Source organism: Pseudomonas sp. 1L-E-NC-VB-C3, from assembly GCF_057291535.1.
On the sequence record NZ_JBXAWD010000001.1, the window covers coordinates 115,031 to 172,701 of the forward strand.

Consider the following 57,671-nt stretch of genomic DNA (forward strand, 5'->3'; position numbering starts at 1 on the left):
CTGTGATCCACCGCCTCGACGCCTTGGGCAATGATCGGCCCTTCATCGAGGTCGTTGTTGATGTAATGCGCCGTCGCGCCCACCAGTTTCACGCCCTTGTTGTAAGCCTGGTGATAAGGCTTGGCGCCCTTGAAGCCCGGCAACAGCGAGTGATGAATGTTGATCGCCTTGCCGTCGAGCTTGCGGCACAGCTCCGGCGATAGCACCTGCATGTAGCGGGCGAGGATCACCAGTTCGGCGCCGGCTTCTTCGATCACCTGCCAGACCTGACGCTCCTGCGCCGGTTTGTCGTTGGGGTCGAGAGGGAAATGGTAGTAGGGAATCTGGTGCCAGTCGGCCAACGGCTTGAGATCCGGATGGTTGGACACCACCGCCGCGACGTCCATCGACAACTGGCCGATGCGCTGGCGATAGAGCAAGTCGTTGAGGCAGTGATCGGCCTTGGAGACCATGATCACCACTTTCGGTCGGTAGTTCGGCGCGGTCAGCTCAAAGAGCATGCCGAACGCCTGCCCGCGCTCGGCCAGCCCGGCGCGGAAGGATTGTTCGTCGAAGCCGTCGGGCTGACGGAATTCCACGCGAATGAAGAAACGCCCGGAGAGGCGGTCATCGAACGAGTGGTGCTCGGTGACATAACAGCCCTGCTCGAACAGAAAACGCGTGACCGCGTCCACCGTGCCGAGGACGCTGGGACAGTCGGCGGTCAGAATCCATGTGTCTGGGGCGCGGCTCATGGTGCGGTGACTCCTGTTCGTTGTGCGGGGTGTCAGGTTTTCCCCTCACCCTAGCCCTCTCCCAGAGGGAGAGGGGACTGACCGAGGTGTTCTTTCGAGCTACGCCGACCTGAAATAGCGCGTCGAACTCAGGCTCGAAAAACACACAAATCTGCTCCCTTTCCCCCTCTCCCCCTCAGGGGGAGAGGGCTGGGGTGAGGGGGTGGCTTTTGATCTTCAGGCCTGAACGCTCAGCCCGTACTCGGCCGAAGCATCCTGCAACCACAACCACCAGTAATCCGAGAAACTGCGCCGGATCAGCAGTTCCCAGGTGTCTTCGGCGGTATGACGAATCATCAGCTGCGACTTGGCGAACACCGTGCCCACCGCTTTGCCGACCGGGAAGTTGTTCGGGTGCACGTCATAGCTGGTGGATTTCATCAGCACCTGACGTACGTTCGGCCCGCTCAGTTCGAGGATCTGCTGGCCACCGCTGACGTTGACGATGGCGATGTGCAGATCACCCAGCGCTTCGCGCAGTTTCTGCTCGGCGGCGAATTCTTCGCCGCTTGGCACGACCAGCAGCCACTCGTCCGGGCCCATCCATTGCAGGCTGGTTTCGCCTTTGACGATCACGCTCAGCGCGCCGGGCAATTCAATGCCAAGCGCCTTGTGCACACCGGCAGCGAATGCGGCATCGTGGCCATCGCCACGAATGGTCAGGTGGCCGAGGAGTTTCTTTTCCCGCACGATCACGCCGGCGTTCTTGCGGCCCTTGCCGACCAGGCTGGCGAGGTCGGCATGGTGCAGCGACGACTCGGCACGGGCGCCGGTGGTCGGGCGTTGCTGGTAAACATTGGCTGTGGTCATAAAGCACCTTCTGAATTCTGTTGGTTCCTGTGGTTGCTGTGCCGCCGCCTTCGCGAGCAGGCTCGCTCCCACAGGGGAACGCGATCGAATGTGGGAGCGAGCCTGCTCGCGAATAGCCGCCCGCCCACCGCTCCCGAGGTTGTCAGATGTTCTGGCGATCACCCTTCGGATCGAAGAACACCGAAGAAACGATTTCCGCCTCGATCACGCTGCCATCGGCCAGGGGTGCGAACACCCGCTCGCCCATGCGCTTGAGACCGCCCTTGACCACACCCATGGCAAACGAATAACCGAGGGAGTTGTGCGCGTAACTCGAGGTCACGTGGCCGACCATGGTCATCGGGATCGCCTGTTTGGTGTTGAACACCAGCTGCGCACCTTCCGGCAGCCATTTGGTCGGATCGATCGGCTTCAGGCCCACCAGTTGTTTGCGCTGATCCTTGACGCAATCTTCCCGGCTCATGCCGCGTTGGCCGATCCACGAGAACGGTTTGGTGCGACCGACACACCAGCCCATGTTGAGATCGTCCGGGGTCATCGAGCCGTCGGTGTCCTGGCCGACGATGATGAAACCCTTCTCGGCCCGCAGCACGTGCATGGTTTCCGTGCCGTACGGCGTCAGGTTGTACTGCTTGCCGGCCTCGACGATTTTCTCCAGCACGCCCATCGCATAGTCGGCCTGCACGTTGACTTCGTACGACAGCTCACCAGTGAACGAGATACGGAACACCCGCGCCGGCACATCGCCGACCAGACCTTCTTTCCAGGTCATGAACGGGAACGCTTCGTTGCTCAGATCAATGTCGGTCACGGCGCTGAGCAGCTTGCGGCTGTTCGGCCCGGACAGGGTCATGGTCGCCCAGTGATCGGTAACGGAGGTGAAGTACACCTTCATATCCGGCCATTCGGTCTGGTGGTACAGCTCCAGCCATTGCAGCACGCGAGCCGCGCCGCCGGTGGTGGTGGTCATGACGAAATGGTTGTCGGCCAGGCAAGCCGTCACACCGTCGTCGAAGACCATGCCGTCTTCTTTGCACATCAAACCGTAGCGAGCCTTGCCCACGTCGAGCTTGGTCCAGGCGTTGGTGTACACGCGGTTGAGAAACTCGCGGGCATCCGGGCCTTGAATGTCGATCTTGCCGAGGGTCGAAGCATCGAGCAGGCCAACGCTGTCGCGCACGGCTTTGCATTCGCGCTTGACCGCCGCGTGCAGGTCTTCACCGTTTTTCGGGAAGTACCAGGGACGTTTCCACTGACCGACGTCTTCAAACTCGGCGCCGTTCTTCACATGCCAGGCATGCAGCGCGGTGTAGCGCACCGGTTCGAAGATGTGCCCGCAATGCCGACCGGCCACGGCGCCGAAGGTCACCGGCGTGTAGTTCGGACGGAACATGGTGGTGCCCATCTGCGGGATGGTCACGTTCAGCGAACGGGCGGCAATGGCCAGACCGTTGACGTTGCCGAGCTTGCCCTGATCGGTGCCGAAGCCCAGCGCGGTGTAGCGTTTGACGTGCTCGACCGACTCGAAACCTTCACGGGTCGCCAATTCGATACCACCGGCGGTGACGTCGTTCTGGAAGTCGACGAATTGCTTCGGTGCACGCGCCGAGTTCTTCTCGTGCGGCACCTGGAACAGCGCCAGGGTCGGCTCTTCGAGACGGCTCAGGGCTTTCGGCAACACGCCTTCGACGGTCTGGAAACCGGCTTCAGCGGCAGCGCGCACGCCACCTTCGAAACCGTCGGCCAGCGAATCGCCCAGCGCGTAGACGCCATTGATGCCACCGACGCACACGCGTTTCTGCGGTGCTTCGCCCGGTACGAAACCGAGGATGTCTTCGCGCCAGACCGGTTTTCCACCCAAGTGCGATGCCAGGTGAACAACAGGGCTGTAACCGCCGGAGCTGGCCACCAGGTCGCAGTCGAGCCATTCGCCCGGACTGGTCACGGCGTGGGCCTTTACGTCAATCGCGGCGACGCGGGCAGCGGTCACACGCTTGCTGCCACGCACTTCGATGACGGCGCTGCCGGTGAGGATGCGAATGCCTTTGGCGCGCGCTTCTTCGACCAATGCACCGCGCGGATTGCTGCGGGCATCAGCGATGGCGACCACTTGCAGACTGGCATCGAGCCAATCCAGAGCGACGCGATAGGCGTGATCGTTGTTGGTCGACAGCACCAGTTTTTTGCCCGGCGCTACGCCATAACGACGCACGTAGGTCGACACCGCGCCGGCTAGCATGTTGCCCGGCACGTCGTTGTTGCCGTACACCAGCGGACGCTCGTGGGCACCCGTCGCCAACACCACGCGCTTGGCGCGGACACGGTGGATGCGCTGCCGCACCTGACCGATTGGCGCGCGGTCACCGAGGTGATCGGTGAGGCGTTCGTGAATGGTCAGGAAGTTGTGGTCGTGGTAGCCGTTGACCGTGGCACGCGGCAACAGCAGCACGTCCGGGGTGTTCTTCAATTCAGCGATGACACTGGCAACCCATTCCATCGCCGGTTTGCCGTCGAGGCTTTCGCGCGAGTCGAGCAGGCTGCCACCGAACTCTTCCTGCTCATCGGCCAGAATCACTCGGGCACCGCTGCGCGCAGCGGCAAGGGCAGCGGCGAGACCGGCCGGGCCGGCACCGACGATCAGCACGTCGCAGTGCTGATTCATGTAGTCGTAGGTGTCCGGATCGTTCTCGGTCGGCGAACGGCCGAGGCCGGCAGCCTTGCGGATGTACTTCTCGTAAGTCATCCAGAACGATTGCGGGTACATGAAGGTTTTGTAGTAGAAACCCGGCGGCATCAGCTTGCCGCCGACCTTGCCGAGAATGCCCATCATGTCGTTGTTGACGCTCGGCCAGCCGTTGGTGCTGGTGGCGACCAGGCCCTGATACAACGCCTGTTGCGTGGCGCGCACGTTAGGAATCTGCGTGGCTTCGGTGGCACCGATCTGCAGCACGGCGTTCGGCTCTTCGGAACCGGCGGCGAAGATGCCGCGAGGGCGCGAATACTTGAAGCTGCGGCCGATGATGTCGACGCCGTTGGCGATCAGTGCAGCGGCCAGCGAGTCGCCTTCGTAGCCTTTGTAGGTCTGGCCGTTGAAGGTGAAGCTCAGCACTTTGTTGCGGTCGATCCGTCCACCGTTGGACAGGCGATTGGTCTGGCTCATACCTTCTCTCCCAGCGCCGTCGCGGCTGTTTTCGCAGTGCCAGCCTTGTCGGTGAATTGCGGCTTCTCGCCGATCTTGTAGCTCTCGAGAATCTCGTAGGTCACGGTATCGCGAGTGACGTTGAAGTACTGGCGGCAACCGGCAACGTGGTCCCACAGTTCGTGGTGCAGACCGCGCGGGTTATCGCGAAAGAACATGTAGTCGCCCCACTCTTCATCGGTGCAGGCGTTCGGATCCAGCGGACGCGGGATGTGCGCCTGACCGGATGCGTGGAATTCCTCTTCAGAGCGCAGTTCGCCGCAGTGAGGACAGAAGATATGCAACATGGGGATTTCTCCTGTTAGTGGGCAACCGCAGCAGCGCCGTGTTCATCGATCAACGCACCGTTGTGGAAACGGTCGATGGAGAAAGGTGCAGCCAATGGGTGCATTTCACCCTTGGCCAGACTCGCGGCAAACACGTTGCCCGAGCCGGGTGTAGCCTTGAAGCCACCGGTGCCCCAACCGCAGTTGAAGAACATGTTTGGTACCGGCGTTTTCGAGATGATCGGGCAAGCGTCCGGGGTGGTGTCGACGATACCGCCCCACTGGCGGTTCATGCGCACGCGGGACAACACCGGGAACATCTCGACGATGGCCTGGATGGTGTGTTCGATCACCGGGTACGAACCACGCTGGCCGTAGCCGTTGTAGCCGTCGATACCGGCGCCGATCACCAGGTCGCCCTTGTCGGACTGGCTGATGTAACCGTGCACGGCGTTGGACATGATCACGCTGTCGATAATCGGTTTGATCGGCTCGGACACCAGCGCTTGCAGCGGGTGGGATTCGATCGGCAGGCGGAAACCGGCAAGCTTGGCCATGTGCCCGGAGTTACCGGCCGTCACCACGCCGACGCGTTTGGCGCCGATGAAACCCTTGTTGGTTTCAACGCCGATGCACACGCCGTTTTCCTTGCGGAAACCGATCACTTCGGTCTGCTGGATCAGGTCCACGCCCAAGGCATCGGCGGCACGGGCGAAGCCCCACGCCACGGCATCGTGACGGGCGACGCCGCCGCGACGCTGCACGGTCGCGCCCATGATCGGGTAGCGGGTGTTTTTCGAGCAGTCCAGGTACGGAATCTCGTCCGCAACCTGCTTGGCGTCGAGCAATTCGCCGTCGACGCCGTTGAGGCGGTTGGCACTGACCCGACGCTCGGAATCACGGATGTCCTGCAGGGTGTGGCACAGGTTGTAGACGCCACGCTGGGAGAACATCACGTTGTAGTTGAGATCCTGCGACAGGCCTTCCCACAATTTCATCGCGTGTTCGTAGAGGTGCGCCGACTCGTCCCACAGGTAGTTGGAACGCACGATGGTGGTGTTGCGCGCGGTGTTACCGCCGCCCAGCCAGCCTTTCTCGACCACGGCGACATTGGTGATGCCGTGCTCCTTGGCCAGATAGTAGGCCGTCGCCAGGCCGTGCCCGCCGCCGCCGACGATGACCACGTCGTAGACTTTTTTCGGGGTGGGCGTGCGCCACATGCGCTGCCAGTTCTCGTGGTGGCTGAGCGAGTGTTTGAACAGGCCGAAGCCGGAATAGCGTTGCATAGTCATTACTCCAAAACCGACTCAGCGATAAACCGGGAAGTCTGCGCACAGGGCCGAGACCTGCTGGGCGACATTGGCCTCGACATCGGCGTCGCCGAGGTTGTCGAGGATGTCGCAGATCCAGCCGGCGAGGGTTTCGCACTGGCTGACCTTGAAGCCGCGCGTGGTCACCGCCGGGGTGCCGATGCGCAGGCCCGAGGTCACGAACGGCGACTGCGGGTCGTTCGGCACGGCGTTCTTGTTCACGGTGATGTGGGCACGGCCCAGCGCGGCGTCGGCGTCCTTGCCGGTCAGGCCCTGACGGATCAGGCTGACCAGGAACAGATGGTTGTCGGTGCCGCCGGACACAACATCGTAGCCGCGCTTGATGAACACGCTGGCCATCGCCTGGGCGTTGTCGATCACTTGTTGCTGATAAGCCTTGAAGCCAGGCTCCAGTGCTTCCTTGAAGCACACCGCTTTACCGGCGATGACGTGCATCAGCGGGCCGCCCTGGGCACCGGGAAAAACGGCGGCGTTGAGCTTCTTCTCGATCTCTTCGTTGGACTTGGCCAGGATCAGCCCGCCACGCGGACCGCGCAGGGTCTTGTGCGTGGTGGTGGTGACCACGTCGGCGTACGGCAGCGGATTCGGGTACAGGCCCGCAGCGACCAGACCGGCGACATGGGCCATGTCGACGAACAGCAGCGCGCCGACCTTGTCGGCGATCTGACGGAAGCGCGGGAAGTCCAGAGTCTTCGAGTAAGCGGAGAAACCGGCAACGATCATTTTCGGTTTGCACTCGACCGCCAGACGCTCGACTTCGTCGTAGTCGATCAGCCCGGTGTCGGTGTTGATGCCGTACTGCACGGCGTTGTAGAGCTTGCCCGAGGACGACACTTTGGCGCCGTGGGTCAGGTGACCGCCGTGGGCCAGGCTCATGCCGAGGATAGTGTCACCCGGTTGGATCAGCGCCAGATACACGGCGCTGTTGGCCGAAGAACCGGAGTGCGGCTGGACGTTGGCGTAGTCGGCACCGAACAGTTGCTTGGCGCGTTCGATGGCCAGTGCTTCGACTTTGTCCACATGCTCGCAGCCACCGTAGTAGCGCTTGCCCGGATAGCCTTCGGCGTATTTGTTGGTGAGGCCGCTGCCCTGCGCTTGCATCACGCGTTTGCTGGTGTAGTTCTCCGACGCGATCAGCTCGATGTGATCTTCCTGACGTTGCTCCTCGGCATTCATCGCCGCCAGCAGTGCATCGTCGTAACCCTGGATCTGGTCTTGCTTGCTGAACATCGCGTCTCTCCCAGCGGCATCTGTGCGCCATTCGTCTCGGTAAGGCACTGGCAATGATGGCAGTGCCCTTTGATGCGATGGTATGACCGGCACAGACAGCTCAAATGCCTGCGCGCGCCACGCAAAGGTGCGTTTACGACATGGCTGGAAATGCTCTCTTCGAAACGCCGGAGATCCACTGTGGGAGCGAGCCTGCTCGCGAAGAGGCCGGCACATCCGACATAGAAGTTGACTGGCAGACCGCTTTCGCGAGCAGGCTCGCTCCCACAGGGGTCAGGCGATGATTTGGCGGATGGCAAGCAGCAGGAGGAAATGCGCGGGATACAGCGCATAGGCCCAGCGCCGCATCGGTGGTGGCTGCAGATGTCGCCCATGTCGCAAAAAGAACATTCCCAGCATCGGCGCAAACAGACATGTCGCCAGGCCGAGAATCGCCACGCTGTTGCCGAACCGCGCCGATTCGAGCAGCACCTGCCATTGGTTCGCCGCCAGACACACCAGCCCCGGCAACAGGCTGAACCAGGGTCGGCGGAACACCAGCAGCATCGCCAATGGCAACAATACGCCGAAGAAACCGAACATCAGTCGTTCTGAAAAAACCGCCGCAACCACCAGCGCGGCCGGCGCGAGCAACCGTGGCACCGACGCTGAGTCCTGCCAGCCGCGCGCCACCAGCAAGCCCAGCGCCAGCGTCGGCATCACGTTGAACGTGTCAGGGTCGGGGATATAAAAGCGATAAGGGATTTCGCTGATTGCACTGAACAGCAACAGCCAGCCCAGATAGCGCCATTCCATTTTGCGCGAACCGTCTCGTGCCAGATTCGCCGCCATTGCCAGGCAAAACCATGGAAACGCCAATCGCCCGGGCACATACGACCAATCGGCGGAGAAGCCGACATATCGCAGGTGATCGAGCAACATGCTCAGCAACGCCATCCACTTGAGCAGATCCAGGGCACCGTCGCGTTGGCTCAGGTGCATAATCGGCCCATAAACTGGTAATTTTCCCCACCCGACATCGCATGTGCTCCCCGGAAGATCTTCGGTAAAGTGCGCATCCTCATTGACCACGAGCCTTCACAAGAGTCTCGATTACGGAAGCCGGCCATGACCGACAAGAGCCAACAATTCGCCAGCGACAACTATTCCGGGATCTGCCCTGAAGCCTGGGCTGCCATGGAACAGGCCAACCACGGCCACCAGCGCGCTTACGGCGACGATGAATGGACCGCCCGCGCGGCGGATCATTTCCGCAAACTGTTCGAAACCGACTGCGAAGTGTTCTTCGCCTTCAACGGCACCGCCGCCAACTCGCTGGCCCTGTCGTCGCTGTGCCAGAGTTACCACAGCGTGATCTGCTCGGAAACCGCCCACGTCGAAACCGACGAATGCGGCGCTCCGGAATTCTTCTCCAACGGCTCGAAGCTGCTGATCGCCGGCACTGAAAACGGCAAGATCACCCCGCAATCGATCCGCGAAGTCGCACTCAAGCGTCAGGACATCCACTACCCGAAACCGCGCGTGGTGACCCTGACCCAGGCCACCGAAGTCGGCAGCGTCTACACCCCGGAAGAAGTCCGCGCCATCAGCGCAACCTGCAAGGAACTGGGCCTGCACCTGCACATGGACGGCGCACGGTTCTCCAACGCTTGCGCATTCCTCGGCTGCTCGCCCGCCGACCTGACCTGGAAAGCCGGCGTCGACGTGCTGTGTTTCGGCGGCACCAAGAACGGCATGGCGGTGGGTGAAGCGATCCTGTTCTTCAACCACAAACTGGCCGAAGACTTCGACTACCGCTGCAAGCAGGCCGGGCAACTGGCATCGAAGATGCGCTTTTTGTCGGCACCGTGGGTCGGCATTCTGGAAAACGACGCCTGGCTCAAATACGCCCGCCACGCCAACCACTGCGCGCAACTGCTGGCAGAACTGGTCAGCGACATCCCCGGCGTCGAACTGATGTTCCCGGTGCAGGCCAATGGAGTGTTCCTGCAACTCTCGGAACCGGCCATCGCTGCGTTGACTGCAAAGAACTGGCGCTTCTACACCTTCATCGGCAAGGGCGGCGCACGTTTCATGTGCTCCTGGGACACCGAAGAAGAGCGCGTGCGCGAACTGGCGCGCGATATTCGCGAGGTCATGTCGGCCTGATTCCCCTCCCTAGTTGCATTCCCATGCTCAGCACGGGAATGCAACCCAGAGGCTGCGCGTCGCAGACCTGCATTTTCAGAATCGGACTACACCAAGGCCTACAGAAAGCACGAAAATCCCGCCATAGACTGCCCGCTCCCGATTCAAGGAGCGCACGCGATGGCAATTCCCGGCTACATGACGATCATGGGCAAGACCCAAGGGCTGATTTCGGCAGGCTGCTCAACGCCTGATTCGGTCGGCAACAGATATCAGGCGGCACACACCGATCAAATCATGGTGCTGTCGTACAGCCACAACCTCGCCAACCTCGACAACTCTCACCGAGCCACCCACGCGCCGGTCATAGTCACCAAAGTCGTTGACAAATCTTCACCGCTGCTGGCCCAGGCACTGGCCAACCGTGAAGAGATCGACTGCAAGATCAACTTCTACCGAACCTCCCCTCAGGGTCAGCAGGAAAAATACTTTTCTGTCTCGATCGACGGTGCGGTGCTCACCGAACTGAACCTGGATATGCCCCACGTCATTCTGCACAACGACGCGGAACCTCAGGAGCAGGTCGCCATTCGTTATCGTGGCATCAGCTGGGTGCATCACCTCGCCGGGACCAGCGGCCATGCCTCGTGGGGCGAAGAAGGTTGAGCGATCAGCGCCATGGTCTCAGCGACGTTCGACACGTTGCCGGCAAGCTGCTCGGACAGGCACAGACAGTCGGCTCACATCATCTGGCATTCGGCAGTGCGCGCGTGCAGTTCAATCAGGAGGTCGCGCGCTTCGCCAAGGGCATTGTCGATGATGTCGCCAGCGGCCGCCTTTCAGCGGACATGGGCCTTGACGCCCTCGCACAGGAACAGCGCCATCTTCTGAACCAATCCAGAGTTCTGGTACGCGGCACTAAAGGTGCCATTCATGAAGCGGTAAAAAAACGCCCGTTATCGATGCTCAGGCAGCCTGCCTCGCGCTCCGATCCAGACAGGTTGCTGCGCGCGATTCATCAGCAGAACCTCAGAGTGGCGCGCGTTAATAACAGCAGCACCGCGCGCAGCCCTCACCCCGTCAACGACTTGAAGTTCTTCCCCAGCGAGCACTGGCCGCAAGATCGCCCGGCCCCATCTGAGCCGGGGTTTTACATCGTGCCGAAAAGCATTGTCGCCGAGAAGCTCGAGGCACAGCTGTTCCCCTACGCCAACCCGAATGTCATCGCCAGATTCAGAAGTTTGAATCCGACCCCGGACATGATTAAAGCCGGTTCGATGATAGTGCTGAGCGACCCTGACAATCAGCAATGCACATACGAAGAAGCGTTGCTGATGCAGACCGCCCGTTTCGTCAGTGCGACGCTGGAACCACTGACCGTGGAAGAAGCGGATTTCATGGCGCAGCACTATGGCGTGATCCAGACCGCACTCGCCTATGAATCAAAAGTGATCGGGGTCGTCACGGCCATGGCGGCCAATCATCTGGATGGCATAAAAAATGTCCTCGCGGATCTTGAGAAGCTGCATGTTCATACGCTGGACGCAAAAGGCAGCCTGAACTCGAAGCCGTTCAAAAAACAACGTGCGCAGTTGCTGGAGAAACTGGACGTCCATCTCAACCGGTTCACGCGGCAAAGCATTGGTCTCCCGGATCACCCGAGCCTCAAGACCGCTCTCGGCATCGATCATCCTCACCTTGTGCACCGCTGGAGAAAGGCTGGCGGCATCGGCCAGAACCCAGGTTATGCCACACATATTCGGGCTATCAGCCAAGCGTCACAGTACGTCAAATATGGCGGCTGGATCGGCACAGCAGTAGGCGGTGGCGCCTCGGCCTTGAAGGTGCAGGATGTGTGCCTGCATGGGAATACCGAGGCGTGTGAAAAGGTGAAATTCACGGAAACCGGAAGCTTTATGGGTGGCATGGTTGGAGGAGCAATCAGCAGTCGCCTCTTGACTGCGCCACTAGCAGCGAAAATTTGTCTGGGAATAGGCGTTCCGACAGGAGGAGTTGGCACCTTGGTCTGCGGTGCAGTAGCGGTGGGAGTCGGATCTCTTGCAGCGGTAATAATAGGTGAAACATTGGGCGAAGATGCTGCTGAGATAATTTACCAAGATACTCGATGAGTCGCCTGACCAAACATTGCCCAGGACAAAACCAGCGAACACTCCAAGCAGAACTAAATAGCGTCTTTCTTTATGAAACCACGAACAAAAATATGCAAAACATGCAGCGCCAAAAATAAAAAGACACTTTCCAAATGTCATGTTTGTGGCTGCAGGTTTGAAAAACGCCTGCCGCAGCCAAGAAAATGGTTTGCCCTTACACCGAGAAGGCGTGGACTTCTGATATGCGACCTGACGACCCTATGCTTGTTTATCGTTGCTGCTCGCGCAATTTACAAACAGAGCATTCAATTACCTTACAGAATTCAGAGAAAAACCCAGTGGTACGAATTTAACGGATTGGAAATAGCAGCCCCCTTGTCAGCAATGTTTATGCTTGCGGTTTTGATGACGACTTTTTCAATCATCATTGGAGACCAAGGCAAACATTTCAATTCAAAGCCATTTGATCGCGTCTTGATTTTCAGCTTCGTCACAACTCCACTGCTTTATTTCAGCGCGTCGTTTTTTGGACACCCCGTCCGGTAGCTCTGGCGCGTAAAAGCGGTAGAACTTCACACAGATACAACATCGATAAAAAACTGCCATGACTTGTCCGTCATGGCAATTAGGAAGCCTTTACTTTTCTTCATTAAAACTCAATCCGCACATCCCCCTTCGGCACGCTGCAGCACGACAGGATAAACCCTTCCGCCTCGTCGTCCTCGGTAATCCCGCCGTTGTGCTCCATCTCCACTTCGCCGCCCAGTTTCATCACCTTGCACGTTCCGCAAATGCCCATGCCGCAGGCTTTCGGGATCATCAGGCCGAGTTTGGCGGCGGCTGCGTGGACGGTTTCGCCCGGGCCGACGCGGATGCTTTTGCCGGAGGCGGTGAATTCGACCTGATGCAGATCCGCGGCGTCGATTTCCGGCGCATCGGCGGCTTGTTCGGCCTGTTCCACCGCGTCGGCGCGGGCCTCGGGTGGCGTGGCGCCGAAGGATTCTTCGTGGTAACGCGACATGTCGTAGCCGGCCGCTTCCAGCAAGCGTTTGACCGCGGTCATGTACGGCGTCGGGCCGCAGCAGAACACTTCGCGCTCAAGGAAGTCCGGGACCATCAGTTCGAGCATCTTGTGATTCAGATAACCGCGATACCCGGCCCATGGCTCACCGAGGCCGTGCTTTTCGCAGATCAGGTGCAGGCTGAAGTTATCGATCCGCGAAGCCATGTGCTCGAGTTCGCGGTGGTAAATGATGTCTTTCGGCGAGCGCGCGCTGTGCACGAAGGTCATGTCGACGTTGGCATTGGTGTCGTAGAACCAGCGCGCCATCGACATGCACGGGGTGATGCCGACGCCGCCGCTCAAATACAGAACCTTCGGGCTCGGGAAGTCGATGGCGTTGAACAGCCCGACCGGGCCGTGCACCGCCAGCTCCTGACCTTCATGCAAAGTGTCATGCAACCAGTTCGAGACCTTGCCGCCCGGCACGCGTTTGATCGTCACCGAAAAGCTGTACGGCACCGACGGCGAGCTGGAGATGGTGTAGGAGCGCATGATCGGCTGGCCTTCGATTTCCAGCTCCAGGGTGACGAACTGCCCCGGCTTGAAGAAGAACAGGATCGGCTGGTCGGCCATAAAGCAGAAGGTGCGCACATCCCAGGTTTCCTGGATGACTTTGACGCAACGGACAATGTGTCGGCCATTGGCCCAGGTCTGGGTGGTGACCGGATTCAGGAAGCTGTTGGACATGCTGTTCTCCACGGCCGACTGTCGGCCTCTTGTCGGCGATTCTGCGTATAGCGCAGACCGTGCGTTTACCTATCCGCGACATTGACATACTTATCGCGACCAGCCCTTGAACACCGGGGCTTGCGCGTCGGGAACAGATTGCGCCGTGTCGCGCATGGATAAGGTTCCCCCCAGCGCCGGCCCCACACTCGCCCCAACACAAGACGACTTCTTTACACCTTGCGTAGCAACCGTTTTGCAGCACACCTGATCAGCCACTTTCGCCGGCCACGCAGAGGGCCATGAGGATTACATCGATGGACGTCACCGCAAAAATCAGCCTGGGCGATCCGCTGGAACCCGCACGCAAGGCCACCGCACAAATGCTGCAGGAGCGCGAGCGCACTTTTTCCCTGCCACAGCCGTTCTACAGCGACGAGCGCCTGTTCGATATCGATATGCAAGAGATCTTCCAGAAAGAATGGTTGATCGCCGGCATGACCTGCGAGATCCCGGCCAAGGGCAACTACCTGACCCTGCAGGTCGGCAAGAACCCGATCATCGTCATTCGCGGTGCCGAGGGCGTGGTGCACGCGTTCCACAACGTCTGCCGCCACCGTGGCTCGCGCCTGTGCACCAGTGAAAAAGGCAAAGTCGCCAAACTGGTCTGCCATTACCACCAGTGGACCTACGAACTGGACGGTCGCCTGCTGTTTGCCGGCACCGAGATGGGCGCCGACTTCGACATGAAGCAGTACGGCCTGAAACCGGTGAACGTGAAGACCGCTGGCGGCTACATCTTCATCAGCCTGGCAGAGAACCCGCCGGCCATCGATGACTTCCTGTCGACGCTCAACCATTACATGGAACCGTACGACATGGAGAACACCAAGGTGGCGATCACCACCACCTTGATGGAAAAGGCCAACTGGAAACTGGTGCTGGAAAACAACCGCGAGTGCTACCACTGCAACGCATCGCACCCGGAACTGTTGAAAACCCTGCTGGAATGGGACGACGTCACCGACCCGCGCGCCGATCAGGCGTTCAAGGATCACGTCGCCGCTTCCGCCGCTGCCTGGGAAGCGGAAAAGATCCCTTACGCTCACGCCAGTTTCGGCTTGCGCAACCGTATCGTGCGCATGCCGCTGCTCAAGGGCACCGTGTCGATGACCCTCGACGGCAAACAGGGCTGCGCCAAACTGATGGGCCGCATCAAGAACCCGGACCTGGGCTCGATGCGCATCCTGCACCTGCCGCACTCGTGGAACCACTGCATGGGCGATCACATCATCGTCTTCACCGTGTGGCCGATCAGCGCCCAGGAAACCATGGTCACCACCAAGTGGCTGGTGCACAAGGACGCGGTGGAAGGTGTCGATTACGACGTCGAGCGCATGCGCCAGGTGTGGGATGCGACCAACGATCAGGACCGCCGTCTGGCTGAGGAAAACCAGCGCGGGATCAACTCCACCGCTTACCAGCCGGGGCCTTACTCCAAAACCTATGAATTCGGCGTGGTCAACTTCGTCGACTGGTACAGCGAGAGGATGTTGAACAACCTCGGGGCTGAGCCAGCGCCTTACCTCAAAGGCGTACCGGTTCAGGGCTGATCAAGAGCAAAAGATCGCAGCCTGCGGCAGCTCCTACAGGTGGAATGCATTCCCCTGTGGGAGCGAGCCTGCTCGCGAAGACGCCCTGACCCACGCTACATCTCCCAGCTGATCAATTTCCGATCAACCACCCCCGCCCCCATACCCACCAAGCCCTCCAGCCTTCCGCAAACAAGTTATCCACATACCCGCCCACAGCAAATGGGGGTAACTGTGGATGACTCAAAAAATATCCTGCTGATTTGCAAAGAAAAATCGTGACTTATGCTGAATCGCGGTTTCTCAAAACAATTGATCGTTTTTTGATCACACTCGTACATAGCACGTATTCAGAGGCCTGTAGCGGGTAGCGAACATGTTATCCACAGAAGCGCCAACAGAGATCGGGGACAACTTTCAATCTCCTGTGGAAAAACACCTGTGACTGGGGAAAACCCCTTCGCGTTAACAGCTCTCGGCGCCCGGGGATCACATTTGATCAATAATTGATCAAACCCATGTAAGGCCTGCTCCATATGGCGTACAGCTGATAGCGAACATCTTATCCACAGAAGCGCCAACAGAGATTGGGGGCAACTTCTCGATTAATACCGAGGGAAAAGCCCGTTAAATCCGTGAGTTACGCTGATCGTTTTTTGATCTTATGGCTGGAAGGCTTGAATGGCGTAGGGTACGAGCAAGGGCGAACACGTTATCCACAGCTTCGCCAACAGGGATTGTGGGTAAGCAGTACAGATTGGCGGTGAAGAAATGCCAATGTGGGAGCGAGCCTGCTCGCGAATGCGTCGGGTCAGTCGATGCATGTGTCGGCTGACAGTGCGCTTTCGCGAGCAGGCTCGCTCCCACAGGAGTTATTCCATGCCTGGAAGAGGGTGACTAGCGGACAACGCCCTCTTCAATCAGCAGCTTCAGAATCGCCTCCGCCCCAGCCTGCGCGGTAACGCCCTTGAGCACCTGCCCACCGCCACCACTGGCTTTGGCCGTAGCGGCCTTCATCCGGTCGGCGCCGCTCTTCGCCTTGATCACCTTCAAGCGCTTGGGTCGTGGCTTGGCCGGTTGCAGCGTGGCGACGGCCAACAATTGGTCCTCAACAACTTCAACGTCATCGGCGGCCAATTCGCCCCGTCGCGCCGGGCCGTACGCGCTCTGCCGAGGCTTCGGGGCGGCGTTATCCACAGTCGCCAGAAACGGCAGTTTCACCTTCAAGCGGCGTCGCTGCCCGCGCGGCAACGCTTGCAGGACCAGCGCCGAACCGTCATTGATTGATTCGACCTGCGCCAGGCCCACCACCAGCGGCCAGCCCAGGCCTTCGGCCAGGAGGAACGGCAACATCCCCGAACCTTCCCCGGTTTCCGCTTGGCTGCCGGTCAGCACCACTTGCGCCCCGGCGTCGCGCAGGTACGCGGTCAGCGCCGGCAATGCATCGGCGCCAACGGGTTGTTCCAGCACATGCAGCTGTTCCAGGCCCATGCCCAGATAGGCACGCAGGGCCGGTTCGGCAACATCACCGGCATGCAGCACTTGCAGGTTATCCCCAGCCAATTGCAGGCCCAGTTCCACCGCGCGCGCATCCTGATCGGCGCGCCGTGGCCGACCTGAGGTCGGGTGAGCGCCGATTGAAACCAGACTGATAACGTTCGTGTTCATAGGGTTTCCTTACGCCGCATCGCGCTTGGCTTCGTTGCGGTAAGCCGCGACCGCTTCGATCAACGCTTGCAGAATTTCTGCGCTTTCGCCGATCACCGAGAGGTCGGCACGCTTGATCATGTCGCAACCCGGATCGAGGTTGATTGCCACCACCTTGTCGCAGGCGCCAATGCCTTGCAGGTGCTGGATTGCGCCAGATATACCCACAGCCACATAGACCCGCGCGGTGACCCAGGTGCCGGACGCGCCAACCTGGCGATCCCGCGCCATGAAGCCGTCGTCCACCGCCACCCGCGAAGCGCCTTCGGTGGCGCCGAGGGCTGCGGCCGTTTCGTGGAACAACTGCCAATCCTTGACGCCGTTGCCGCCGGAGAAAATGAACTCCGCTTCGGCCATCGGAATCGCTGCCGGATCCACCGCCACGGCACCAAGATCTTCGATTCGCGACAAGCTGCGCGCGACGCTTGTGGATAACTCCACTGGCAACGCTTCGTGACGAGTTTCGCTGACCGGTTCTGCGCATTCGGCAGCGGCGAGAATCAACCGCGCCACCGGACGCGCCAGATCTTGCAATCCGGCCCCGGCGCGGCCGATGCACTCCTGATCCTTGACCTGCCAGACCCGCGTGGCCGGACGCTCGCCCAGTGCAGCAGCAAAGCGCCGGCCGAGTTCGCCGCCACCGCTGCGGCTGTCCGGCAGCAACCAGTGACGCGGGTTGAATTGGTTATCCACAGCGCGCAAGCCCTGCACCCGTTGTTCCGGTGCATAACCGCTGAATTCATCGCCTTCGAGCAGCAACAGGCGATCGACGCCAGCGGTCTCGAAAGCGCTTTCCTTATGCTCGCCGAACACCACGGCGAGCACCGCACCATCGGTGCCGGCCAGTTGGTGAGCAAGGCCGAGCAGATCGCGGTCGTGGCTGCTCAGGCGACCACCGACCATATCCGGCACCACACTGATGTAGAACGCCGGGGCCGGTACCTGACGCAGCGGCAACTGCACTTCAACAGCAGCCGAGCGTTTGACCGCCCCACCCTGCTGCGCGCCGCTGCGGTCAATGCGTTTGATGCCGTTGGGGCCGATAAAACCCATGCCGTGCAGATTCTTGCGGATGACGCCGTTAGGCCCCATCCAGCTGTGTTGCGCCGGTTGCATCGCCGCGTGCAGCGGATGCAGGCGGTTGCGCGCAATCCATTCGGCGCGCGGGTCGCGGCGGATAATGTCGCTCATCAGTGCACCTCCGCAGGTTCACGTTTGGCCGGCGTGGCAGGCTTGCTTGGCGCGGCGTCTTCGAGCAGCGCGTCGGCCACCAGTTCGGCGATGTCCTTGATCAGCGGACGCGGTTCGACCACGCCTTCGAGCATCGCCGTGCACTGTGGACAACCCACCGCCACCAGTTCGGCGCCGGTTTCGCGGATGTCTTCCATGCGCATGTCGGGGATGCGCTGCTTGCCCGGAATGTCGGTGATCGGCGCGCCGCCACCGCCGCCGCAGCAGCGTGAGCGGAAGCCGGAACGTTGCATCTCTTTGACTTCGATGCCGAGGGCACGCAGCACTTCGCGCGGCGCTTCGTACTCGCCGTTGTAGCGGCCCAGGTAGCATGGATCGTGATAGGTCACGCTATTGCCTTTGTGCTGCCCGAGGTTGAGCGCGCCGGCCTGAATGATCTCGGCCATGTAACTGCTGTGGTGCTGCACCAGATAGTTGCCGTCGAAGGCGCCGTACTCGTTTTTCAGCACATGGAAACTGTGCGGATCGCAGGTGACGATGCGGTTGAAGCTGTATTTGGCCAACGTCTGGATATTGCGTTTGGCGAGCTGCTGGAACGTTGCTTCGTCGCCGAGACGGCGGGCCACATCGCCGCTGTCGCGTTCCTCAAGACCGAGTACAGCGAAGTCGACTTTCGCTGCCTTCAGCACTTTGACGAAGGCACGCAGGGTGCGCTGGTTGCGCATGTCGAAGGCGCCGTCGCCGACCCAGAAGAGCACGTCGGTGGATTTCTTTTCGCTGAGCAGAGTGAGGTTCAGGTCCGCTGCCCAGTTCATCCGCCCGCCGGGGGCGAAACCGCCGGGGTTGTCGGTTGCAATAAGGTTCTCGAGAACTTCGGCACCCTTGTTCGGCGTCGCGCCTTTTTCCAAGGTCAGATGCCGGCGCATGTCGACGATCGCATCGACGTGCTCGATCATCATCGGGCACTCCTCGACGCAGGCACGGCAGGTGGTGCAAGACCACAGGGTTTCGGCGTCGACCAGACCATTGACGATCGGTTGGTGCGGATTGCCGCCATGCTCGCCGATTGGTTTGCCCGGATACGGGCTGCCGGCGAACTTAGCGTCAGTGCCGCCGGCGAGGCCGACGACCATGTCCTGAATCAGTTTTTTCGGGTTCAGCGGCTGGCCGGCGGCGAAGGCCGGGCACGCTGCTTCGCACTTGCCGCACTGCACGCAGGCGTCGAAACCGAGCAACTGGTTCCAGGTGAAATCCTTGGGTTTTTCCACGCCCAGCGGCGCATCGGGATTGTTCAGGTCCAGCGGCTTCAAACCGGTCGAGCGCCCGCCGCCAAAGCGTTCCGGGCGACGGTGCCAGGCCAGGTGCAGCGCTCCGGCAAAGGCGTGTTTCATCGGCCCGCCCCAGGTCATGCCGAAGAACAGCTCCGACACGCCCCACAGCACGCCAACACCGAGGATGGCGGCGAGCACCCAACCGCCGAAGTTTTCCGGCAGGATTCCCGCCACCGGCAGGGTCACCAGGAAAAACGACGCGGAGAAGGCCAGCAGGCTTTTCGGCAGGCGCATCCACGGGCCTTTCGACAGACGCGCAGGTGGATTGACCCGGCGCAGATACATGAAGATCGCGCCGACAAACATCACCGCCGACATCAGCAGCAAGGCGTAGCCAAGGATGCGGTTATGCAGGCCGAAACCGTGCACCAGAGTGGCCAGCACAATCGACGCCACCGCACCGCCCGCCGTGGCGACGTGGGTGTTGGCAATGTATTTGTCCCGCGCGACGACGTGGTGCAGGTCGACCATGTAGCGCTTGGGCATGGCCAGCAGACCGCCGAGCAGATCGACCTTCGCCGCCCGCCCCCGGCGCCACATGTTCATCCGCCGCAACGCGCCGAGGACAGCAAGGCCCAGGGCTGCGAACAACAGGATTGGAAGAAGGGTGTTCAACATGGTGAAGCTCCCACCAGACAGCCTGGAGAAACACGATCCGCTTTACTGTGGGAGCGAGCCTGCTCGCGAAAGCGCTGGGTCAGTCGACATCAGCGTCAACTGACAGATAGCATTCGCGAGCAGGCTCGCTCCCACAGGGTTATGTGCAAGCCTTAAAAGTCTTTACACAGTCTGAGTGCGTCATAGATCGCGGCGTGGGTATTACGCTGCGCCACGCAGTCGCCGATGCGGAACAGCAAGTAGCCGTCGCCCGCTTCGCTCAGCGAAGGTTGCGGCTGGATCGCGAACAGCGCTTCGACGTCGATCTGGCCCTTGTTGCGCGAGCCGTCCTTGAGCGCGTAGTAGATTTCCTCGTCCGGGCGTACGCCGTTTTCGACGACCACCTGATCGACCACCCGCTCCTCTTTCGCGCCGGTGTATTCGTTCTCCAGCACCGCGATCAGCTTGTCGCCCTCGCGGTAGACCTTCTCCAGCATCATGTCGCCGGTCATGATCACTTCTTTCGGGTACATGCTGCGGTAATAGGTCGGGAACGACGTGCCGCCGATGGCCACGCCCGGTTTGATGTCGTCGGTGACGATCTCGACCTGGCTGCCCTTGTCGGCGAGGAAGTCGGCCACCGACATGCCGGTGAACTCGCAGATGGTGTCGTAGACCAGCACGTTCTTGCCCGGCGCAACCTTGCCGTCGAGCACGTCCCAGCTGCTGACCACCAGCCCTTCGGCCGCGCCCCAGTGCTCGTTCTGCTCAAGGTACGGATGACCGCCGACCGCCAGCACCACCACGTCCGGACGCAGGTCCATGATGGTGTCGGCATCCGCCGCCGTGCCCAGGCGCAGATCGACTTTCAGCCGCGCCAGTTCCAGCTGGAACCAGCGAGTGATGCCGGCGATCTGGTCACGCTGCGGTGCTTTCGATGCGGTGGTGATCTGCCCGCCGATGAAGTCTTTTTTCTCGAACAGCGTGACGTCGTGGCCACGCTCGGCAGCCACGCGTGCGGCTTCCATCCCGGCCGGGCCGGCACCAACGACCACCACTTTGCGTTTCGGCCCGGTGGATTTCTCGATGATGTGCGGCACGCCCATGTATTCACGGGAGGTCGCGGCGTTCTGGATGCACAGCACGTCCAGGCCCTGATACTGGCGGTCGATGCAATAGTTGGCGCCGACGCACTGCTTGATCTGGTCGATCTGGCCCATCTTGATCTTGGCGATCAGGTGCGGGTCGGCGATGTGCGCGCGGGTCATGCCGACCATGTCGACGTAACCGCCTTCAAGGATGCGCGTGGCCTGGTTCGGGTCCTTGATGTTCTGCGCGTGCAGCACCGGCACCTTGACCACTTCCTTGATCCCGGCAGCCAGATGCAGGAACGGCTCCGGTGGATAACTCATGTTCGGAATGACGTTGGCCAGGGTATTGTGGGTGTCGCAACCCGAGCCGACCACGCCGATGAAGTCGAGCATGCCGGTGTCGTCGTAATACTTGGCGATCTGCTTCATGTCCTCGTGGGACAAGCCGTCCGGGTGGAACTCGTCACCGCACAGGCGCATGCCCACGCAGAAATCGTCACCGACCTCGGCGCGCACGGCTTTGAGCACTTCCAGGCCGAACTTCATCCGCCCTTCGAAGGTGCCGCCCCATTCGTCGGTACGCTTGTTGACGCGCGGGCTCCAGAACTGGTCGATCATGTGCTGGTGCACGGCCGACAGTTCGACGCCATCGAGGCCACCGGCCTTGGCCCGGCGCGCAGCCTGGGCGTAGTTGCCGATCACTCGCCAGATCTCTTCCGGCTCGATGGTTTTGCAAGTGGCGCGGTGCACCGGTTCACGGATGCCCGAGGGCGACATCAAGGTCGGCCAGTTGAAGCCGTCCCAGCGCGAGCGCCGGCCCATGTGGGTAATCTGGATCATGATCTTGGCGCCATGCTTGTGCATGGCGTCGGCCAGATTCTGGAAGTGCGGAATGATCCGGTCGGTGGACAGATTGACCGAACTCCACCATTCCTGCGGGCTGTCGATCGCCACCACGGACGAACCGCCACAGATGGCCAGGCCGATGCCGCCCTTGGCTTTCTCTTCGTAATACTTGACGTAGCGGTCGGTGGTCATGCCACCGTCAGTCGCATAGACCTCGGCGTGCGCGGTGCTGAGCACGCGGTTGCGGATGGTCAGTTTGCCGATCTGGATCGGCTGGAACATTGCTTCGAAAGCCATGGCACGGTCCTCGGCTTACAACGGCTTGACGATGAACAGGCCGTCATCGTGGCCCTCTTCGGAGCCTCCGTAGACTTGTTCGGCCACAGTACGGATCTTGCTGCCACGGGCTTCGAGGATCTGATCCATGGCACCGGCGAACCAGCCGGTGAACATGTAGTCGACCTTGCGCCCGACCTTGCCGTAGACATAGACAAACGCCGAGTGCTCGAGCTTGACGCTGGCGGTGCCTTTGTCGAGGTCGATGTCCTGGATCTTGAACAGACCCCAGCCGCGCTGCGACAGGCGTTTCATGTAGTGCTCGAACACCGCGACGCCTTCCAGGCCGTGGCATTCGGCTTCCTTTTCACACCAGTGCCAGGCGGATTTGTAGCCGGCCTTGTAGAGGATCTCGGCGTAGGCTTCAGCGCCGAGCACTTCCTCGATGCCCATGTGGTTGTTGACGAAAAAGTGACGCGGCACATAGAGCATTGGCAGGGCGTCGGAGGTCCAGACACCGGTCTCGCTGTCGACTTCGATAGGCAATTGCGGGGCGATCTTGGCCATGGAAACTTAACTCCAGAAAAATGATGGTTCAGTGTTGGCCGCGGCCCTCACCCCAGCCCTCTCCCGCAGGAGAGGGGGCAGATCGGCGGCGGTCTTGAGAAAGCGTTATTCGCCCCAGACGTTCTTAAGAACGCTTACCCAGTTCTCACCCATGATCTTGCGCACCACACGCTCGGAATGGCCGCGCTTGAGCAGGGTTTCGGTGAGGTTGGGGAATTCGCCGACGGTACGGATGCCCAGCGGGTTGATGATCTTGCCGAAGCTGGTCAGGCGGCGGGCGTAGCCCTTGTCGTGGGTCAGGTATTCGAAGAAGTCCTGGCCGTGACCCTGAGTGAAATCGGTGCCGATACCGATGGCGTCTTCGCCAACGATGTTCATGGTGTATTCGATGGCTTCGGCGTAATCGTCGATGGTCGAATCGATGCCCTTGGCGAGGAACGGCGCGAACATGGTCACGCCGACGAAACCGCCGTGGTCGGCAATGAACTTCAACTCTGCGTCGGACTTGTTGCGCGGATGTTCTTTGAGACCCGACGGCAGGCAGTGCGAGTAGCAGACCGGTTTTTTCGATTCGAGAATGACTTCTTCGGAGGTCTTGGAACCGACGTGGGACAGGTCGCACATGACGCCGACGCGGTTCATCTCGGCAACGATTTCGCGACCGAAACCTGACAGACCGCCGTCACGCTCGTAGCAACCGGTGCCGACCAGATTCTGGGTGTTGTAGCACATCTGCACGATACCGACGCCGAGCTGCTTGAACACCTCGACATAGCCGATCTGATCTTCAAAGGCATGGGCATTCTGGAAACCGAAGAGGATGCCGGTCTTGCCTTGTTCCTTGGCGCGACGGATGTCGGCGGTGGTGCGCACAGGCATCACCAGGTCGCTGTTTTCGCGGATCAGTTTCTGGCTGGCAGCGATGTTGTTCACGGTCGCCTGAAAGCCTTCCCACACCGACACAGTGCAGTTGGCCGCCGTCAGACCGCCCTTGCGCATGTCTTCGAACAGCTCGCGGTTCCATTTGGCAATGATCAGACCGTCGATAACGATGCTGTCGGCGTGTAATTCGGCTGGGCTCATCAGGCGTCCCCTTATTGGCAATTCATGCGCCGAATCGTCTGCCGGCGCTTTGGGGCCAGCATATGCCTCGGTGCCGGGGCGACCGGGTGCAAAAACGACAGGGGAATTGCCGAAAGCGTCAATCCGCGACAAAGGGTCGTCAGCCGCCCTCCTCGGCTGGCTGTTCAAGCCCGCGCGCTTGCGCCAGAATCTGCCGCAGCCTGCACCTACCAACGGATTAGAGCGACCCCAATGAAATCAATAATCCTCGCCCTGGCACTGATTGCGACCGGCGCCCACGCCGCCGAAGAATCCGAGAACAACCCGTGCGACGCGGTGGAAAACGACATCCAGACCCTGGAATGCTCCGCCTACAGCCGCAGCACCGCCGAAGACCTGCTCAAAGACAACTACGCCAGCCTCAACGAGCGCATGCAGGCCGCCTACGGCAAGAACCCGACGCAACTGGCCGACATCACCGCCAAACTGAAAACCGCCCAGCAGCAGTGGTTGAAGACGCGGGATGCGGATTGCGCGGTGGAAGCGTTCCCGTCCACGGCGGGGAGCAAGGCCTTCACCATTGCGCAGAATGACTGTGTCGCGCGGATGAGTGATGAACGGTCGGAGTTTTTGGAGTCGATTGGGCAGGAGTGAGTGTTTTGAGCTGTAAGCTGAACCTTTTAAGCCAGTCTAAGGATTCCCATGAACATCTGCGGCATTGAAATCAAAGGCAGCGAAGCGATCATCGCCGTGGCGGCGCTCGATGGTTCGACGTTGAGCCACGTCCCTCTCGCCACGAAGAAGATTGCTCTGGATGACGACGACGAGGCGGCGAACGTGCGGCGGTTCGCGGCGCAGGTGGCATCGTTTGTGCGGGAGAACTCGGTGGACCGGATTGCGATCAAGAAGCGCAGCAAAAAGGGCGAGTTTGCCGGTGGGCCGACGACGTTCAAGATCGAGGGCGTGTTTCAACTGCTCGATGGTTGTGAGGTAACGCTGCTGTCGCCGCAGACGATCAATGCCCAGGCCAAGAAGCACAATTTCGAACTGCCCGGGACGTTGAACAAATATCAGCATGAGGCTTACAAGGCGGCGTGCTCGGCGTTGGTGAAGAAATAAGCCTCTCTCAGGCGCCGGAAATTATGTGGGAGCGAGCCTGCTCGCGAGTGCAATGTGTCAGGCAACATCAGTGTTGGATGACAGACCGCTTTCGCGAGCAGGCTCGCTCCCACATTGCTTTCATGCAAGCCCATTCACGCCTGCGCGGTACGCCGGTCTTCCCGGGGGCAGCGGGCGAAACGTGCGCGATAGCTGCGGGTGAAGTACGACGGTGATTCAAACCCGCAGGCAATGCTGACTTCGAGCACGCTCATGTCGGTCTGGCGCAGCAACTGCCGGGCCTTTTCCAGCCTTAACCGCAGATAGAAATTGCTCGGCGTATCGTTCAGATGCAGCCGGAACAAGCGCTCCAGTTGCCGCCGGGTCACCTTGATCGACTCCGCCAGTTGCAGCGTGGTCAGCGGTGGTTCGCTGTGCTGTTCCATCTCGCCGATCACCTGCACCAGTTTCTTGTTGCTGATGCCGTAACGCGTGGCGACTTCCATGCGCTGGTGATCCTTGCGCGGGCGGATGCGCCCGAGCACAAACTGCTCGCTGACCTGAATCGCCAGTTGCGGGCCGTGGGCCTGGGCGATCAGGTCGAGCATCAGATCAATCGAGGCCGTACCTCCCGCCGAGGTGATCCGCCGCCGGTCGATCTCGAACAGCTCCTGGGTGACGCTGAGCTGTGGATAAGATTCCTTGAAGGCATCGATCGCCTCCCAGTGCAGGGTCAGGCGATGGCCGTCGAGCAGGCCTGCTTCGGCAAGGACGAAGCTGCCGGTGTCGATCGCACCGAGGGTTACGCCGTCGTTGTCCAGCCTGCGCAACCAGTGCTCCAGCGTCGGCGTGATGAACTTCAGCGGTTCGAAGCCGGCCACCACCAGCAAGGTCGCGCCTTTCTTCAGCGGCTCCAGCGCTGCATCGGCGTTGACCGACATGCCGTTGCTCGCCAATACCGCGCCGCCATCGGCGCTGAGCACATGCCAGCGGTACAACTCGCCGCGAAAACGGTTGGCCACGCGCAACGGTTCGATCGCGGAAATAAAGCCGATGGCGGAGAACCCCGGCATCAGCAAAAAGTAGAAATCCTGGGACATGGGCGCACTCGGTTGGCGGGTCGCGTGGCTCGTTGATACGCCGATTATCGGCGGCGTTCAAGCGTGCAGGTCGCTACAGTGCAAATGCCAGTCGCCGCAGTGCGCTTTCACGGGTGCATAGCTGCGTAACTTGGCCTCACCGGCGCGCAGATGCCGGGAACGACAATAATCGAACTGCCGAGGAACCCGACATGAAACGACTGATCAGCAGCTGCGTTCTTGCACTCAGCGGTACCGCTTTTTTCAGCACCGGCGTAATGGCGGCCGAACCGGCCTCCTGCAAGAACGTACGCATGGGCGTGGTCAACTGGACTGACGTGATCGCCACCAGTGCCATGACCCAGGTCCTGCTCGACGGCCTCGGCTACAGCACCAAACAGACCAGCGCCTCCCAGCAGATTATCTTTGCCGGGATTCGCGATCAGCGCCTGGACCTGTTCCTCGGCTACTGGAACCCGCTGATGACGCAAACCATCACGCCGTTCGTCGAGGCCAATCAGGTGAAAGTGCTCGAAGCACCGAGCCTGAAAGATGCCCGCGCCACTCTCGCCGTACCGACCTATCTGGCTGACAAGGGCCTGAAAACCTTCGCCGACATCGCCAAATTCGAGAAGGAATTGGGCGGCAAGATCTACGGCATCGAGCCAGGCTCGGGCGCCAACACGCAGATCAAAGCGATGATCGCCAAGAACCAGTTTGGTCTGGGCAAATTCCAGCTCGTCGAATCGAGCGAGGCCGGCATGCTCGCCGCCGTCGATCGCGCCGTGCGCCGCAAGGAAGCCGTAGTGTTCTTCGGCTGGGCGCCGCACCCGATGAACGTCAACATCCAGATGACCTATCTGACCGGCAGCGAAGACGCCCTCGGCCCGAACGAAGGCATGGCCACGGTGTGGACGGTCACATCACCGAAGTACGCCGAGCAATGCCCGAACATCGGCCGCCTGCTGACCAACCTGACGTTCACCGCCGAATCCGAGAGCCGGATGATGCAGCCGCTGCTCGATCACAAGGATGCCTTCGAGTCGGCGAAGCAGTGGCTCAAGGATCACCCCGAAGACAAACAGCGCTGGCTTGAAGGTGTGACGACTTTCGATGGCAAACCGGCTGCTGAAAATCTGCAACTGACCAGCAAATAACCCCTCGATTGAAGAGCCCCTCACCCTGACCATCTCCCCAAGGGAGAGGGGAATTTGACGACGCTTCGCAGCCCCGCAACGGGCTGCGGACAGACCCATCACGCCTGAAGGAAACGCACCATGAACCACGACGTCATCATCACCTGCGCACTTACCGGTGCTGGCGACACGACCGCCAAAAGTCCACACGTGCCGATCACCCCGAAACAGATTGCCGCTGCAGCGGTGGAAGCGGCCAAGGCTGGCGCCACCGTGGTGCACTGCCATGTGCGCGATCCGCAGACCGGCAAGTTCAGCCGTGACGTGGCGCTGTACCGCGAAGTGATGGAGCGCATCCGCGAGGCGGACGTCGACATCATCGTCAACCTGACCGCCGGGATGGGCGGCGACCTGGAAATCGGCGCTGGCGAGAACCCGATGGAGTTCGGCCCGAACACCGATCTGATCGGTCCGCTGACCCGTCTCGCCCACGTTGAACAGTTGCTGCCGGAAATCTGCACCCTCGATTGCGGCACGCTGAACTTCGGCGACGGCGACACCATTTACGTCTCCACCCCGGCGCAACTGCGCGCCGGCGCCAAGCGCATCACCGAACTGGGGGTGAAGGCCGAACTGGAGATTTTCGACACCGGGCATCTGTGGTTCGCCAAGCAGATGATCAAGGAAGGCTTGCTCGACAACCCGCTGTTCCAGCTGTGCCTGGGCATCCCGTGGGGCGCACCGGCCGACACCACCACGATGAAAGCCATGGTCGACAACCTGCCCGCCGACGCGGTGTGGGCCGGCTTCGGCATCGGCCGCATGCAGATGCCGATGGCGGCGCAAGCGGTGCTGCTCGGCGGCAACGTGCGGGTCGGCCTGGAAGACAATTTGTGGCTGGACAAAGGTGTGCTGGCGACCAATGGCCAATTGGTTGAGCGCGCCACGGAGATCCTCAGCCGCCTCGGTGCCCGGGTGCTCACACCGGCAGAAGGCCGGAAGAAAATGGGCCTGACCCAGCGCGGCTGATCCATCACCCATTTCACCTGTAGGAGCTGCCGAAGGCTGCGATCTTTTGACTTTGATTTTTTAGAAGCAAGATCAAAAGATCGCAGCCTTCGGCAGCTCCTACAGGGTTCTTCGAACTCTTCAGGACATCACCATGCGCTTTATCACCGAAATCAAAACCTTCGCCGCTCTCGGTAGCGGTGTCATCGGCAGTGGCTGGGTCGCCCGTGCCCTCGCACACGGCCTCGACGTGGTGGCTTGGGACCCGGCGCCCGGCGCTGAGGCGGCATTGCGCCAACGCGTGGCCAATGCCTGGGGCGCGCTGGAGAAGAACGGCCTGGCGCCGGGTGCTTCGCAGGATCGTCTGCGCTTTGTCGCGACCATCGAGGAATGCGTGCGTGACGCCGATTTCATCCAGGAAAGCGCCCCGGAGCGGCTGGAACTGAAACTCGATCTGCACAGCAAAATCAGCGCCGCGGCCAAGCCCGATGCGCTGATCGGCTCCAGCACTTCAGGCCTGTTGCCCAGCGAGTTCTACGAGAGTTCGACGCACCCTGAACGCTGCGTGGTCGGGCATCCGTTCAACCCGGTTTATCTGTTGCCACTGGTCGAAGTCGTCGGCGGCAAAAATACCGCGCCGGAAGCGGTGCAAGCGGCGATGCAAGTCTACGAATCCCTCGGCATGCGCCCGTTGCATGTGCGCAAGGAAGTGCCGGGTTTCATCGCCGATCGCTTGCTTGAAGCGCTGTGGCGTGAGGCGTTGCACCTGGTCAACGACGGTGTCGCGACGACCGGCGAGATCGACGATGCAATCCGTTTTGGCGCTGGTCTGCGCTGGTCGTTCATGGGCACGTTCCTGACCTACACCCTGGCCGGCGGCGATGCCGGCATGCGCCACTTCATGTCGCAATTCGGTCCGGCGTTGCAGTTGCCGTGGACGTATCTGCCGGCACCGGAGCTGACCGACAAGCTGATCGATGACGTGGTCGATGGCACGACTGATCAGCTCGGTCGGCACAGCATTTCGGCGCTAGAGCGCTATCGTGATGATTGTTTGCTGGCGGTGCTTGAAGCGGTGAAGACCACCAAGGAAAAGCACGGAATGAGTTTCAGCGAATAGACCTTGCAGAGCGCTTCCGGCCCCTTCGCGAGCAGGCTCGCTCCCACAGGTAAACGCATTTCAATGTGGGAGCGAGCCTGCTCGCGAAGACGGCAGTCCAGTCATCATCAATGTTGGAACCGAGACCATGCCCCACCTCACCACCTACCAAACCACCATCTTCCCCGACTGGGTCGACTACAACGGCCACCTGCGCGATGCCTTCTACCTGCTGATCTTCAGCTACGCCACCGATGCGCTGATGGACCGCCTCGGCATGGACAGCAGCAACCGCGAGGCCAGCGGCCACTCGCTGTTCACCCTCGAACTGCACCTCAATTATCTGCACGAAGTGAAACTCGACACCGAGGTGGAAGTGCGCACGCAAATCATCGGCCATGACAGCAAGCGCCTGCACCTCTATCACAGCCTGCACAAGGTCGGCGATGAGCAAGAGTTGGCCGGCAATGAACAGATGCTTTTGCACGTCGACCTCGCCGGCCCGCGCTCGGCACCGTTCAGCCCGGATACGTTGCATCGCCTGCAAGCAATCGTCGCCGATCAGACCGACCTGCCCGCTCCCGCTTACATCGGCCGCGTGATCACGCTGCCACCCGCTCGGTAAATCCCCCCCCCATCGCCAAGGAGCCGCCATGAACACCGCCGTCGCTGTTGCCGATTTTCGTACTTATCCGTTGATCAGCGCGCTCGGTGGCGTGCAGCGTCTGGCGGATCGCGTTGTCATCGAATGGGCTGACGGTCGTGTCAGTCCGTTTCACCACTTATGGCTGCGCGACAATTGCCCATGTGATCAATGCGTCTACAGCGTCACTCGCGAACAGGTCTTCGAGAGCGTCGATGCCGCCGAGGATTTGCAACCGCTGGCCACGCGCATCGACACCGATGGCTGCCTGCGCATCGACTGGCAGGACGGTCACCTCAGCCGCTTCGATCCGGGCTGGCTGCGCGCACATGCCTATGACGATGAGTCCCGCGCCGAACGCCTGGCCGGCAAACCGCAGCCCCATTTGTGGCACAGCGATCTGCAGTTGCCGGTGTTCGACTACATCGCGCTGATGAACGACAACGCCGCGCTGCTGCAATGGTTGCTCGCCGTGCGCGACATCGGCCTGACCCAAGTGCGCGGCGTGCCCACCGAGCCGGGCTCGCTGAAGCTCATCGCGCAACGGATTTCCTTCATTCGCGAAAGCAATTTCGGCGTGCTGTTCAATGTGCAATCCAAAGCCGACGCCGACAGCAACGCCTACACCGCTTTCAACCTGCCATTGCACACGGATTTGCCGACTCGCGAGCTGCAACCGGGACTGCAATTTCTGCATTGCCTGGTGAATGATGCCGAGGGTGGCGAAAGTATTTTCGTCGATGGTTTTGCGATCGCCGACGCCTTGCGTCTGGAGGATCCGCAGCTGTTTGAGGCCCTGTGTGAAATACCCGTGGAGTTCCGCAACAAGGACCGGCACAGCGACTATCGCTGCCTGGCGCCGGTCATCGCTTTGGATGCGCTGGGCCGGGTGGCGGAGATTCGCATGGCCAACTTTCTGCGCGGGGCGTTCGATACGTCGGTGGCGCAGATGCCGTTGCTGTATCGCGCCTATCGGCGCTTGATTGCGATGACTCGCGAGACGCGATTCCGGCTGATGCAGCGGCTCAAGCCGGGCGAGTTGTGGTGCTTTGACAACCGCCGCACGCTGCATGCGCGCAATGCTTTTGATCCAGCGACCGGGGCGCGACATTTTCAGGGCTGCTATGTCGACCGGGATGAGTTGTTGTCGCGGATTCTGGTGTTGCAACGTTGAACCGAGTCATCGTTCTTCGCGAGCAGGCTCGCTCCCACAGGGGTACGCATTCCAAAGTGGGAGCGAGCCTGCTCGCGAAAGCGTCAGCGGGAACAACTAATCTCTGACTGATTCACAAGCAAAAAAAACTCCGATCAAGCCGTGACAGGATCGGAGCTGAGGAGGGTACTGTTGAGGAGCTGCCAGGCGAGGGTGACCAAACCTTCGTGAAGCGAGCTGGCGCCAGTGTGCCTAGTCGACAATCCAGTCGGTTAGCCGAAAACGACCTGTTCATAGTCGTCCCGGCCACCGCGACAAAACGCCCTTGCCGCGTCCGGTCGGGGCCACCAGAATCGAGCCAAGACCTCCGTTGCCACAGAAGGATTTGCGTAATGATGTACGCCGATTTGATTGACCAGGAAGATCTGTTGGGCCAGCTCAAGGCCTTGGGTATTCAGGTGCCGAGCGGTACCACCGCCGAGCAGGCCTGTGAGTGCGCGGTGCGTGGCCTGGATAATGTTCGCGCATTCGAACTGCGCAAGATGGTCAAGGACATGTACACCAGCGGCGCCAGCATTCAGCCGGCGGTGCGTCAGGCGATCGACAAACAGTTGTTGCCGGCCCTTGCGGATTACCAGCAGTCCCACAGCGCCTGAGAAAAGATCAAAAGATCGCAGCCTTCGGCAGCTCCTACAGGGGAACGTATTCCAAATGTAGGAGCTGCCGAAGGCTGCGATCTTTTGCTTTACAGCCTTACGCTGGCAAACGTCGACTCATTGCGCGCCTGACTCAGCGCTGACATCGGCCCCGACAGCGGCGACATCACGATGGCCTGCGGCAGTGGCAACATCGCCACTTGCTGGGTGGTGTTGGAGCCGACGCGCTCGTCACGCGGCGGGATGCCGAAGTACTCGCGATAGCACTTGGAGAAGTGCGGCGTGGAGACGAAACCACACACCGACGCCACTTCGATGATCGACATCGGCGTCTGCTTGAGCAGTTGCCGGGCGCGGATCAGGCGCAGCTTCAGGTAGTAGCGCGACGGCGAGCAGTGCAGGTATTTCTGGAACAACCGCTCCAGCTGTCGACGCGACACCGCGACATACACTGCCAGCTCATCAAGGTCGATCGGCTCTTCCAGATTGGCTTCCATCAACGCGACGATTTCCTGCAGCTTCGGCTGGTTGGTGCCGAGCATGTGCTTGAGCGGCACACGCTGGTGATCCTGTTCGTTGCGAATGCGCTCGTAGACGAACATTTCCGAGATCGCTGCCGACAGTTCACGACCGTGATCGCGGCTGATCAGGTGCAGCATCATGTCCAGCGGCGCGGTACCGCCGGAACTGGTGAAGCGGTTACGGTCGAGGGTGAACAGCCGTGTGCTCATGGCCACGCGCGGGAAAGCTTCCTGCATCGCCGCCAGACATTCCCAGTGCACGCTGCAATCGAAGCCATCGAGCAGACCGGCGCAGGCCAGCGCCCAACTACCGGTGCACACCGCGCCCAGACGCTTGGACTGGCGCGCCTGACTTTGCAGCCAAGAGACGTGTTCACGGGTCACGGTGCGTTGAATGCCGATGCCGCCGCAGACAATCACCGTGTCCAGGGGCGGGGCTTTGTGCATGGAGGCGTCGGGAGTGATCTGCAGACCGTCACTGGCCCAGACCTGGCCGCCATCGACGGTGAGGGTGCTCCAGCGATACAGCTCGCGACCGGACAACTGGTTGGCCATGCGCAGCGGCTCAACGGCGGACGCCAGGGAAATCAGCGTGAAATTGTCCAGCAGCAGAAAGCCGATGGATTGAGGCGCACGGTTCTGGGGTTGGGCCCCGGAGTTGAACGACGTCATCGCGGTATCTCCTCACACAAAGCGGGTGGCGGCCTCAGGCGGAGGCTCTTGTTATTGCCCGCGTCTCACAGAGAAAGCAGGCTTTGTTATGACAGAGCAATTGCCGTGCCTGAAATTGGACGGTCATTCAATAACTCCTGAAAACGACCTCGCGACGCGTCTATACGAGACCTCGGAACACGCCATTTCGAAGTGCCATCAGATGCCGCGAGAGCCCTGCCGCGCAGCCCGTGAGCAGATCGGTAGCACTTGTGGGAACTGGCCTGCAGAGGATTTGCACAGAGTGTCACCGCAAGCACGGGCGACGGACGGTCAGGTAACGACTGACGAGTCACGAGTGACAATGACGCTTGTCTGATTGCGACGCGCCAAAAGGTGGCGCGGCTGGATCGGGGTGTTCTTTTGTTGAGCAGTTTTGACTGGTCTGGCGCCTTCGCGAGCAGGCTCGCTCCCACATTGGAATCTGGGGTCCACAAATATTGTGTTCACTGGAGATCTATTGTGGGAGCGAGCCTGCTCGCGAAGCATTCACCCCGGTGTGGCTGGCTCAGCACTCAACAGCACTGACCGCCAAGCCACCGCGCGAAGTTTCTTTATATTTGTCATGCATATCAGCGCCGGTATCACGCATGGTGCGGATCACCCGGTCCAGCGAGATAAAGTGCTGACCGTCGCCACGCAGAGCCATTTGCGCCGCGTTGATGGCTTTCACTGCCGCGATTGCATTGCGCTCGATGCACGGCACCTGCACCAGGCCACCGACCGGATCGCAGGTCAGGCCCAGATTGTGCTCCAGGCCGATTTCCGCCGCGTTGCACAATTGCTCGGGCGTGGCGCCGAGAATCTCCGCCAGCCCTGCCGCCGCCATCGCGCAAGCCGAACCGACCTCGCCCTGGCAACCGACCTCGGCCCCAGAGATCGACGCATTCTTTTTGCAAAGAATGCCCACCGCCGCCGCGCCGAGGAAATAGTCGACGACGTTGGCGTCGGTGACCGCTTCGCTGAACTTCATGAAATAGTGCAGCACCGCCGGGATGATCCCCGCCGCGCCGTTGGTCGGGGCAGTGACCATGCGCCCGCCGGCAGCATTCTCTTCATTGACGGCAAGGGCGAACAGATTGACCCACTCCATCGCGCTCAGGGTCGAGCCGATGACATTGGGTTTATTCAGCTCTTGCAGGCTGCGGTGCAACTTCGCCGCACGCCGTCGCACGTTCAAGCCGCCGGGCAGAATGCCCTCGTGCTTGAGGCCCTGCTCGACGCAATCCTGCATCGCCCGCCACAGTTTCATCAGCCCGGCACGGATCTCTTCTTCGCTGCGCCAGACCTTTTCGTTGGCCATCATCAGTTCGGCGACGCGCAGGTTGTGCGTTTTGCACAACTGCAGCAGCTCGACCGCACTGGAGAAATCGTAGGGCAATTCGGTGCGATCCAGATCGACCACACCGCTGGCCGCTTGCGCCTCATCAACGACGAAGCCGCCGCCGACTGAATAGTAGGTGTCACGATGCAGCTCACCGAATTCGCCTTCGGCCACCAGGGTCATGGCGTTGGGATGGAATGGCAGGTTTTCGTCGATCAGGCGCATGTCCCGCGCCCACACAAACGGCACCGACAGGCGACCATCCAATAAAAGCATATGGGTTTCACGCAGCGCCTGAATGCGCGGGCCGATCTGCGCCGGGTCGATTGCGTCCGGCCACTCGCCCATCAGGCCCATGATCACCGCGTTGTCGCTGCCGTGGCCGATGCCGGTGGCCGACAGCGATCCGAACAACTGCACCTCGATGCGCCGCACCTGCTCCAGTTGATGCTTGCCGCGCAGCGACTCGACAAACAGTGCGGCGGCGCGCATCGGCCCGACGGTGTGGGAACTGGAAGGGCCGATGCCGATTTTGAACAGGTCGAAAACGCTGATAGCCATTGCTGCGAAGCTCCTGAGAATACCGGTCCGGGCGGCAAAAGCGCCCGCTGGCGGAGCTGCTACGCTCAAGCTGCGATCCGCCGAATGCCGGCATCATCGGGCTTTTGTCGGCGCGCACGGCGTCTGACACCGACGCAGTCATGTCCAGCAGCGTCGTCACGTTTTCGCCCCGCAAATACGCCGTTTTTATGCAGTCGAGCAGGTCATCGGGGGCGGAAAAAAGCTGTAAGCGACGTCACCGACACTGGAAGCGACCATCCCTGTACTGGATACGACCCTCCCTGTAGGCGTCAGATTTTCACTGGTACATGATCGGGATGACTCGATTGCAAGGCGCTGCGGTAGAGCTGTCTCAAAAACGCCACCAACCGCAACCCATAAGTGCGGTGGTCCACAGTCGGAACACTGCCAAAAAAAACACCAAGGAGTCCATCCATGAAAGGTTCCCCGTCGTTGTTGTTGGCCGCCCTGCTGAGTCTGCCGTTACTGGCGCAAGCCGCAGAACCGGCACAGTGCAGCCTCGTTAACTTCTCCGATGTCGGCTGGACCGACATCACCGCCACCACTGCTACCACTTCCGTTGTTCTCAACGCCCTCGGCTACAAGACCAAGACCACCATGATCTCCGTGCCCGTGACCTACAAGTCGCTGGCCGACGGCAAGAACATGGACGTGTTTCTCGGTAACTGGATGCCGACCATGGAGAACGACATCAAGCCGTATCGCGATGCCGGCACCGTCGACACCGTGCGCACCAACCTCAAGGGTGCCAAATACACCCTCGCCGTGCCGCAAGCCCTGTATGACAAAGGCCTGCATGACTTCGCCGACATCGCCAAATTCAAGAAAGAACTCGACGGCAAGATCTACGGCATCGAGCCGGGCAACGACGGCAACCGGCTGATCCAGAGCATGATCGACAAGGATGCCTTCGGCCTGAAAACCGCTGGCTTCAAGATCGTCGAATCCTCCGAGGCCGGCATGCTCTCGCAAGTCGACCGGGCGCAGAAGCGCGACACCGCCGTGGTCTTCCTCGGCTGGGCACCGCACCCGATGAACAAGCGCTTCAAGATTCAATACCTGACCGGCGGCGACGACTTCTTCGGCCCCGATTTCGGCGCAGCCACCGTGGCGACCAACACCCGCAAGGGTTACGCCGAAGAATGCAGCAACGTCGGTCAGCTGTTGAAAAACCTGGAGTTCACCGTCGACATGGAAAGTGAACTGATGGGCAACATCCTCGACGACAAGATGAAGCCTGACGCGGCCGCCAAGGCCTGGCTGAAAAAGAATCCACAGGTGCTCGAAACCTGGCTCGCTGGCGTGACCACCATTGACGGTAAACCAGGCCTGGAGGCCGTGAAAGCCAAGCTCGCGCCTTGATTTGAGGGGCACCGCTTATGCCGGGCAGGCGTGCCTGCCCGGGCTGTTAATTTCCTTGCATGCGGACGTTCACTACCATGCTGATTGATCAGAAAATACCTTTAGGCCAGTACATCGCGGGCTTCGTCGAATGGTTGACGCAACACGGCGCCAACACCTTCGACGCAATCGCCGTGACACTGGAAACGATGATCCACGGCGTGACGTTTGCGCTGACCTGGTTCAACCCACTGGTGCTGATTGGCCTGATTGCCATCATTGCCCATCTGATTCAACGCAAGTGGGGCCTGACCGCGTTCGTGGTTGCCTCGTTCCTGCTGATCCTCAACCTGGGGTACTGGCAGGAAACCATGGAAACCCTCGCCCAGGTGCTGTTCGCCACCCTGGTCTGCGTGTTGATCGGCGTGCCGCTGGGCATCGTCGCCGCGCACAAACCGATGTTCTACACCATGATGCGGCCGGTGCTCGATCTGATGCAGACCGTGCCGACCTTCGTTTACCTCATTCCTACCCTGACCCTCTTCGGGCTGGGTGTGGTACCGGGCCTGATCTCCACGGTGGTCTTCGCCATCGCGGCGCCGATCCGCCTGACCTACCTGGGCATCCGTGATGTCCCGCAAGAACTGATGGACGCCGGCAAGGCCTTCGGCTGCTCGCGTCGCCAATTGCTCTCAAGGATCGAACTGCCGCACGCCATGCCGAGCATCGCGGCGGGCATCACCCAGTGCATCATGCTGTCGCTGTCGATGGTGGTGATCGCGGCACTGGTCGGCGCCGACGGACTCGGCAAACCGGTGGTCAACGCACTGAACACTGCTGATATTGCCCTGGGCTTCGAAGCAGGCCTGGCAATCGTACTGCTGGCGATCATGCTCGACCGTATCTGCAAACAACCCGACGCCAAAGTAGGGGGTGACGCATGAGCATAATTCGCTTCGAAGACGTCGACGTAATCTTCTCCAAGGATCCGCGCGAGGCACTCAAGCTGCTCGATCAGGGCATGACCCGCAACGAGATCCTGAAGAAGACCGGTCAGATCGTCGGCGTGGAAAAAGCCACGCTGGACATCAACAAAGGCGAGATCTGCGTGCTGATGGGCCTGTCCGGCTCGGGCAAATCGAGCCTGCTGCGCTGCATCAACGGCCTCAACACCGTGAGCCGTGGCAAGCTGTTCGTCGAGCATGAAAACCGCCAGATCGACATCGCCTCCTGCACGCCCGCCGAGCTGAAAATGATGCGCACCAAGCGCATTGCCATGGTCTTTCAGAAATTCGCTCTGATGCCGTGGCTGACGGTGCGCGAGAACATCAGTTTCGGTCTGGAGATGCAGGGCCGACCGGAGAAGGAACGCAAGAAACTGGTCGATGAGAAACTCGAACTGGTCGGCCTGACCCAATGGCGCAACAAGAAGCCTGATGAGCTATCCGGCGGCATGCAGCAGCGCGTCGGCCTCGCCCGCGCGCTGGCGATGGACGCCGACATTCTGCTGATGGACGAACCGTTCTCGGCCCTCGACCCGTTGATCCGCCAGGGTCTGCAGGATGAACTGCTGGAGCTGCAACGCAAGCTGAGCAAGACCATCGTGTTTGTGAGCCACGACCTCGATGAAGCACTCAAATTGGGTAGCCGCATCGCGATCATGAAGGACGGTCGGATCATCCAGTACAGCGTGCCGGAGGAAATCGTCCTCAACCCGGCGGACGACTATGTGCGCACCTTTGTCGCCCACACCAACCCGCTCAACGTGCTCTGCGGCCGCAGCCTGATGCGCACGCTGGACAAGTGCAAACGCATCAACGGCTCGGTGTGCCTCGATCCGGGCGGCGACTCGTGGCTGGACCTGGCCGAAGGCAACACCATCAAAGGCGCACGGCAGAACGGCTCGGTGCTGAACCTGCAGAACTGGGCACCGGGGCAAGCGGTGGAAGGCCTGGAGCGCAAACCGACGCTGGTGGACTCGAACATCGGCATGCGTGACGCGCTGCAGATCCGTTATCAGACCGGCAACAAGCTGGTGCTGCACGATAACAATCATGTGGTGGGGATTCTCGGCGACAGCGAGTTGTATCACGCGTTGTTGGGCAAGAATCTGGGGTAATGCGCCAGGTGGGATAAAAAAAGGGATCGCGGTGAGCGATCCCTTTTTGTTGGGTCAGGAATAGCCCCTCACCCTAGCCCTCTCCCAGAGGGAGAGGGGACCGATCGGGGGATGCTGCAGATCTGCACCGACCTGATCTTGCTTTACCGAATCCATAATCGACTCGATCTTTCAGGTCAATGTACAACGCCAGACACCTCAGTCGGCTCCCTCTCCCTACGGGCGGTCCGACGTTTCGGGAGGGCTGGGGTGAGGGTCAGCTTTTGACTTTAGCTATAAACCCGCCCCAACAACTGCCGATGGCTTTCGAACTGATCCAACACATCCCGCGTAATCTGCTCCGGTGTGAAGCCCATCAAGTCATAGTCCTGACTGCCATTGTGCAGATACACCTCAGCGCGGTAATAACGCTGACGCGCTTCATCCGACTGCGCCGATTCGGTCGGGGTCGCCAGATAACCATCCAGACTCACTTCGTAAACGAAAGGGTTGCCCTCTTCCATCTCAACCCGCACGCCCATGCAACGCTTGGCCTTGCCCAGCAGCGTCTGCACTTCAATGCCCTGATTGCGCAATTGCGCTGCTGCATCTTCCAGCGCCGGGGTGACGTGTTTGTCCATGAAGCGCTGCACCACCGATTGGCTCGGCTGCAGATCCAGTTGCGTCAGGCGCTCGCTGAAACCACGGCGTCCGCGCTCGGCCAGTTGTGCTTGCTCCTGTTCGATCTGCACGTCCTGGCGCATCGCCTTGTGCAGGCCGAACATGAAGCAGATCAGCACCACCGAAAACGGCAGGCCGGCCAGCACCACCATGGTCTGCATGGCTTCGAAGTTGCCGGCGAACAGCAGGCCGATGGTCACCAGCGTGATCACCACCGACCAGAAGATCCGCAGCCAGTGCGGCGCGTCTTCGTCGACGTTGCCGCCCTTGCAGGAAAGATTCGCCATCATCACCGCGCCGGAATCGGCCGGGGTCAGGAACAGCACGAAGCCGACGAAGATCGACACACCAATCACGACTTTCGACGCCGGGTAATGCTCAAGCAATTGATAGATCGCCATCGACGGCTGTTCCAGCGCCGTCTTGCCCAGCTCCACCGCGCCCTGATTCATCACCAGATCCAGCGCCGAGTTGCCGAAGATCGACAGCCACGCCAAGGTGAAGCCCAGCGGAATCAGCAGCACGCCAGCAACCAGCTCACGCACGCTGCGGCCACGGGAAATCCGTGCGATGAACATGCCCACGAATGGCGCCCAGGAAATCCACCACGCCCAGTAGAACAGGGTCCACAGGCCCAACCAGCGATCGGACTTGGCGCTGTCGCCTTCATAGACGTACAGGTCGAAGGTCTTCAGCACCACGCCGTTGAGATAGTCGCCAATGTTCTGCACGAAGCCATTGAGCAGATGCAGGGTCGGGCCGAACAGCAGGACGAAAATCAGCAGGCCGCTGAACAGCACGATGTTCAGGTTGGACAGACGACGGATGCCGTTTTCCACACCTGACACGGCAGCGATGGTCGCCACCGTGCTCATGACGATGATGACGATCAGCAGGTTGGTGTTGCTGTGCTCCATGCCGAACAGGTTTTCCAGCCCGGACGAGACTTGCAGCGAGCCAATCCCCAGGTTGGTCACCAGACCCAGCAGGGTCACGAACATGCCGAAGCCATCCACCGCGTGCCCGGCGGCGCCTTTGACCCAACGCTCGCCGACCAGCGGATACAGCGCCGAACGCAGGGCCAGCGGCTGGTTATGCCGATAGGCGAAATACGCCACGGCCAGGCCGACCAGTGCGTAGATCGCCCAGCCGTGCAGGCCCCAGTGCAGGAAAGTCAGTTGCACCGCTTGCCGCGCCGCCATATTCGTCGCCGAGGTGCCTTCCGGCGGATTGAAGTAGTGATCCAGCGGCTCGGACGCGCCGAAGTACAGCAGCGAAATGCCGATGCCCGACGAGAACAGCATCCCCGCCCAGGCGCCGTAACTGAAATCCGGGGTGTCGTCCTTGCTGCCCAGTTTGAGTTTGCCGTACGAGGAAAACGCCAGACCGACCACGAACACCAGGTAGGCGGCGATCACCACCATGTAGTACCAGCCGAAGCTGCGCGACAACCAGGCCTGGGCCATGCCCAACATTCTGCCGGCCTCTTGCGGGGCGATGATCAGAATGGCGGTCAACAACAGAATCAGCGCGGTCGAGGTGTAGAACACCCAACCGTTGACCGTCACCTTCTCGGGCGGGGTCTTTATTAGCGAGGCAGAACTCATGGCACAAATGCTCCAGGCAGTGCGAGAGAAGAACACAAGGCATCACGGAACCCGACCAATCGGTTAGTTGGCAGCCGACCGGCGGGTGATATAAAGACACTCCGAAAAAAGCCCGAACCTGCCGAAATGGCGTTGCGTATTCGCTTTCGTGGCCAGAGGCGACGGACGTTCATCCGAAACCTGGCCCCGAGCGTCTTGCCCTTTCAACACGTCCATCGAATCGCGAACCGCGCCATGCCCCACGCAGGTTTCGAGCCGTTTCAGGTGTCGGTTTTTATCGTCATTACACGTAGGAATTTTCTGTAGGCAGCGACGAATTGTCGCAGATCTTATTCTTTGTTGATTGAACGTTCAATCAAAACAAAATAGACTGGCCCTCAATCCGATCGGCGTCATTCGCCTCTCGGAAGGCCTAAGGAGATGTGCAAGATGCCCAAGGTCGGTATGCAACCCATCCGCCGCCAACAATTGATCGAAGCCACTTTGCAAGCGGTCGATCAGGTCGGAATGGGGGACGCCAGCATTGCGCTGATCGCCCGTTTGGCCGGTGTCTCGAATGGCATCATCAGTCATTACTTTCAGGACAAGAACGGCCTGATCGCCGCCACGATGCGGTACCTGATGACCGCCCTCAGCGAGAGCGTCACCGCGCGCCGTCAGGCGCTGGCAGATGACAACCCACGGGCGCATCTGCAGGTGATCATCGAAGGCAACTTCGACGCCAGCCAGGTCAATGGCCCGGCAATGAAAACCTGGTTGGCCTTTTGGGCCACCAGCATGCACCAGCCGTCTTTGCACAGGTTGCAGCGGATCAACGATCACCGTCTGTATTCCAACCTGTGCTGCCAGTTCCGCCGTGTGCTGCCGCTCGAAGATGCGCGCAGCGCCGCCCGGGGTCTGGCAGCGTTGATTGACGGCTTGTGGTTGCGCGGCGCGCTGTCGGGAGACGCTTTCGACACCGCTCAGGCGCAACAGATCGCTTACGAATACATGGATTTCCAATTGGCCAAGAAGGTGAGCTAGAGCACACAGAAAATGCTCGGCCCCTGAACTCCACCGCAGCGTCATCGCGGTGGTCAACGCCAACCACCAATGCACTTGCGAGGACACTATGGCCCGTTTCGAACTGCAAAAACTCTACATCGATGGCGCGTACACCGACGCCGGCAGCGACGCCACCTTCGAAGCCATCAACCCGGCGAACGGTGAAGTCCTCGCACTGGTGCAACGTGCGACCAAAGACGACGTCGAGCGCGCCGTGGTCAGCGCCGAAAAGGGCCAGAAAATCTGGGCCGCGATGACCGCCATGGAGCGTTCGCGCATCCTGCGTCGCGCCGTTGACATCCTGCGCGAGCGCAACGATGAGCTGGCTGCGCTGGAAACCCTGGACACCGGCAAATCCTTCTCCGAAACCAAGTACGTCGACATCGTCACCGGCGCTGACGTGCTGGAATACTACGCAGGCCTGGTGCCCGCCATCGAAGGCGAGCAGATCCCGCTGCGTGACACCTCTTTCGTTTACACCCGTCGCGAGCCGCTTGGCGTGGTCGCCGGTATCGGCGCGTGGAACTACCCGATCCAGATCGCGCTGTGGAAATCCGCTCCAGCCCTGGCGGCCGGTAACGCGATGATCTTCAAGCCAAGCGAAGTCACCTCGCTGACCACCCTGAAACTGGCTGAGATCTACACCGAAGCCGGCGTACCGAACGGCGTGTTCAACGTGCTGACCGGCAGCGGCCGCGAAGTCGGCACCTGGCTGACCGAGCACCCGCGCATCGAGAAAATCTCCTTCACTGGCGGCACCGACACTGGCAAGAAAGTCATGGCCAGCGCTTCGGCTTCGTCGCTCAAAGACGTGACCATGGAACTGGGCGGCAAGTCGCCGCTGATCATCTGCGACGACGCCGACCTCGATCGCGCCGCCGACACGGCGATGATGGCCAACTTCTACAGCTCCGGTCAGGTCTGCACCAACGGCACTCGCGTGTTCGTACCGGCGCATCTGAAAGCCGCGTTCGAGTCCAAGATCGTTGAGCGCGTTGCGCGCATCCGCGTCGGCAACCCGGAAGACGAAAACACCAATTTCGGCCCGCTGGTCAGCTTCGCCCACATGGAAAGCGTGCTGGCCTACATCGAAAAAGGTAAGGAACAAGGTGCCCGCGTCCTGTGCGGCGGTGGTCGTCTGACCGACGGCGAATTCGCCAAGGGCGCGTTCGTTGCGCCCACCGTGTTCACCGACTGCACCGACGACATGACCATCGTTCGTGAAGAGATCTTTGGCCCGGTGATGGCGATCCTCTCCTACGAAACCGAAGAAGAAGTGATCCGCCGCGCCAACGACACCGACTTCGGCCTGGCCGCCGGTATCGTCACCAAAGACCTGAACCGCGCCCACCGCGTGATTCATCAACTGGAAGCCGGTATCTGCTGGATCAACGCCTGGGGCGAGTCCGACGCAAAAATGCCGGTCGGCGGCTACAAGCAGTCGGGTGTGGGCCGTGAGAACGGGATCAGCTCGCTGAACAACTTCACGCGCATCAAATCGGTACAGGTCGAGCTGGGCGATTACGTTTCGGTGTTCTAAGACCCGAGATTTGCATTGCTCGCGAAGGCCTCTTCGCGGGCAAGCCCGCTCCCACAGGTTTGGAGTCGTCCACCCAATTTGTGGCAGCCCCCAATCCCTGTGGGAGCTGGCTTGCCAGCGATTCGAGTGCACAGCACTCGCCAAGGTCCGACCTGACCACTATCAAAGAGGGTGCATTCAATGTCCCAAGAATTCGATTACATCATCATCGGTGCCGGCTCGGCCGGTAACACCCTGGCGACCCGTCTGACTGAAGACGAAGGCGTCACCGTTCTGCTGCTCGAAGCCGGAGGGCCGGACTACCGCCTCGACTTCCGTACCCAGATGCCCGCCGCGCTGGCGTTCCCGCTGCAGGGTCGTCGCTACAACTGGGCCTACGAAACCGATCCAGAGCCACACATGGACGGTCGCCGGATGGAATGCGGTCGCGGCAAGGGCCTTGGCGGCTCTTCGCTGATCAACGGCATGTGCTACATCCGTGGCAACGCGATGGACTACGACGGCTGGGCGAAACTGCCGGGCCTGGAAGACTGGTCGTACCTCGATTGCCTGCCGTATTTCCGCAAAGCCGAAACCCGTGACATCGGCCCGAACGATTACCACGGTGGCGACGGCCCGGTCAGCGTGACCACGCCGAAAGCCGGCAACAACCCGCTGTTCCACGCCATGGTTGAAGCCGGCGTGCAGGCCGGTTACCCGCGTACCGAAGACCTCAACGGTTACCAGCAGGAAGGCTTCGGCCCGATGGACCGCACCGTGACGCCGAACGGCCGCCGTGCTTCCACCGCGCGTGGCTACCTCGACATCGCCAAAAAACGCTCGACCCTGACGATCGTCACCCACGCCCTGACCGACAAGATTCTGTTCGAAGGCAAGCGCGCGGTCGGCGTGCGTTACCTGATCGGCGACGCTGAAGAACGTGTTGAAGCCAAGGCGCGCAAGGAAGTCCTGCTGTGCTCCGGCGCCATCGCTTCGCCGCAAATTTTGCAGCGCTCCGGTGTCGGCCCGGCGAAACTGCTGGAAAGCCTCGACATCCCGGTGGTCCACGATCTGCCGGGCGTCGGTGAAAACCTGCAGGATCACCTTGAGCTGTACCTGCAATACGCCTGCACCCAACCGGTTTCGCTGTACCCGTCACTGCTCTGGTACAACCAGCCAGCGATCGGTGCCGAGTGGCTGTTCAACGGCACCGGCATCGGCGCCAGCAACCAGTTCGAGGCCGGCGGTTTTATCCGTTCGCGTCCGGAATTCGAATGGCCGAACATCCAGTACCACTTCCTGCCGGTGGCGATTAACTACAACGGCAGCAACGGTGTGAAAGAGCACGGTTTCCAAGCGCACATGGGTTCCATGCGTTCGCCCAGCCGTGGTCGCATCCAGGTCAAATCCAAGGACCCGCGCCAGCACCCGAGCATCCTCTTCAACTACATGGCCACCGAGCAGGACTGGCAGGAATTTCGCGACGGCATCCGCCTGACCCGCGAAATCATGCAGCAACCGGCACTCGATCAATACCGTGGTCGCGAAATCAGCCCGGGCATCGAAGTGCAAACCGATGAGCAGCTCGACAAGTTCATCCGCGAGCACGCCGAAACCGCGTTCCACCCGTCCTGCTCGTGCAAGATGGGCACCGACGAGATGGCCGTGGTCGATGGCGAAGGTCGTGTGCACGGCATGCAGAGCCTGCGCGTGGTCGATGCCTCGATCATGCCGATCATCACCACCGGCAACCTCAACGCGCCGACGATCATGATGGCCGAGAAAATCGCCGACAAGATCCGTGGCCGCAAGCCGCTGCCGCGCAGCACCGCTGCTTATTACGTCGCGAACGGCGCACCGGTCAAAGGCAAGCCGATGCGGGATATCACCCCGGTTACGCAGTAAGTCGTAAGACCGAGGCGCGACCTTCGCGAGCAGGCTCGCTCCCACACTGGATCTGTGGCATTCACAAATCCCCTGTGGGAGCGAGCCTGCTCGCGAAGAGGCCCTCACAGCAACACACACTTCCCCGCTGCACAGTAAATCCCCCTACACCCCCTCTTCACTTGATCCTACCCCCACGCAGGCCTACTCTAGACCTCGCGCAACCGTTTCACCCCTCCCCGCTGTCGCCATGCCGCTACTCCATTACAAGGAGGTTCCCGAATGTTCGATTTCCACCCCCAGCTCAAGCAGCGCTTTGCTGCCTTGCGCACGGGCGCTGAATTTTTTTCCCTGCGGTATGTGCGCGAGTCCGGGCAGTTTCTGTCGGTGCGCAAGAACGTCGCCGAACCGCCTAGCCTGAGTCGCGATGAAGGGGCGATGCTCACCGTCCGGGTCAATGGCGTCGAAGCCTATGCGGCGACCAATGACCTCTCGCAACAAGGCCTGCAAGCCGCTCTCGAGCGCGCTGAGCAACAGGCCCGCCGGCTCAAGCCGCACGCCTTGCTCGATCTGCGCGAGCAGCCGCTTTCCAGCGATCGCGCTGATTATTTTTCACCCAATCTCGAACAGCCCTTCCCGTCCCTGAGCGAATGCTTCGATCTGCTCGGTGCGGAGTCCGCCTCGGTGCCCAAGGATGAACGCCTGGTCAATTGGCAGGTGAGCATCGGCATCACTAACGTCGAGCAGATCTACCTGAGCAGCGCCGGCGCCGAATTGCGTCAGGCCCAGCGCTTTGTCTATCCGAGCCTCGACGTCACCGCCTACGACGGCAACGACAGCCAGACCCGCAGCCTCGGCCGCGAGAACTTCGGCCAGCAGGGTGGCGCCGACGTCATCAGCCGTTGCGGCCTGGTCGGTGCCGGTCCGCAAGTCGCCGATCAGGCCCTGCAACTGCTGCTCGCGCCGAACACCCCGCAAGGCCCGCGCGACTTGCTACTGATGCCCGATCAGATGATGCTGCAGATCCACGAGTCCATCGGTCATCCGCTGGAGCTCGACCGCATCCTCGGCGATGAGCGCAATTACGCCGGCACCAGTTTCGTCAAGACCAGCGATTTCGGCAGCCTGCAATACGGCTCGAATTTGCTCAACGTGACTTTCGACCCCGGCATCCCGGAAGAACTCGCCAGCTACGGCCATGACGACGACGGCACCGCGGCGAGCAAACAATTCCTGATTCGCGACGGCCTTTTGCTGCGGCCGCTGGGCGGAGCGCTGTCGCAATATCGCGCCGGCCTCGATGGCGTTGCCAACAGCCGCGCCTGCGGTTGGAACCGGCCGCCGATCGACCGCATGGCCAACCTCAACATCGAACCGGGTGATCAAACGCTGGAGCAGATGATCGGCGGTATCGAGCACGGCATTCTGATGAGCACCAACCGTTCGTGGTCGATCGACGATGCGCGCAACAAATTCCAGTTCGGCTGCGAATGGGGCCAGTTGATCGAGCATGGTGAACTGAAAGGCGTGGTAAAAAACCCCAACTACCGGGCGATTTCCGCGCACTTCTGGAAGAGCCTGCGCGCCGTCGGCGATGCCAGCACCGTCAAGGTGCTGGGCACGCCGAACTGCGGCAAGGGCGAACCGAACCAGGTGATTCGCGTCGGCCATGCTTCGCCGGCCTGCGTATTCAGCAACATTGATGTGTTTGGGGGAGACGCCTGATGAGCATTTCGAAGCGTCAGTCCGACGCCTTCAAGGTCATGGTCAACTGGCTGCGCGACAGCGTGCGCGAGCCGGAACAGTTCACGCTCAGCTACGCCGCCGAAGCCTCGGCGTTCGTGCGCTTCAATCACGCCAAGGTGCGCCAGGCCGGGCAAGTGCAGCAGGCCAACGTCGGCCTGAAACTGATCAACGACGGTCGCCACGCCGACCTGCAGATCACCTTGTCCGGGGATCAGGAAGCCGATCTGCAACGGCTCGCCGAAGGCCTGCAACAATTGCGCGAAACCTTGCCGCTGCTGCCGCAGGACCCGTACTTGCTGCTCAATCACAACAGCTGGCAGAGCACGCACGTACAAGCGCATCCGCTGCCGGACACCGAAGATGTCGTCGGGCAAATCTGCGCCGCCGCTGAAGGTCTCGATCTGGTCGGTTTTTATGCTGCCGGTCCGATCAGCCGCGGTTTCGCCAGTTCCGCTGGCGCGTTCGGCTGGCATGAAGCCAACAGCTTCAATTTCGACTTCAGCCTGTTCCACGAAAACGGTGAAGCGGTGAAGGCCAGCTACGCCGGGCATGACTGGAGCGACGACGGGTTTGCCCGGCGTTTCGCCCAGGCACGCGAACAGCTGGAGTTTCTCGGCCGACCGTTACGCACCCTGGCACCGGGGCAGTACCGCGCCTATCTGGCACCGGCGGCACTGGAAGAAATCATGGGCATGCTCAGTTGGGGCGGGTTCTCGGCGCAGTCGATCGCCAGCAAGAGCAGCCCGTTGCAGAAGCTCTACGTCGGCGATCAGGCGTTCAGCCCGTTGCTGTCGCTGGATGAAAAAGTCAGCGAGTCCCTGAGCCCGGCGTTTTCCGCCGAGGGTTATCCGCGCAGCGATCTGCGTCTGATCATCGAGGGCAAGGCCGGCGATCAACTGGTGGGCTCGCGCAGCGCCGCCGAATATGGTCTGGCGGCGAACGGTGCGGGCGGCGGCGAGATGCCCAGTGCGTTGAACATGGCCGCCGGTGATCTGTCGCAGCAAGAGATCCTCAAGCAGTTGGGCACCGGGCTGTACATCAGCAACCTGTGGTATCTGAACTACTCGGATCAACCGGCGGCGCGCATGACCGGCATGACCCGCTTCGCGACCTTCTGGGTCGAGAACGGCGAGATCCAGGCGCCGGTCAGCACCATGCGCTTCGACGATAGCGCCTACAACCTGCTCGGTTCGCAGTTGGAAGCGTTGACCACCGAGCGTGAGCTGCTGCTCTCGGCGAGTACGTACAGCCAGCGCAATACCTCGTCATCGCTGTTGCCGGGGGCGCTGGTCAGCCGACTCACGCTGACGCTGTAAATGCAAAACCTGTGGGAGCGAGCCTGCTCGCGAAAGCGGTAGATCAATCGACATCAATGTTGAATGAAATGGCCTCTTCGCGAGCAGGCTCGCTCCCACACTGACCGCGCTCGACTCTGAATATGCACTGACACAAGAGGTTCCATGCCCAACCGCCCGCCTCTCGACGCCATCACCGCCCGCTGGTTGCCGTGGGTCGTCGCCATTGCGTTCTTCATGCAGTCCCTCGACGGGACCATCCTCAATACCGCGCTGCCGGCCATGGCCAGCGATCTGGCCGAAGACCCGTTGCGCATGCAGGGTGTGATCATCGCCTACATGCTCACCGTGGCCCTGCTGATCCCGGCCTCTGGCTGGATCGCCGACCGCTTCGGCACCAAGAAAATCTTCTTCGGCGCGATTCTGCTGTTCAGCTTCGGCTCGTTGCTCTGCGCGTTATCCAGCAGCCTGAGCATGCTTATCGGCGCACGGGTGATCCAAGGCCTCGGCGGTGCGCTGATGTTGCCGGTCGGGCGGCTGGTGGTGCTGCGTGCGTACCCGCGCTCGGAACTGGTGCGGATCATGGGTTTCATCACCATTCCCGGCCTGCTCGGCCCGCTGATCGGCCCGACCATGGGCGGCTGGATGGTGGAATACGTGACGTGGCACTGGATCTTCCTGATCAATCTGCCGGTCGGGGTGATCGGCTGTTATGCGGTGTGGAAGTTCATTCCCGACCTGCGCGGCACGGAGCGCACCCGCTTCGACAGCCTCGGTTTTCTGCTGTTCGGCGCGGCGATGATCCTCATCACCATTGCCATGGAAGGCCTTGGCGAATTGCACCTGCCGCACCTGCGGGTGATGTTGCTGCTGTTCGCCGGCATGGCCTGTCTGGCGGCGTACTGGCTGCGCGCCGGGCATATCGAGAATCCGCTGTTCGCGCCGTCACTGTTCAAGACCCGCACTTTCGCCGCAGGCATCCTCGGTAACCTGTTCGCGCGACTGGGCAGCGGCGCCCTGCCGTTTCTGGTGCCGTTGTTGCTGCAAGTCGCGTTGGGCTATTCGCCTTCGCAAGCCGGGATGAGCATGTTGCCGCTGGCCGCTGCGGCGATGGTCGCCAAGTGGGTCGCGCGGCCGCTGATCGAACGCCTCGGCTATCGCATCGTCCTCACCGGCAACACCCTGGCGTTGGGGATCATGCTGGCGAGCATGGGCCTGGTCAGCGAGCAGACGCCGTACTGGCTGCTGCTATGCCTGCTGGCGGTGCTGGGGGCAATCAACTCGCTGCAATTCACCGCGATGAATACGGTGACGCTGATCGACCTCGACGATGCCAGCGCCAGCAGCGGCAACAGTCTGCTGTCGGTGGTCGCGCAATTGTCGCTGAGCCTCGGCGTGGCCTGCGCCGGCGCGCTGCTCGGCGGCTTCACTGCGAAGGTCGGCAACGATGGCGTGGAAACCGTACTCGGTGCGTTCCAGCTGACCTTCGTCACGGTCGGCGTGATGGCGATGCTGGCGGCGACGATCTTCTCGCAACTGTCGAAGGAAGACGGGCGCCGGGCGAAACGTCCACAAGAACACATCGAACACTGATTCTGCTGAAGGAGTTCTTTGACTTCTGTGGCGAGGGGATTTATCCCCGCTGGGTTGCGCAGCAGCCCCAAAAAGGTTGGATGCGGTCAGCCTGATGAATCGAGGTGGCAGGTATTGGGGGTGCTGCGCACCCCATCGGGGATAAATCCCCTCGCCACAGATAAATCCCCTCGCCACAGGTAATCCCTGCCTCGGGTTCAATCGCTGTTCGTCCAGAACTGTCGAGGAAACCGGCACGGGGCTGCTACACTGCGCGACATTTTGTTTTGCAGGCCAGTCCCGTGACCACCATCGCCACCGCTTTTAATACTCTGCCGCTGTCCGCCGCCATGCTGGCTAACCTCGAATCACTCGGTTATGCCCAGATGACGCCGATCCAGGCGCAGAGCTTGCCGGTGATCCTCAAGGGGATGGACCTGATCGCCCAGGCCAAGACCGGCAGCGGCAAGACCGCCGCGTTCGGCATCGGCCTGCTCAACCCGATCAACCCGCGCTACTTCGGGTGCCAGGCGCTGGTGATCTGCCCGACCCGTGAGCTGGCCGACCAGGTGGCCAAGGAAGTCCGCCGTCTGGCTCGCGCCGAAGACAACATCAAGGTCCTGACCCTGTGCGGCGGCGTCTCGTTCGGCCCGCAGATCGCTTCGCTGGAGCACGGCGCGCACATCATCGTCGGCACCCCGGGGCGCATTCAGCAGCATTTGCGCAAGGGTTCGCTGGTGCTCGATGGCCTGAACACGCTGATCCTCGACGAAGCCGACCGCATGCTCGACATGGGCTTCTACGACGCCATCGAAGACATCATCATCAAGACCCCGGAGCGCCGCCAGACTCTGCTGTTCTCCGCGACCTACCCGGTGGGCATCAAGCAACTGGCTTCGAAATTCATGCGCGATCCGCAGACCGTCAAGGCTGAAGCCTTCCACGACGACACGCAGATCGAGCAGCGCTTCTACGAGATTTCCCCGGAAGAGCGCATGAGCGCGGTGACCAAGGTCCTGCACCACTTCCGTCCGGCGTCCTGCGTGGCGTTCTGCTTCACCAAGCAGCAAGTGCAGGAAACCGTCGATCACCTGACCGCCAAAGGCATTTCCGCTGTTGGCCTGCACGGCGATCTGGAACAGCGTGACCGCGATCAGGTGCTGGCAATGTTCGCCAACCGCAGCACCTCGGTGCTGGTTGCCACCGACGTCGCGGCCCGTGGTCTGGATATCGATGCGCTGGACATGGTGATCAACGTCGAGCTGGCGCGCGATTCGGAAATCCACATCCACCGCGTCGGCCGTACCGGTCGCGCGGGCGAGAAAGGCATCGCCATCAGCCTGGTCGCGCCGTCCGAAGCGCATCGTGCGCAAGCCATCGAACAACTGCAGAAAGCGCCGCTGAACTGGGATCAGATCGACAACCTCAAGTCCCAGGGCCTGGCGCCGCTGCAACCGCCGATGACCACCCTGTGCATAGGCGCTGGCCGCAAAGACAAAGTGCGCCCGGGCGACATTCTTGGCGCACTGACCGGCGAAGCGGGCATTCCCGGTGCGCAGGTCGGCAAGATCGCGATCTTCGATTTCCAGGCCTACGTCGCTGTCGAGCGCACCGTGGCCATGCAGGCCTTGCAGCGCCTGAACGACGGCAAGATCAAGGGCCGCTCGTTGCGCGTGCGTATTCTGTAAGCGATCTTCCATCCATGGGAGATCCCCTGTGGGAGCGAGCCTGCTCGCGAATGCAATCTGTCAGTCGACATCATTGTTGAATGACACAACGCTTTCGCGAGCAGGCTCGCTCCCACAGTTTGTTTTGTAGCGACCCACCAAGAGGACACCGTTTTGCGCTCTACCGAAGTCGTGATCATTGGCGCTGGCGCGGCCGGCTTGATGTGTGCCCTGACCGCCGCCGGGCGCGGGCGTCAGGTGTTGCTGCTCGACCACGCGAACAAGGCCGGCAAGAAAATCCTCATGTCCGGCGGCGGTCGCTGCAATTTCACCAACATGTACACCGAACCGAGCAATTTCCTCTCGCAGAATCCGCATTTCTGCAAATCGGCGCTGGCGCGTTACACCCAGTGGGATTTCATCGGTCTGGTCGGCAAGCACGGCGTGCCGTACCACGAGAAGAAACTTGGCCAGCTGTTCTGCGATAACAAATCCAGCGACATCCTCGGCCTGCTGCTTGATGAATGCGATCAGGCCGGCGTCGAGCTGCACCTGGACACCTCAATCCAGACCATCGAAAAAACCGACAGCGGTTATCTGCTCGACACCACCCTCGGTCAGGTCCAGTGCCAATCGCTGGTGATCGCCACCGGCGGCCTGTCGATTCCGACCCTGGGCGCCACCGGTTTCGGTTACCAGGTCGCCAAACAGTTCGGCCATGAACTGCTGCCGACCCGCGCCGGCCTGGTGCCGTTCACCATCACCGACCAGCTCAAGGAGTTGTGCACAGAGCTGTCCGGCACCTCGGTGGATTGTCTGGTCGGCTGCAACGAGCAGAGCTTTCGCGAGAACATCCTGTTCACCCATCGTGGCCTCAGTGGCCCGGCGATCTTGCAGATCAGTTCGTTCTGGGAGCCCGGCGACACGGTGGAGATCAACCTGCTGCCGGATCACGACGCCGCGAGCTGGTTGCAACAGCAAGTCGCCGAGCGTCCGAACAGCGAGCTGAAGACTTTGCTTGGCGAGATCTTCACCAAGAAGATGGCCAATCTGCTGGCGGACAACTGGTTTGTCTCCAAACCGATGAAGCAGTACACCCACGCCGAACTGGCGGAGATTGCCGAGAAGCTTGGCAGCTGGAAAGTCGTGCCGGCGGGGACTGAAGGCTATCGCACGGCTGAGGTGACTCTGGGTGGCGTCGATACCCGCGAGGTGTCGTCCAAGACCATGGAGTCGCTGAAAAGCCCGGGCCTGTACTTTATTGGGGAAGTGCTCGACGTCACTGGGCATCTGGGCGGCTTCAATTTCCAGTGGGCCTGGGCCTCCGGTTACGCCGCCGCGCAGTACGCTTAACTCAAGGCCAAATACAAAACCCTGTGGGAGCGAGCCTGCTCGCGAATGCGGTGTACCAGTCGACATCAATGTTGAATGACACTCCGCTTTCGCGAGCAGGCTCGCTCCCACAATGGTTTGTGGTGTAAGTAAAAGGAACACTTTTTGCTGTCAGATGTGCTCGGCGCCATTGCGTCGGCGTCATTACTGGCTCAATTTAGCGGCATCGCCTCGGAAGGCCTTCGCACTTCATGTCCTCGACCTCGTTTCGTCAGTCTTTGCGGCGCCTGTGGGCGCTGGATAAATTCAGCTACAGCGTGCGGGTATTCATCGCCCTGACCGGCAGCATGGCGCTGTGCTGGTATCAGGATGAAATGGGCCTGCTGATCCCGTTGTTCCTCGGCATCATCGCCAGCGCCCTGGCCGAGACCGACGACAGTTGGCAGGGTCGTCTCAACGCCCTCGCGGTGACACTGGTGTGTTTCAGCATCGCCGCGCTGTCGGTGGAATTGCTGTTTCCCTACCCGATCATTTTCGCCGTGGCCCTGGCACTGGCCAGTTTCGGCCTGACCATGCTCGGTGCGCTGGGCGAGCGCTACGGTGCGATCGCCTCGGCGACGCTGATTCTGTCGGTGTACACAATGATCGGCGTTGATCAGCGCGGCGGCGCGGTCACTGATTTCTGGCACGAACCGATGCTGCTGGTCGCTGGTGCGGCGTGGTACGGCCTGCTCTCGGTGCTGTGGCAGGCGCTGTTTTCCAATCAACCGGTGCAGCAGAGCCTGGCGCGGCTGTTCCGCGAGCTGGGCCTTTATCTGAAGCTGAAATCTTCGCTGTTCGAGCCGATCCGGCAGATGGATGTCGAAGCCCGGCGGCTCGAACTGGCGCAGCAGAATGGCCGGGTGGTCGCCGCCCTGAACACGGCCAAGGAAATCATCCTGCATCGGGTCGGCAACGGTCGACCCGGCTCGAAAGTCAGCCGTTATCTGAAGCTGTATTTCCTCGCGCAGGACATTCACGAACGCGCCAGCTCTTCGCACTATCCTTACAACGCGCTGGCCGAGGCGTTCTTCCACAGCGACGTGCTGTTCCGCTGCCAGCGCCTGCTGCGCCAGCAAGGCAAGGCCTGCCGGGCGTTGGCCGAATCGATCCAGATGCGCCAGCCGTTCATCTATGACGCCAGTTTCGCCGAAGCCCTGAACGACCTGCATGCCTCCCTCGAACATTTACGCATCCAGAGCAACCCGGCATGGCGCGGCCTGCTGCGCTCGCTGCGCGCCTTGGCGGCCAACCTCGGCACCCTCGACCGACTGCTCAGCGATGCCAGCAACCCCGATGCCCTGGCGGACGCCACCGACAGCAGCCTGCTCGACCGCTCACCGCGTAATCTCAAGGACGTGTGGATTCGCCTGCGTACGCAACTGACGCCGACCTCGCTGCTGTTCCGCCATGCCCTGCGCCTACCGCTGGCACTGAGCATCGGCTACGGCATGGTGCACCTGATCCACCCGTCGCAAGGCTACTGGATCATCCTCACCACGCTGTTCGTCTGCCAGCCGAACTACGGCGCGACCCGGCGCAAACTCGGCCAGCGGATCATCGGCACGGCCATTGGCCTGACGGTGGCCTGGGCGCTGTTCGATCTGTTCCCCAACCCGGTGGTGCAATCGTGCTTCGCCATCGCTGCCGGTGTGGTGTTCTTTACCAACCGCACCACCCGCTACACCCTGGCAACGGCGGCGATCACGATCATGGTGCTGTTCTGCTTCAATCAGGTCGGCGATGGCTACGGGCTGTTCCTGCCACGGCTGTTCGATACCCTGCTGGGCAGCCTGATCGCAGGTCTGGCGGTGTTCCTGTTCCTGCCGGACTGGCAGGGTCGGCGCCTGAACAAAGTGCTGGCCAACACCCTGACCTGCAACAGCATCTACCTGCGCCAGATCATGCAGCAATACGCCGCCGGCAAAAGCGATGACCTCGCTTATCGCCTGGCCCGACGCAACGCCCATAACGCTGACGCGGCGCTGTCGACAACACTGGCGAACATGCTCATGGAGCCGGGGCATTTCCGTAAGGAGGCGGATGTCGGCTTCCGCTTCCTGGTGCTATCGCACACGTTGCTCAGCTATTTGTCAGGGCTCGGCGCGCACCGTGAAACACAGTTGCCAGCGGAGGTGCGGGAGCATCTGATCGAAGGCGCCGGGGTGAAACTGGCGACCAGCATCGACGAAATCGCTCATGGTTTGGCGAGCAAGCAGCCGATTGCGATTCAGAGTGATGACGAGGAAGCGCTGGCCAATGAGCTGGAGCAGATGCCGGATGAAATCGATGAAGGGCAACGGTTGGTGCAGACGCAGCTGGCGCTGATTTGCCGGCAGTTGGGGCCGCTTCGGACGTTGGCGGCGCATTTGATCAAGGACACTGCCGAAATCAGCGGCGCCTGAGACGACGCGTTCGCGAGCAGGCTCGCTCCCACAGGGTATGCATTTCAAATTGTGGGAGCGAGCCTGCTCGCGAAGAGGTCATCAGCCACAAAGAAATTGCCGGATCACCCTTCACATTCCATGCCGCCGCAATAACTTCTCATAAGTCCCGTCAGCCTTCATCGCCTCGATCGCACGATCAAACCCGGCGACGATCTGCTCATGCTGCGGGTTCTTCAGACTGACCAGAATATGCAGGCTGTTCTCACTCAACGGCTTGGGTAAAAACTCCACCGAATTGCGTACCTTGGCCGATTCCCGTGCCAGGTAATACTTGGCCACGTACTCATCCTCCAGGGTCAGCTTGACCCGGTCCGCCGCGAGCATGCGCACGCCCATGGCGAAGTTGTGCACAGGGACTTTCTGCATCGCCGTATCGGCATCGAAAGGTGCGGAATAGGCGTACCCGCGCACCACGGCAATCGGGTAAGTGTGCAGTTGCTCGAGGTTGCTGTAGTCGATGGGTGCGTCTTTGCGCTTGAGGAAGCGGATGCGGTTGATCAGGTACTCACCGGAAAACTGACCGATCTGTGTGCGTTCGTCGTTGTACCAGGCGTTGACCAGTACGTCGTAACGCCCCTCGCCAATCCCCAGCAATGCTCGCGCCCACGGCACTTGTTCGTAACCGCTGGCATAACCGGCGCGAGCCAGTGCGGTGCTGACAATGTCGGTGGCCAGTCCACCGTTGACCAGTGCATCGTCGGTAAACGGCGGCCAATTATCGAACGCCAGCCGCAGCTTCTGCGCCGCAGCATCCTGGCCCAGCACCAGCAGTCCGATCAAAGCAACGGCTTGAAGCAATCGCAGCATGCTTGAACATCCTCAGCGGGCAACCGCCCGACGTGGTTTCACGTCAAAACCCAAGGCCCCTTACCGGCAAAACCCAAGCATTGAACATTAGCTCATGGGAACCAGTGCGCAGTGCTCTTGAGCAGATTACACAAAGTCTCGGCGGCCGCGAGAAAGGAATGGTGGCATTTTGACCTTTATCACAGACTGTTGCGCCATACAGACATATGGCGCAGCTGCGCTTAGTATCGGGCGACATGGTCAAGGAATCGAAAAATGACAATCGAGTGGATCTGCAAACATCATCGCGATTTGGGCAAAGAGCAGTTGTACGCCTCGTTGAAGCTGCGCTCTGATGTATTCGTGGTCGAACAGAAATGCGCCTACCCGGATCTCGACGGCCAGGATCTGGAGGGCGATACCCATCACCTGATGGGCTGGGAGGATGATCAGTTGATGGCTTACCTGCGCCTGCTGGATCCGGAATCCCAGGGCGGCGACGTGGTGATTGGCCGCGTGGTGACCGCGCCCGCCGGCCGTGGCAAAGGGTTGGGCCACGCGATGATGGAACAGGCGCTGAAGCAGGCCGAAAAGCACTGGCCGCAGGTGCCGATCTATCTGTCGGCGCAGGCACACTTGCAGGGGTATTACGGCAGGTACGGGTTTGTCGTGGTGGGTGAGGAATATCTCGAGGATGACATTCCACATATCGGCATGCGTCGTTCTTGAGGGCCTCATCGCTGGCAAGCCAGCTCCCACAGGTTCATCGCTCGTTCACGAAAACCGTGTTCGCTGGAGATCCCTGTGGGAGCTGGCTTGCCAGCGATTGCGTCAGTTCAGGCGCCGCAGGAATCAGGGGTATTCCAGCACCGCTTTTATCTGCCGCAAATTGCGCTCGATCCAGCCGCGATCAATCGCTCCCCACTCACGAATCCGATAGCGCCCGGCATGATTGCGTGCGCCCTCTTCCTGTTCGAACTCGCAGATGATGTCCAGATCGGCCAGCGCGGCAATCGTGTCCTGCGCCGTGCGTCGCGGCATGCCGGTGACTTCGGTCAGCGTCGGCACACTCGGCGCCAGGCCGCTATCGATGAGATAAGCCACGTACAAACGGCGATAGAAACTGCTCTTGGTCTTGCTGACGTCCATCCACACCTTCCTGATTGGTCAAGCCTGCATATCCCGCCACGTCAGGTACACACGCAGATCGAATTCGATCTGGTGATACCCCGGCAGCATGTGCTCGCACAGTTTATAGAACGCCTTGTTGTGATCCGATTCCTTGAAGTGCGCCAGCTCGTGCACCACGATCATCTTCAGAAAATCCGGCGCGGCGTCCTTGAACAGCGCGGCGATGCGAATTTCCTTGTTGGCCTTGAGCTTGCCGCCCTGCACCCGTGACACCGTGGTGTGCAGACCGAGCGCGCGGTGGGTCAGGTCGAGGCGGTTGTCGAACAGCACTTTGTCGATCGCCGGCGCATTACGCATGTACTGCTGCTTGAGATCCAGCGCGTAGCTGTACAAGGCCTTGTCGCTCTGCACGTCGTGTCGCCCTGAATAGCGCTGATTCAGGTATTCACCCAGACGCCCTTCGGCAATCAGTTGGCGCACCTGATCCTGCAATTGCGCGGGGTAGGCCTGGAGGTACTTCAACACAGTCATGGACAAGCGACGCGGTTCGAAAAAGGTCCGCCAGTGTAGCGAATTCAACCGGGCAGCGCGCTCCAGTCAAAGGGTTCGACGAAGCTGACCGCGTCTTCGGCGATC

47 protein-coding genes (2 of these 47 running past the window's edge) are annotated in these 57,671 nt (G+C 60.9%); 25 read left to right on the plus strand and 22 right to left on the minus strand.

The features are described 5' to 3' along the window. The 7 genes from purU to AC0Z5Z_RS00535 form a co-directional block, all read right to left on the minus strand. Positions 1 to 734, minus strand: partial view of a formyltetrahydrofolate deformylase gene (gene purU / locus AC0Z5Z_RS00505; protein WP_039757644.1) — the 5' portion only. It extends 124 nt beyond the left edge of the window; the window shows 734 of its 858 coding nt (coding positions 1–734); the start codon lies at positions 732 to 734; its stop codon lies off the left edge, out of view. 216 nt (positions 735 to 950) lie between these two features. Next, a complete protein-coding gene (locus AC0Z5Z_RS00510; protein ID WP_485610570.1) occupies positions 951 to 1,583 on the minus strand; it encodes a sarcosine oxidase subunit gamma in 633 nt (210 codons plus the stop codon). A gap of 142 nt (positions 1,584 to 1,725) precedes the next feature. Further along, complete coding sequence (locus AC0Z5Z_RS00515; protein WP_485610571.1) at positions 1,726 to 4,743, minus strand: sarcosine oxidase subunit alpha; 3,018 nt, start codon at positions 4,741 to 4,743, stop codon at positions 1,726 to 1,728. Then, on the minus strand, positions 4,740 to 5,069 hold the full coding sequence (locus AC0Z5Z_RS00520; protein WP_253496574.1) for a sarcosine oxidase subunit delta: 330 nt from the start codon (positions 5,067 to 5,069) through the stop codon (positions 4,740 to 4,742). Before AC0Z5Z_RS00520 ends, AC0Z5Z_RS00515 begins: the two co-directional genes overlap by 4 nt. Before the next feature lie 14 nt (positions 5,070 to 5,083). Beyond that, entirely contained in the window at positions 5,084 to 6,334 is a 1,251-nt protein-coding gene (locus tag AC0Z5Z_RS00525) for a sarcosine oxidase subunit beta (protein ID WP_016772829.1), read from the minus strand. A gap of 21 nt (positions 6,335 to 6,355) precedes the next feature. Beyond that, complete coding sequence (gene glyA / locus AC0Z5Z_RS00530) at positions 6,356 to 7,609, minus strand: serine hydroxymethyltransferase (protein ID WP_024014589.1); 1,254 nt, start codon at positions 7,607 to 7,609, stop codon at positions 6,356 to 6,358. A 273-nt stretch (positions 7,610 to 7,882) separates the two neighbouring features. Then, positions 7,883 to 8,590, minus strand: a complete 708-nt coding sequence (locus AC0Z5Z_RS00535) for a TraX family protein (RefSeq protein WP_485610572.1) — start codon at positions 8,588 to 8,590, stop codon at positions 7,883 to 7,885. Positions 8,591 to 8,716: 126 nt separating this feature from the next. On the opposite strand from AC0Z5Z_RS00535, the gene AC0Z5Z_RS00540 reads away from it, so the two are divergent. The 3 genes from AC0Z5Z_RS00540 to AC0Z5Z_RS00550 all read left to right on the plus strand — a co-directional run bounded on the left by AC0Z5Z_RS00540 (position 8,717) and on the right by AC0Z5Z_RS00550 (position 11,865). Next, positions 8,717 to 9,757, plus strand: a complete 1,041-nt coding sequence (locus tag AC0Z5Z_RS00540; RefSeq protein ID WP_016772826.1) for a threonine aldolase family protein — start codon at positions 8,717 to 8,719, stop codon at positions 9,755 to 9,757. Positions 9,758 to 9,916: 159 nt separating this feature from the next. Beyond that, positions 9,917 to 10,402: an Hcp family type VI secretion system effector gene (locus AC0Z5Z_RS00545; RefSeq protein ID WP_095181378.1), complete on the plus strand. Its 486-nt coding sequence runs from the start codon at positions 9,917 to 9,919 to the stop codon at positions 10,400 to 10,402. Then, complete coding sequence (locus AC0Z5Z_RS00550; RefSeq protein ID WP_485610573.1) at positions 10,399 to 11,865, plus strand: hypothetical protein; 1,467 nt, start codon at positions 10,399 to 10,401, stop codon at positions 11,863 to 11,865. The genes AC0Z5Z_RS00545 and AC0Z5Z_RS00550 overlap by 4 nt, the downstream gene beginning before the upstream one ends. Positions 11,866 to 12,496: 631 nt before the next feature. Here the strand turns inward: AC0Z5Z_RS00550 and gbcB are convergent. Continuing rightward, the gene (gene gbcB, locus AC0Z5Z_RS00555; protein ID WP_016772824.1) at positions 12,497 to 13,597 is read right to left on the minus strand and encodes a glycine-betaine demethylase subunit GbcB; all 1,101 of its coding nucleotides are present in this window, start codon (positions 13,595 to 13,597) and stop codon (positions 12,497 to 12,499) included. 296 nt (positions 13,598 to 13,893) lie between these two features. On the opposite strand from gbcB, the gene gbcA reads away from it, so the two are divergent. Beyond that, positions 13,894 to 15,189, plus strand: coding sequence for a glycine-betaine demethylase subunit GbcA (gene gbcA, locus AC0Z5Z_RS00560; protein WP_016772823.1), 1,296 nt, complete (start codon positions 13,894 to 13,896; stop codon positions 15,187 to 15,189). Positions 15,190 to 16,065: 876 nt separating this feature from the next. Here gbcA and etfB read toward each other — a convergent pair. The 6 genes from etfB to AC0Z5Z_RS00590 all read right to left on the minus strand — a co-directional run bounded on the left by etfB (position 16,066) and on the right by AC0Z5Z_RS00590 (position 23,857). Beyond that, positions 16,066 to 16,836, minus strand: coding sequence for an electron transfer flavoprotein subunit beta (gene etfB, locus AC0Z5Z_RS00565; RefSeq protein ID WP_095181374.1), 771 nt, complete (start codon positions 16,834 to 16,836; stop codon positions 16,066 to 16,068). Positions 16,837 to 16,845: 9 nt separating this feature from the next. Then, positions 16,846 to 18,066, minus strand: coding sequence for an electron transfer flavoprotein subunit alpha (etfA, locus tag AC0Z5Z_RS00570; RefSeq protein ID WP_252879020.1), 1,221 nt, complete (start codon positions 18,064 to 18,066; stop codon positions 16,846 to 16,848). Next, a complete protein-coding gene (gene dgcB, locus AC0Z5Z_RS00575; RefSeq protein WP_485610574.1) occupies positions 18,066 to 20,015 on the minus strand; it encodes a dimethylglycine demethylation protein DgcB in 1,950 nt (649 codons plus the stop codon). Before dgcB ends, etfA begins: the two co-directional genes overlap by 1 nt. Positions 20,016 to 20,167: 152 nt before the next feature. Further along, entirely contained in the window at positions 20,168 to 22,228 is a 2,061-nt protein-coding gene (gene dgcA / locus AC0Z5Z_RS00580) for a dimethylglycine demethylation protein DgcA (protein ID WP_485610575.1), read from the minus strand. Positions 22,229 to 22,243: 15 nt separating this feature from the next. Next, the gene (locus tag AC0Z5Z_RS00585; RefSeq protein ID WP_039757633.1) at positions 22,244 to 22,774 is read right to left on the minus strand and encodes a 4-vinyl reductase; all 531 of its coding nucleotides are present in this window, start codon (positions 22,772 to 22,774) and stop codon (positions 22,244 to 22,246) included. Between the two features lie 105 nt (positions 22,775 to 22,879). Continuing rightward, positions 22,880 to 23,857 carry a dipeptidase gene (locus AC0Z5Z_RS00590; RefSeq protein WP_024014597.1) on the minus strand — a complete coding sequence of 326 codons (978 nt, stop codon included), beginning with the start codon at positions 23,855 to 23,857 and terminating at the stop codon, positions 22,880 to 22,882. Positions 23,858 to 24,088: 231 nt separating this feature from the next. On the opposite strand from AC0Z5Z_RS00590, the gene AC0Z5Z_RS00595 reads away from it, so the two are divergent. Further along, positions 24,089 to 24,490, plus strand: a complete 402-nt coding sequence (locus AC0Z5Z_RS00595) for a lysozyme inhibitor LprI family protein (RefSeq protein ID WP_236167684.1) — start codon at positions 24,089 to 24,091, stop codon at positions 24,488 to 24,490. Between the two features lie 48 nt (positions 24,491 to 24,538). Continuing rightward, positions 24,539 to 24,955 (plus strand): DUF3010 family protein, encoded by a 417-nt coding sequence (locus AC0Z5Z_RS00600; protein ID WP_016772815.1) that lies wholly within the window; start codon positions 24,539 to 24,541, stop codon positions 24,953 to 24,955. Positions 24,956 to 25,089: 134 nt separating this feature from the next. Here the strand turns inward: AC0Z5Z_RS00600 and AC0Z5Z_RS00605 are convergent, their stop codons facing one another. Then, the gene (locus tag AC0Z5Z_RS00605) at positions 25,090 to 26,034 is read right to left on the minus strand and encodes a GlxA family transcriptional regulator (RefSeq protein WP_041476759.1); all 945 of its coding nucleotides are present in this window, start codon (positions 26,032 to 26,034) and stop codon (positions 25,090 to 25,092) included. Positions 26,035 to 26,225: 191 nt separating this feature from the next. Between AC0Z5Z_RS00605 and AC0Z5Z_RS00610 the strand changes: the two genes are divergently transcribed. The 6 genes from AC0Z5Z_RS00610 (at position 26,226) to AC0Z5Z_RS00635 (ending at position 31,708) form a co-directional block, all read left to right on the plus strand. After that, positions 26,226 to 27,170 (plus strand): choline ABC transporter substrate-binding protein, encoded by a 945-nt coding sequence (locus AC0Z5Z_RS00610; protein ID WP_016772813.1) that lies wholly within the window; start codon positions 26,226 to 26,228, stop codon positions 27,168 to 27,170. A 120-nt stretch (positions 27,171 to 27,290) separates the two neighbouring features. Further along, complete coding sequence (gene cdhC, locus AC0Z5Z_RS00615) at positions 27,291 to 28,178, plus strand: 3-dehydrocarnitine:acetyl-CoA trimethylamine transferase CdhC (RefSeq protein ID WP_485610576.1); 888 nt, start codon at positions 27,291 to 27,293, stop codon at positions 28,176 to 28,178. A 133-nt stretch (positions 28,179 to 28,311) separates the two neighbouring features. Beyond that, entirely contained in the window at positions 28,312 to 29,277 is a 966-nt protein-coding gene (locus AC0Z5Z_RS00620; RefSeq protein ID WP_150636865.1) for an L-carnitine dehydrogenase, read from the plus strand. A 127-nt stretch (positions 29,278 to 29,404) separates the two neighbouring features. Continuing rightward, the gene (locus AC0Z5Z_RS00625) at positions 29,405 to 29,881 is read left to right on the plus strand and encodes a thioesterase family protein (RefSeq protein ID WP_485610577.1); all 477 of its coding nucleotides are present in this window, start codon (positions 29,405 to 29,407) and stop codon (positions 29,879 to 29,881) included. 28 nt (positions 29,882 to 29,909) lie between these two features. Then, positions 29,910 to 31,073: a gamma-butyrobetaine dioxygenase gene (locus AC0Z5Z_RS00630; RefSeq protein WP_485610578.1), complete on the plus strand. Its 1,164-nt coding sequence runs from the start codon at positions 29,910 to 29,912 to the stop codon at positions 31,071 to 31,073. A 371-nt stretch (positions 31,074 to 31,444) separates the two neighbouring features. Then, positions 31,445 to 31,708 carry a hypothetical protein gene (locus tag AC0Z5Z_RS00635; protein ID WP_008083190.1) on the plus strand — a complete coding sequence of 88 codons (264 nt, stop codon included), beginning with the start codon at positions 31,445 to 31,447 and terminating at the stop codon, positions 31,706 to 31,708. A gap of 89 nt (positions 31,709 to 31,797) precedes the next feature. Here the strand turns inward: AC0Z5Z_RS00635 and gbdR are convergent, their stop codons facing one another. Beyond that, positions 31,798 to 32,901 (minus strand): choline metabolism transcriptional regulator GbdR, encoded by a 1,104-nt coding sequence (gene gbdR / locus AC0Z5Z_RS00640; protein WP_007949927.1) that lies wholly within the window; start codon positions 32,899 to 32,901, stop codon positions 31,798 to 31,800. Between the two features lie 547 nt (positions 32,902 to 33,448). Next, positions 33,449 to 34,825 (minus strand): L-serine ammonia-lyase, encoded by a 1,377-nt coding sequence (locus tag AC0Z5Z_RS00645; protein ID WP_485610579.1) that lies wholly within the window; start codon positions 34,823 to 34,825, stop codon positions 33,449 to 33,451. Between the two features lie 435 nt (positions 34,826 to 35,260). On the opposite strand from AC0Z5Z_RS00645, the gene AC0Z5Z_RS00650 reads away from it, so the two are divergent. From AC0Z5Z_RS00650 to choV, 3 genes are all read left to right on the plus strand, one after another. Then, complete coding sequence (locus AC0Z5Z_RS00650; RefSeq protein ID WP_095181365.1) at positions 35,261 to 36,208, plus strand: choline ABC transporter substrate-binding protein; 948 nt, start codon at positions 35,261 to 35,263, stop codon at positions 36,206 to 36,208. 77 nt (positions 36,209 to 36,285) lie between these two features. Continuing rightward, positions 36,286 to 37,131 carry a choline ABC transporter permease subunit gene (choW, locus tag AC0Z5Z_RS00655; protein ID WP_016772805.1) on the plus strand — a complete coding sequence of 282 codons (846 nt, stop codon included), beginning with the start codon at positions 36,286 to 36,288 and terminating at the stop codon, positions 37,129 to 37,131. Further along, complete coding sequence (gene choV, locus AC0Z5Z_RS00660) at positions 37,128 to 38,306, plus strand: choline ABC transporter ATP-binding protein (protein ID WP_016772804.1); 1,179 nt, start codon at positions 37,128 to 37,130, stop codon at positions 38,304 to 38,306. Before choW ends, choV begins: the two co-directional genes overlap by 4 nt. Before the next feature lie 269 nt (positions 38,307 to 38,575). On the opposite strand, the gene AC0Z5Z_RS00665 is transcribed toward choV, so the two are convergent. Next, on the minus strand, positions 38,576 to 40,516 hold the full coding sequence (locus AC0Z5Z_RS00665; RefSeq protein WP_223630511.1) for a BCCT family transporter: 1,941 nt from the start codon (positions 40,514 to 40,516) through the stop codon (positions 38,576 to 38,578). 486 nt (positions 40,517 to 41,002) lie between these two features. On the opposite strand from AC0Z5Z_RS00665, the gene betI reads away from it, so the two are divergent. From betI to yccS, 9 genes are all read left to right on the plus strand, one after another. Next, the gene (gene betI, locus AC0Z5Z_RS00670) at positions 41,003 to 41,596 is read left to right on the plus strand and encodes a transcriptional regulator BetI (protein ID WP_041476768.1); all 594 of its coding nucleotides are present in this window, start codon (positions 41,003 to 41,005) and stop codon (positions 41,594 to 41,596) included. An 88-nt stretch (positions 41,597 to 41,684) separates the two neighbouring features. After that, the gene (gene betB / locus AC0Z5Z_RS00675; RefSeq protein WP_485610580.1) at positions 41,685 to 43,157 is read left to right on the plus strand and encodes a betaine-aldehyde dehydrogenase; all 1,473 of its coding nucleotides are present in this window, start codon (positions 41,685 to 41,687) and stop codon (positions 43,155 to 43,157) included. A gap of 180 nt (positions 43,158 to 43,337) precedes the next feature. After that, positions 43,338 to 45,041 (plus strand): choline dehydrogenase, encoded by a 1,704-nt coding sequence (gene betA, locus AC0Z5Z_RS00680; protein WP_252882797.1) that lies wholly within the window; start codon positions 43,338 to 43,340, stop codon positions 45,039 to 45,041. A gap of 261 nt (positions 45,042 to 45,302) precedes the next feature. Then, entirely contained in the window at positions 45,303 to 46,745 is a 1,443-nt protein-coding gene (locus AC0Z5Z_RS00685; RefSeq protein WP_258603977.1) for a TldD/PmbA family protein, read from the plus strand. Beyond that, positions 46,745 to 48,082, plus strand: coding sequence for a TldD/PmbA family protein (locus AC0Z5Z_RS00690; RefSeq protein ID WP_485610581.1), 1,338 nt, complete (start codon positions 46,745 to 46,747; stop codon positions 48,080 to 48,082). Before AC0Z5Z_RS00685 ends, AC0Z5Z_RS00690 begins: the two co-directional genes overlap by 1 nt. Before the next feature lie 144 nt (positions 48,083 to 48,226). Next, positions 48,227 to 49,654 carry a multidrug transporter subunit MdtD gene (mdtD, locus tag AC0Z5Z_RS00695; protein ID WP_485610582.1) on the plus strand — a complete coding sequence of 476 codons (1,428 nt, stop codon included), beginning with the start codon at positions 48,227 to 48,229 and terminating at the stop codon, positions 49,652 to 49,654. A 281-nt stretch (positions 49,655 to 49,935) separates the two neighbouring features. Beyond that, positions 49,936 to 51,321 carry an ATP-dependent RNA helicase DbpA gene (gene dbpA / locus AC0Z5Z_RS00700; protein ID WP_024014613.1) on the plus strand — a complete coding sequence of 462 codons (1,386 nt, stop codon included), beginning with the start codon at positions 49,936 to 49,938 and terminating at the stop codon, positions 51,319 to 51,321. Between the two features lie 153 nt (positions 51,322 to 51,474). Then, positions 51,475 to 52,653, plus strand: coding sequence for a BaiN/RdsA family NAD(P)/FAD-dependent oxidoreductase (locus AC0Z5Z_RS00705; RefSeq protein WP_353189026.1), 1,179 nt, complete (start codon positions 51,475 to 51,477; stop codon positions 52,651 to 52,653). A 230-nt stretch (positions 52,654 to 52,883) separates the two neighbouring features. Next, positions 52,884 to 55,076, plus strand: a complete 2,193-nt coding sequence (gene yccS, locus AC0Z5Z_RS00710; protein ID WP_095181360.1) for a YccS family putative transporter — start codon at positions 52,884 to 52,886, stop codon at positions 55,074 to 55,076. A gap of 111 nt (positions 55,077 to 55,187) precedes the next feature. On the opposite strand, the gene AC0Z5Z_RS00715 is transcribed toward yccS, so the two are convergent. Next, the gene (locus AC0Z5Z_RS00715) at positions 55,188 to 55,925 is read right to left on the minus strand and encodes a substrate-binding periplasmic protein (protein ID WP_041476775.1); all 738 of its coding nucleotides are present in this window, start codon (positions 55,923 to 55,925) and stop codon (positions 55,188 to 55,190) included. A 255-nt stretch (positions 55,926 to 56,180) separates the two neighbouring features. On the opposite strand from AC0Z5Z_RS00715, the gene AC0Z5Z_RS00720 reads away from it, so the two are divergent. Continuing rightward, positions 56,181 to 56,633: a GNAT family N-acetyltransferase gene (locus tag AC0Z5Z_RS00720; RefSeq protein ID WP_150743452.1), complete on the plus strand. Its 453-nt coding sequence runs from the start codon at positions 56,181 to 56,183 to the stop codon at positions 56,631 to 56,633. 123 nt (positions 56,634 to 56,756) lie between these two features. On the opposite strand, the gene AC0Z5Z_RS00725 is transcribed toward AC0Z5Z_RS00720, so the two are convergent. The 3 genes in view from AC0Z5Z_RS00725 to AC0Z5Z_RS00735 are tightly spaced (at most 44 nt apart) and all read right to left on the minus strand, a layout consistent with a single transcriptional unit that may run on beyond the window. Further along, complete coding sequence (locus tag AC0Z5Z_RS00725; protein ID WP_016772794.1) at positions 56,757 to 57,053, minus strand: winged helix-turn-helix domain-containing protein; 297 nt, start codon at positions 57,051 to 57,053, stop codon at positions 56,757 to 56,759. A gap of 18 nt (positions 57,054 to 57,071) precedes the next feature. Further along, on the minus strand, positions 57,072 to 57,566 hold the full coding sequence (locus AC0Z5Z_RS00730) for a YgjP-like metallopeptidase domain-containing protein (RefSeq protein WP_038861199.1): 495 nt from the start codon (positions 57,564 to 57,566) through the stop codon (positions 57,072 to 57,074). Positions 57,567 to 57,610: 44 nt separating this feature from the next. After that, positions 57,611 to 57,671, minus strand: the 3' portion of a protein-coding gene (locus AC0Z5Z_RS00735) for a putative bifunctional diguanylate cyclase/phosphodiesterase (RefSeq protein ID WP_095181357.1). The gene runs 2,063 nt beyond the window's last position; 61 of the gene's 2,124 nt are visible here — the last part of the coding sequence; its start codon lies off the right edge, out of view — the gene reads right to left on this strand; the stop codon is at positions 57,611 to 57,613.

Bases quoted from the DNA above. Each gene is read 5' to 3' on its own strand.
- AC0Z5Z_RS00510 (WP_485610570.1), bottom strand. From the start codon at position 1,583: ATGACCACAGCCAATGTTTACCAGCAACGCCCGACCACCGGCGCCCGT.
- AC0Z5Z_RS00515 (WP_485610571.1), bottom strand. From the start codon at position 4,743: ATGAGCCAGACCAATCGCCTGTCCAACGGTGGACGGATCGACCGCAAC.
- AC0Z5Z_RS00520 (WP_253496574.1), bottom strand. From the start codon at position 5,069: ATGTTGCATATCTTCTGTCCTCACTGCGGCGAACTGCGCTCTGAAGAG.
- AC0Z5Z_RS00525 (WP_016772829.1), bottom strand. From the start codon at position 6,334: ATGCAACGCTATTCCGGCTTCGGCCTGTTCAAACACTCGCTCAGCCAC.
- glyA (WP_024014589.1), bottom strand. From the start codon at position 7,609: ATGTTCAGCAAGCAAGACCAGATCCAGGGTTACGACGATGCACTGCTG.
- AC0Z5Z_RS00535 (WP_485610572.1), bottom strand. From the start codon at position 8,590: ATGCACCTGAGCCAACGCGACGGTGCCCTGGATCTGCTCAAGTGGATG.
- AC0Z5Z_RS00540 (WP_016772826.1), top strand. From the start codon at position 8,717: ATGACCGACAAGAGCCAACAATTCGCCAGCGACAACTATTCCGGGATC.
- AC0Z5Z_RS00545 (WP_095181378.1), top strand. From the start codon at position 9,917: ATGGCAATTCCCGGCTACATGACGATCATGGGCAAGACCCAAGGGCTG.
- gbcB (WP_016772824.1), bottom strand. From the start codon at position 13,597: ATGTCCAACAGCTTCCTGAATCCGGTCACCACCCAGACCTGGGCCAAT.
- gbcA (WP_016772823.1), top strand. From the start codon at position 13,894: ATGGACGTCACCGCAAAAATCAGCCTGGGCGATCCGCTGGAACCCGCA.
- etfB (WP_095181374.1), bottom strand. From the start codon at position 16,836: ATGAACACGAACGTTATCAGTCTGGTTTCAATCGGCGCTCACCCGACC.
- etfA (WP_252879020.1), bottom strand. From the start codon at position 18,066: ATGAGCGACATTATCCGCCGCGACCCGCGCGCCGAATGGATTGCGCGC.
- dgcB (WP_485610574.1), bottom strand. From the start codon at position 20,015: ATGTTGAACACCCTTCTTCCAATCCTGTTGTTCGCAGCCCTGGGCCTT.
- dgcA (WP_485610575.1), bottom strand. From the start codon at position 22,228: ATGGCTTTCGAAGCAATGTTCCAGCCGATCCAGATCGGCAAACTGACC.
- AC0Z5Z_RS00585 (WP_039757633.1), bottom strand. From the start codon at position 22,774: ATGGCCAAGATCGCCCCGCAATTGCCTATCGAAGTCGACAGCGAGACC.
- AC0Z5Z_RS00590 (WP_024014597.1), bottom strand. From the start codon at position 23,857: ATGAGCCCAGCCGAATTACACGCCGACAGCATCGTTATCGACGGTCTG.
- AC0Z5Z_RS00595 (WP_236167684.1), top strand. From the start codon at position 24,089: ATGAAATCAATAATCCTCGCCCTGGCACTGATTGCGACCGGCGCCCAC.
- AC0Z5Z_RS00600 (WP_016772815.1), top strand. From the start codon at position 24,539: ATGAACATCTGCGGCATTGAAATCAAAGGCAGCGAAGCGATCATCGCC.
- AC0Z5Z_RS00605 (WP_041476759.1), bottom strand. From the start codon at position 26,034: ATGTCCCAGGATTTCTACTTTTTGCTGATGCCGGGGTTCTCCGCCATC.
- AC0Z5Z_RS00610 (WP_016772813.1), top strand. From the start codon at position 26,226: ATGAAACGACTGATCAGCAGCTGCGTTCTTGCACTCAGCGGTACCGCT.
- cdhC (WP_485610576.1), top strand. From the start codon at position 27,291: ATGAACCACGACGTCATCATCACCTGCGCACTTACCGGTGCTGGCGAC.
- AC0Z5Z_RS00620 (WP_150636865.1), top strand. From the start codon at position 28,312: ATGCGCTTTATCACCGAAATCAAAACCTTCGCCGCTCTCGGTAGCGGT.
- AC0Z5Z_RS00625 (WP_485610577.1), top strand. From the start codon at position 29,405: ATGCCCCACCTCACCACCTACCAAACCACCATCTTCCCCGACTGGGTC.
- AC0Z5Z_RS00630 (WP_485610578.1), top strand. From the start codon at position 29,910: ATGAACACCGCCGTCGCTGTTGCCGATTTTCGTACTTATCCGTTGATC.
- AC0Z5Z_RS00635 (WP_008083190.1), top strand. From the start codon at position 31,445: ATGATGTACGCCGATTTGATTGACCAGGAAGATCTGTTGGGCCAGCTC.
- gbdR (WP_007949927.1), bottom strand. From the start codon at position 32,901: ATGACGTCGTTCAACTCCGGGGCCCAACCCCAGAACCGTGCGCCTCAA.
- AC0Z5Z_RS00645 (WP_485610579.1), bottom strand. From the start codon at position 34,825: ATGGCTATCAGCGTTTTCGACCTGTTCAAAATCGGCATCGGCCCTTCC.
- AC0Z5Z_RS00650 (WP_095181365.1), top strand. From the start codon at position 35,261: ATGAAAGGTTCCCCGTCGTTGTTGTTGGCCGCCCTGCTGAGTCTGCCG.
- choW (WP_016772805.1), top strand. From the start codon at position 36,286: ATGCTGATTGATCAGAAAATACCTTTAGGCCAGTACATCGCGGGCTTC.
- choV (WP_016772804.1), top strand. From the start codon at position 37,128: ATGAGCATAATTCGCTTCGAAGACGTCGACGTAATCTTCTCCAAGGAT.
- betI (WP_041476768.1), top strand. From the start codon at position 41,003: ATGCCCAAGGTCGGTATGCAACCCATCCGCCGCCAACAATTGATCGAA.
- betB (WP_485610580.1), top strand. From the start codon at position 41,685: ATGGCCCGTTTCGAACTGCAAAAACTCTACATCGATGGCGCGTACACC.
- betA (WP_252882797.1), top strand. From the start codon at position 43,338: ATGTCCCAAGAATTCGATTACATCATCATCGGTGCCGGCTCGGCCGGT.
- AC0Z5Z_RS00685 (WP_258603977.1), top strand. From the start codon at position 45,303: ATGTTCGATTTCCACCCCCAGCTCAAGCAGCGCTTTGCTGCCTTGCGC.
- AC0Z5Z_RS00690 (WP_485610581.1), top strand. From the start codon at position 46,745: ATGAGCATTTCGAAGCGTCAGTCCGACGCCTTCAAGGTCATGGTCAAC.
- mdtD (WP_485610582.1), top strand. From the start codon at position 48,227: ATGCCCAACCGCCCGCCTCTCGACGCCATCACCGCCCGCTGGTTGCCG.
- yccS (WP_095181360.1), top strand. From the start codon at position 52,884: ATGTCCTCGACCTCGTTTCGTCAGTCTTTGCGGCGCCTGTGGGCGCTG.
- AC0Z5Z_RS00715 (WP_041476775.1), bottom strand. From the start codon at position 55,925: ATGCTGCGATTGCTTCAAGCCGTTGCTTTGATCGGACTGCTGGTGCTG.
- AC0Z5Z_RS00720 (WP_150743452.1), top strand. From the start codon at position 56,181: ATGACAATCGAGTGGATCTGCAAACATCATCGCGATTTGGGCAAAGAG.
- AC0Z5Z_RS00725 (WP_016772794.1), bottom strand. From the start codon at position 57,053: ATGGACGTCAGCAAGACCAAGAGCAGTTTCTATCGCCGTTTGTACGTG.
- AC0Z5Z_RS00730 (WP_038861199.1), bottom strand. From the start codon at position 57,566: ATGACTGTGTTGAAGTACCTCCAGGCCTACCCCGCGCAATTGCAGGAT.